This is a genomic window from Dyella kyungheensis, from assembly GCF_016905005.1.
Lineage (GTDB): Bacteria > Pseudomonadota > Gammaproteobacteria > Xanthomonadales > Rhodanobacteraceae > Dyella > Dyella kyungheensis.
Genome location: NZ_JADIKC010000006.1, coordinates 114,592 through 171,060 on the forward strand (window position 1 = coordinate 114,592; position 56,469 = coordinate 171,060).

At 66.2% G+C, this 56,469-nt stretch carries 54 protein-coding genes (1 of these 54 only partly in view); 32 read left to right on the forward strand and 22 right to left on the reverse strand.

Translation table 11 applies throughout. From position 1 onward, the window contains the following. Positions 1-115 precede the first annotated feature (115 nt). Positions 116-568, forward strand: coding sequence for a rhodanese-like domain-containing protein (locus ISP20_RS14045; RefSeq protein WP_204636732.1), 453 nt, complete (start codon positions 116-118; stop codon positions 566-568). A 48-nt stretch (positions 569-616) separates the two neighbouring features. On the opposite strand, the gene ISP20_RS14050 is transcribed toward ISP20_RS14045, so the two are convergent. After that, positions 617-1,675 (reverse strand): 2Fe-2S iron-sulfur cluster-binding protein, encoded by a 1,059-nt coding sequence (locus tag ISP20_RS14050; RefSeq protein WP_204636733.1) that lies wholly within the window; start codon positions 1,673-1,675, stop codon positions 617-619. A 63-nt stretch (positions 1,676-1,738) separates the two neighbouring features. On the opposite strand from ISP20_RS14050, the gene ISP20_RS14055 reads away from it, so the two are divergent. The 5 genes from ISP20_RS14055 to ISP20_RS14075 all read left to right on the forward strand — a co-directional run bounded on the left by ISP20_RS14055 (position 1,739) and on the right by ISP20_RS14075 (position 6,547). Next, positions 1,739-2,176 carry a hotdog fold thioesterase gene (locus ISP20_RS14055; protein ID WP_204636734.1) on the forward strand — a complete coding sequence of 146 codons (438 nt, stop codon included), beginning with the start codon at positions 1,739-1,741 and terminating at the stop codon, positions 2,174-2,176. Then, positions 2,173-3,120 (forward strand): serine/threonine protein kinase, encoded by a 948-nt coding sequence (locus ISP20_RS14060; protein WP_204636735.1) that lies wholly within the window; start codon positions 2,173-2,175, stop codon positions 3,118-3,120. The genes ISP20_RS14055 and ISP20_RS14060 overlap by 4 nt, the downstream gene beginning before the upstream one ends. Before the next feature lie 178 nt (positions 3,121-3,298). After that, on the forward strand, positions 3,299-3,733 hold the full coding sequence (locus ISP20_RS14065; RefSeq protein ID WP_204636736.1) for a hypothetical protein: 435 nt from the start codon (positions 3,299-3,301) through the stop codon (positions 3,731-3,733). A 133-nt stretch (positions 3,734-3,866) separates the two neighbouring features. Beyond that, positions 3,867-5,039: a class I SAM-dependent rRNA methyltransferase gene (locus tag ISP20_RS14070; RefSeq protein WP_204636737.1), complete on the forward strand. Its 1,173-nt coding sequence runs from the start codon at positions 3,867-3,869 to the stop codon at positions 5,037-5,039. A 71-nt stretch (positions 5,040-5,110) separates the two neighbouring features. After that, positions 5,111-6,547, forward strand: a complete 1,437-nt coding sequence (locus ISP20_RS14075) for a DNA recombination protein RmuC (RefSeq protein WP_204636738.1) — start codon at positions 5,111-5,113, stop codon at positions 6,545-6,547. 275 nt (positions 6,548-6,822) lie between these two features. Here the strand turns inward: ISP20_RS14075 and ISP20_RS14080 are convergent, their stop codons facing one another. Next, positions 6,823-7,281 carry a hypothetical protein gene (locus tag ISP20_RS14080; protein WP_204636739.1) on the reverse strand — a complete coding sequence of 153 codons (459 nt, stop codon included), beginning with the start codon at positions 7,279-7,281 and terminating at the stop codon, positions 6,823-6,825. Between the two features lie 147 nt (positions 7,282-7,428). Here ISP20_RS14080 and ISP20_RS14085 point away from each other — a divergent pair, with 147 nt between their 5' ends. Both ISP20_RS14085 and ISP20_RS14090 read left to right on the forward strand, forming a co-directional pair. Beyond that, a complete protein-coding gene (locus ISP20_RS14085; RefSeq protein WP_204636740.1) occupies positions 7,429-8,241 on the forward strand; it encodes a hypothetical protein in 813 nt (270 codons plus the stop codon). Between the two features lie 86 nt (positions 8,242-8,327). Continuing rightward, entirely contained in the window at positions 8,328-9,188 is an 861-nt protein-coding gene (locus tag ISP20_RS14090) for a methyltransferase domain-containing protein (protein WP_204636741.1), read from the forward strand. 8 nt (positions 9,189-9,196) lie between these two features. Here ISP20_RS14090 and ISP20_RS14095 read toward each other — a convergent pair whose 3' ends face one another. After that, complete coding sequence (locus ISP20_RS14095) at positions 9,197-10,048, reverse strand: energy transducer TonB (protein ID WP_204636742.1); 852 nt, start codon at positions 10,046-10,048, stop codon at positions 9,197-9,199. Between the two features lie 195 nt (positions 10,049-10,243). Here ISP20_RS14095 and folE point away from each other — a divergent pair, with 195 nt between their 5' ends. The 15 genes from folE to ISP20_RS14170 all read left to right on the forward strand — a co-directional run bounded on the left by folE (position 10,244) and on the right by ISP20_RS14170 (position 25,373). Next, positions 10,244-10,846: a GTP cyclohydrolase I FolE gene (gene folE / locus ISP20_RS14100; protein ID WP_204636744.1), complete on the forward strand. Its 603-nt coding sequence runs from the start codon at positions 10,244-10,246 to the stop codon at positions 10,844-10,846. A 13-nt stretch (positions 10,847-10,859) separates the two neighbouring features. Further along, positions 10,860-12,158 (forward strand): hypothetical protein, encoded by a 1,299-nt coding sequence (locus ISP20_RS14105; RefSeq protein WP_204636745.1) that lies wholly within the window; start codon positions 10,860-10,862, stop codon positions 12,156-12,158. After that, positions 12,151-12,867, forward strand: a complete 717-nt coding sequence (locus ISP20_RS14110) for a hypothetical protein (protein WP_204636746.1) — start codon at positions 12,151-12,153, stop codon at positions 12,865-12,867. The genes ISP20_RS14105 and ISP20_RS14110 overlap by 8 nt, the downstream gene beginning before the upstream one ends. Continuing rightward, positions 12,860-15,652: an AAA family ATPase gene (locus tag ISP20_RS14115; protein ID WP_204636747.1), complete on the forward strand. Its 2,793-nt coding sequence runs from the start codon at positions 12,860-12,862 to the stop codon at positions 15,650-15,652. The genes ISP20_RS14110 and ISP20_RS14115 overlap by 8 nt, the downstream gene beginning before the upstream one ends. Beyond that, positions 15,649-15,996, forward strand: a complete 348-nt coding sequence (locus ISP20_RS14120) for an EF-hand domain-containing protein (protein WP_239535892.1) — start codon at positions 15,649-15,651, stop codon at positions 15,994-15,996. The genes ISP20_RS14115 and ISP20_RS14120 overlap by 4 nt, the downstream gene beginning before the upstream one ends. A gap of 180 nt (positions 15,997-16,176) precedes the next feature. Then, a complete protein-coding gene (locus ISP20_RS14125; protein WP_204636748.1) occupies positions 16,177-17,526 on the forward strand; it encodes a TCR/Tet family MFS transporter in 1,350 nt (449 codons plus the stop codon). Beyond that, the gene (locus ISP20_RS14130) at positions 17,523-18,029 is read left to right on the forward strand and encodes a DUF1993 domain-containing protein (RefSeq protein WP_204636750.1); all 507 of its coding nucleotides are present in this window, start codon (positions 17,523-17,525) and stop codon (positions 18,027-18,029) included. Before ISP20_RS14125 ends, ISP20_RS14130 begins: the two co-directional genes overlap by 4 nt. Positions 18,030-18,162: 133 nt before the next feature. Further along, positions 18,163-18,816 carry a DsbA family oxidoreductase gene (locus tag ISP20_RS14135; protein ID WP_204636751.1) on the forward strand — a complete coding sequence of 218 codons (654 nt, stop codon included), beginning with the start codon at positions 18,163-18,165 and terminating at the stop codon, positions 18,814-18,816. Positions 18,817-18,968: 152 nt separating this feature from the next. Then, the gene (locus ISP20_RS14140; protein WP_204636752.1) at positions 18,969-20,603 is read left to right on the forward strand and encodes an NAD(P)/FAD-dependent oxidoreductase; all 1,635 of its coding nucleotides are present in this window, start codon (positions 18,969-18,971) and stop codon (positions 20,601-20,603) included. 112 nt (positions 20,604-20,715) lie between these two features. Next, positions 20,716-22,818 (forward strand): ATP-dependent DNA helicase DinG, encoded by a 2,103-nt coding sequence (gene dinG, locus ISP20_RS14145; RefSeq protein WP_204636875.1) that lies wholly within the window; start codon positions 20,716-20,718, stop codon positions 22,816-22,818. Next, positions 22,815-23,366 carry a HutD/Ves family protein gene (locus tag ISP20_RS14150; RefSeq protein WP_204636754.1) on the forward strand — a complete coding sequence of 184 codons (552 nt, stop codon included), beginning with the start codon at positions 22,815-22,817 and terminating at the stop codon, positions 23,364-23,366. The genes dinG and ISP20_RS14150 overlap by 4 nt, the downstream gene beginning before the upstream one ends. Positions 23,367-23,424: 58 nt before the next feature. Continuing rightward, positions 23,425-24,003 (forward strand): NnrU family protein, encoded by a 579-nt coding sequence (locus ISP20_RS14155; protein WP_204636755.1) that lies wholly within the window; start codon positions 23,425-23,427, stop codon positions 24,001-24,003. A 69-nt stretch (positions 24,004-24,072) separates the two neighbouring features. Continuing rightward, a complete protein-coding gene (locus ISP20_RS14160; protein ID WP_204636756.1) occupies positions 24,073-24,270 on the forward strand; it encodes a hypothetical protein in 198 nt (65 codons plus the stop codon). After that, positions 24,271-24,864, forward strand: a complete 594-nt coding sequence (locus tag ISP20_RS14165) for a DUF938 domain-containing protein (protein WP_204636757.1) — start codon at positions 24,271-24,273, stop codon at positions 24,862-24,864. It abuts the gene before it with no gap. 86 nt (positions 24,865-24,950) lie between these two features. After that, the gene (locus ISP20_RS14170; RefSeq protein WP_204636758.1) at positions 24,951-25,373 is read left to right on the forward strand and encodes a YchJ family protein; all 423 of its coding nucleotides are present in this window, start codon (positions 24,951-24,953) and stop codon (positions 25,371-25,373) included. 102 nt (positions 25,374-25,475) lie between these two features. Here ISP20_RS14170 and ISP20_RS14175 read toward each other — a convergent pair whose 3' ends face one another. From ISP20_RS14175 to ISP20_RS14195, 5 genes are all read right to left on the reverse strand, one after another. After that, a complete protein-coding gene (locus tag ISP20_RS14175) occupies positions 25,476-26,240 on the reverse strand; it encodes an NRDE family protein (RefSeq protein ID WP_204636759.1) in 765 nt (254 codons plus the stop codon). Between the two features lie 53 nt (positions 26,241-26,293). Continuing rightward, positions 26,294-27,163 carry a methylglyoxal synthase gene (locus ISP20_RS14180; RefSeq protein ID WP_204636760.1) on the reverse strand — a complete coding sequence of 290 codons (870 nt, stop codon included), beginning with the start codon at positions 27,161-27,163 and terminating at the stop codon, positions 26,294-26,296. A 164-nt stretch (positions 27,164-27,327) separates the two neighbouring features. Beyond that, positions 27,328-28,773: an FAD-dependent oxidoreductase gene (locus ISP20_RS14185; RefSeq protein WP_204636761.1), complete on the reverse strand. Its 1,446-nt coding sequence runs from the start codon at positions 28,771-28,773 to the stop codon at positions 27,328-27,330. Next, entirely contained in the window at positions 28,770-33,215 is a 4,446-nt protein-coding gene (gene gltB / locus ISP20_RS14190; RefSeq protein ID WP_204636762.1) for a glutamate synthase large subunit, read from the reverse strand. Before gltB ends, ISP20_RS14185 begins: the two co-directional genes overlap by 4 nt. 85 nt (positions 33,216-33,300) lie before the next feature. Next, positions 33,301-33,588 carry a hypothetical protein gene (locus ISP20_RS14195; protein ID WP_204636763.1) on the reverse strand — a complete coding sequence of 96 codons (288 nt, stop codon included), beginning with the start codon at positions 33,586-33,588 and terminating at the stop codon, positions 33,301-33,303. On the opposite strand from ISP20_RS14195, the gene ISP20_RS14200 reads away from it, so the two are divergent. Both ISP20_RS14200 and ISP20_RS14205 read left to right on the forward strand, forming a co-directional pair. Next, positions 33,581-34,780, forward strand: a complete 1,200-nt coding sequence (locus ISP20_RS14200; protein WP_204636764.1) for a murein hydrolase activator EnvC family protein — start codon at positions 33,581-33,583, stop codon at positions 34,778-34,780. The two genes, ISP20_RS14195 and ISP20_RS14200, sit on opposite strands and share 8 nt — an antisense overlap. 136 nt (positions 34,781-34,916) lie before the next feature. After that, positions 34,917-36,287, forward strand: a complete 1,371-nt coding sequence (locus ISP20_RS14205) for a S41 family peptidase (RefSeq protein ID WP_204636765.1) — start codon at positions 34,917-34,919, stop codon at positions 36,285-36,287. Between the two features lie 184 nt (positions 36,288-36,471). Here ISP20_RS14205 and ISP20_RS14210 read toward each other — a convergent pair whose 3' ends face one another. The 6 genes from ISP20_RS14210 to ISP20_RS14235 form a co-directional block, all read right to left on the reverse strand. After that, on the reverse strand, positions 36,472-36,891 hold the full coding sequence (locus ISP20_RS14210) for a DUF2628 domain-containing protein (RefSeq protein ID WP_204636766.1): 420 nt from the start codon (positions 36,889-36,891) through the stop codon (positions 36,472-36,474). Between the two features lie 120 nt (positions 36,892-37,011). After that, positions 37,012-37,491, reverse strand: coding sequence for a cupin domain-containing protein (locus ISP20_RS14215; RefSeq protein ID WP_204636767.1), 480 nt, complete (start codon positions 37,489-37,491; stop codon positions 37,012-37,014). After that, positions 37,488-38,249 carry a twin-arginine translocase subunit TatC gene (gene tatC, locus ISP20_RS14220; RefSeq protein WP_204636768.1) on the reverse strand — a complete coding sequence of 254 codons (762 nt, stop codon included), beginning with the start codon at positions 38,247-38,249 and terminating at the stop codon, positions 37,488-37,490. Before tatC ends, ISP20_RS14215 begins: the two co-directional genes overlap by 4 nt. Next, a complete protein-coding gene (tatB, locus tag ISP20_RS14225; RefSeq protein WP_204636769.1) occupies positions 38,236-38,607 on the reverse strand; it encodes a Sec-independent protein translocase protein TatB in 372 nt (123 codons plus the stop codon). The genes tatC and tatB overlap by 14 nt, the downstream gene beginning before the upstream one ends. Before the next feature lie 15 nt (positions 38,608-38,622). Beyond that, positions 38,623-38,859 carry a twin-arginine translocase TatA/TatE family subunit gene (gene tatA, locus ISP20_RS14230; protein ID WP_204636770.1) on the reverse strand — a complete coding sequence of 79 codons (237 nt, stop codon included), beginning with the start codon at positions 38,857-38,859 and terminating at the stop codon, positions 38,623-38,625. Positions 38,860-38,925: 66 nt separating this feature from the next. Next, entirely contained in the window at positions 38,926-39,615 is a 690-nt protein-coding gene (locus tag ISP20_RS14235) for a lipid-binding SYLF domain-containing protein (RefSeq protein WP_204636771.1), read from the reverse strand. A 112-nt stretch (positions 39,616-39,727) separates the two neighbouring features. Here ISP20_RS14235 and hemH point away from each other — a divergent pair, with 112 nt between their 5' ends. From hemH to ISP20_RS14255, 4 genes are all read left to right on the forward strand, one after another. Further along, entirely contained in the window at positions 39,728-40,792 is a 1,065-nt protein-coding gene (gene hemH, locus ISP20_RS14240) for a ferrochelatase (protein WP_204636772.1), read from the forward strand. Continuing rightward, positions 40,789-41,646 carry an alpha/beta fold hydrolase gene (locus ISP20_RS14245; protein ID WP_204636773.1) on the forward strand — a complete coding sequence of 286 codons (858 nt, stop codon included), beginning with the start codon at positions 40,789-40,791 and terminating at the stop codon, positions 41,644-41,646. Before hemH ends, ISP20_RS14245 begins: the two co-directional genes overlap by 4 nt. A gap of 65 nt (positions 41,647-41,711) precedes the next feature. Then, entirely contained in the window at positions 41,712-42,509 is a 798-nt protein-coding gene (locus ISP20_RS14250) for a helix-turn-helix transcriptional regulator (RefSeq protein WP_204636774.1), read from the forward strand. Positions 42,510-42,581: 72 nt separating this feature from the next. After that, positions 42,582-44,456: an aspartyl protease family protein gene (locus tag ISP20_RS14255; protein WP_204636775.1), complete on the forward strand. Its 1,875-nt coding sequence runs from the start codon at positions 42,582-42,584 to the stop codon at positions 44,454-44,456. A 93-nt stretch (positions 44,457-44,549) separates the two neighbouring features. Here the strand turns inward: ISP20_RS14255 and ISP20_RS14260 are convergent, their stop codons facing one another. The 8 genes from ISP20_RS14260 to ISP20_RS14295 all read right to left on the reverse strand — a co-directional run bounded on the left by ISP20_RS14260 (position 44,550) and on the right by ISP20_RS14295 (position 51,979). Then, positions 44,550-45,050 (reverse strand): REP-associated tyrosine transposase, encoded by a 501-nt coding sequence (locus ISP20_RS14260; protein WP_338031011.1) that lies wholly within the window; start codon positions 45,048-45,050, stop codon positions 44,550-44,552. A gap of 112 nt (positions 45,051-45,162) precedes the next feature. Further along, complete coding sequence (locus tag ISP20_RS14265; RefSeq protein ID WP_204636777.1) at positions 45,163-45,735, reverse strand: DUF6491 family protein; 573 nt, start codon at positions 45,733-45,735, stop codon at positions 45,163-45,165. 30 nt (positions 45,736-45,765) lie between these two features. After that, positions 45,766-47,469, reverse strand: coding sequence for a dipeptidyl-peptidase 3 family protein (locus ISP20_RS14270; protein ID WP_204636778.1), 1,704 nt, complete (start codon positions 47,467-47,469; stop codon positions 45,766-45,768). Positions 47,470-47,598: 129 nt separating this feature from the next. Beyond that, positions 47,599-48,801 (reverse strand): ABC transporter permease, encoded by a 1,203-nt coding sequence (locus ISP20_RS14275; RefSeq protein WP_425490834.1) that lies wholly within the window; start codon positions 48,799-48,801, stop codon positions 47,599-47,601. 2 nt (positions 48,802-48,803) lie between these two features. Next, positions 48,804-49,538, reverse strand: a complete 735-nt coding sequence (locus ISP20_RS14280; RefSeq protein WP_204636780.1) for an ABC transporter ATP-binding protein — start codon at positions 49,536-49,538, stop codon at positions 48,804-48,806. Further along, positions 49,535-51,112 carry an alpha/beta hydrolase gene (locus ISP20_RS14285; RefSeq protein WP_204636781.1) on the reverse strand — a complete coding sequence of 526 codons (1,578 nt, stop codon included), beginning with the start codon at positions 51,110-51,112 and terminating at the stop codon, positions 49,535-49,537. The genes ISP20_RS14280 and ISP20_RS14285 overlap by 4 nt, the downstream gene beginning before the upstream one ends. Before the next feature lie 13 nt (positions 51,113-51,125). Beyond that, positions 51,126-51,359 (reverse strand): helix-turn-helix transcriptional regulator, encoded by a 234-nt coding sequence (locus ISP20_RS14290; protein WP_204636782.1) that lies wholly within the window; start codon positions 51,357-51,359, stop codon positions 51,126-51,128. After that, the gene (locus ISP20_RS14295) at positions 51,356-51,979 is read right to left on the reverse strand and encodes a hypothetical protein (RefSeq protein WP_204636783.1); all 624 of its coding nucleotides are present in this window, start codon (positions 51,977-51,979) and stop codon (positions 51,356-51,358) included. The genes ISP20_RS14290 and ISP20_RS14295 overlap by 4 nt, the downstream gene beginning before the upstream one ends. Before the next feature lie 453 nt (positions 51,980-52,432). On the opposite strand from ISP20_RS14295, the gene ISP20_RS14300 reads away from it, so the two are divergent. From ISP20_RS14300 to ISP20_RS14310, 3 genes are all read left to right on the forward strand, one after another. After that, entirely contained in the window at positions 52,433-52,990 is a 558-nt protein-coding gene (locus tag ISP20_RS14300; protein ID WP_204636785.1) for a fimbrial protein, read from the forward strand. Between the two features lie 72 nt (positions 52,991-53,062). Next, on the forward strand, positions 53,063-53,806 hold the full coding sequence (locus tag ISP20_RS14305; protein ID WP_204636787.1) for a fimbrial biogenesis chaperone: 744 nt from the start codon (positions 53,063-53,065) through the stop codon (positions 53,804-53,806). Then, positions 53,803-56,469, forward strand: the 5' portion of a protein-coding gene (locus tag ISP20_RS14310) for a fimbria/pilus outer membrane usher protein (RefSeq protein WP_204636788.1). The gene runs 141 nt beyond the window's last position; the window shows 2,667 of its 2,808 coding nt (coding positions 1-2,667); its start codon is at positions 53,803-53,805; the stop codon falls past the right edge of the window. The genes ISP20_RS14305 and ISP20_RS14310 overlap by 4 nt, the downstream gene beginning before the upstream one ends.

Sequence of the window (56,469 nt, forward strand, 5' to 3'; positions counted from 1 at the left end):
AACATGCCCCCCGCGCCGGCCTGGACGGCAGAAAAGCCAACCACCCCGCCACCCCGTATAATCCCCCGTTCTGTTCACCCCGCGCGGCCCCGCCGCGCCAGCGGAAGCCCCAAGAATGAGCGATGTCCTGCACAAGCTGCCCGAGTTCATCGGCAACCACCTCGCGCTCGCCGCGCTGTTCATCGTCCTGCTGCTGGGACTGATCGGCACGCAGTTGCTCGTGTTGCTGCGCAAGTACAAGGAGCTGACGCCGGCAGGCCTCACCCTGCTGATCAATCGCGAAGGTCCGCTGCTGATCGATCTCTCCGCCCTGGCCGACTACGAGAAGGCCCACGTGCCGGGTTCGCGCCATGTCGCCATGAGCCAGTTCGATCCCGAGCACAAGGACATCGCCAAGGCCAAGGACGTGCCGGTGGTGGTGATCGACAAGGACGGCCGCGGCGCCAGCGACAAAGCGGCGCAACGCCTGGTCAAGGCCGGTTTCAGCAAGGTCTATACCCTGGGCGGCGGCGTGATCGGCTGGCAGCAGGCACAGCTGCCGGTGGCCAAGGGCAAGAATCCGGGTTGACGGTTTCACCTCGGCGAGGGCGCCATGCCCTCGCCTGCGCAGCGCGGCCTACAGGCCCACGATGCCCGCGCGACTGCCGAGAATCTGCGCCAGCACATCCGGCGCGTAATCGAACGAGTCGTAGTACAGACGATCTTCCGGCAGCTTCGCATCGATGAAGAGCTTACGCCCTGCGTCGATCATCGCCGGCGGACCGCTCATGTAGACGTCGTAGCGGGCCAGATCCGGATGATCCTGCAGCACGGCCTCATGCACGAAACCCATGCGGATGCCGCTGGCGAGCGCCTGTTGCGCGTCCGAGATCACCGCCTGAAAGCTCAGGTCGTGCGCCATGCCCGCCCAGCGTTCGGCCTGTTCGCGCAGGTAGATGTCCGCCGCCTGCCGGGCGCCCCAGTACACGCGCATCGGGCGACGCGTACCGAGCGCCATGAAATGCTCGACGATGGCCTTCACCGGCGCAAACCCGGTGCCGCCCGCCATGAAAATCATCGGGCGCTCCGAATCCTCGCGCGGCACGAAGGTGCCCAGCGGCCCTTCGATGCGCATCGCATCGCCCACCTTGAGCGAATCGTTCACCCATGAGGTGAAGCCGCCGCCCGCCACGTGGCGCACGTGCAGCTCGATGGTGCCGTCGGCCTCCGGATGGTTGGCGATGGAGAACGGGCGGCGGCGCCCATCCTCCAGCAACACATCCAGGTACTGGCCCGGCAGCCAGTTGAGCCGCGCCTGTTCGGAGGCGGGCCGCAGATGCAGGCCGATCACATCGGGCGCCAGCATCCACTTGCGCGACACCACCACGTCGACCTGCCGCTTGGCGATGTCCTCCACCGAGGTGACTTCGCGCGCCTCGATCAGCAGATCGCTGCGCGGCACCGCCTGGCACAGCAGGATGGCGTGCTGGGCCGGCGACGTGCCGCTCAAGGCCACCGGCGGATTGCGCGGATAGTCGCAATGCCCCGCCAGCAGCGTGGCCTTGCAGCTGCCGCACACGCCCGCGCGGCACGAATACGGCAAGGCGATACCGGCCCGCTGCGCGGCTTCCAGCACGGTTTCGCCCGAAGCAACGGGGAAATGACGGCCGGTGGATTGGATGGTGACGGTAGGCACGTACACATTGTCGCGGCGAGGACGTGAGCCGACAATGAGGTCCTTACCGTGGAGAATCAACCTATGGCCATCTGGAAACAGGACATCTCGCTCGAGCGCATCAACGGCTGGAGCGCCAATACCATGATGGAAACGCTGGGCATCCGCTTCACCGAGATCGGCGACGACTGGCTGCGCGGCACCATGCCGGTGGACCATCGCACGCACCAGCCGTACGGGCTGCTCCACGGCGGCGCATCGGTGGTGCTGGCCGAAACGCTGGGCAGCTCGGCCGCCATGCTCTCGCTCGATCCCTCGGAAGTGGCGGTGGGGCTGGACATCAACGCCAACCATATCCGCGGCGTGCGCAGCGGCATCGTCACCGGCACCGCTCGCATGGTGCATATCGGCCGCACCACCCAGGTGTGGGAGATCCGCATCGAAACGGAAAGCGGCGAACTGGTCTGCATCTCGCGCATCACCATGGCGGTGATTCCGGCACGCGTCGTGGCACCGCGTTGAGTATCGACGCACCGTACGCCACGCTCGATCCGGACCGCGTCCTCGATGCCGTGACCGCTTGCGGCCTGTGGCCCGATGGCCGCCTGCTCGCACTCAACAGCTACGAAAACCGCGTCTGGCAGGTAGGGCTCGAAGAAACCTCGCCGGTGATCGCGAAATTCTATCGCCCGCACCGCTGGAGCGACGCGGCGATTCTCGAGGAGCACGCGTTCGCGCAGGAACTGGCCGAGGCGGAGATCCCGGTGGTTGCGCCGCTGCCCTTCGGCGGACGCACGCTGTTGCATCACGATGGCTTCCGCTACGCGCTCACCCCGCGTCGCGGTGGCCGCGCGCCGTCGCTGGAATCGACCGAGCAGTTGGAATGGCTGGGGCGATTGATCGCGCGCATCCACAGCATCGGCGCACGCCAGCCGTTCGAACACCGTGGCCGCCTGGATCGCGCCACCTTGATTGCCAAGCCGATGCAGGCCGTGCTGTCCTCGACATTGCTGCCTTCGTCACTGCACGCGGCTTATCGCGCCGCTGCCGAACGCGTGGATCGCGCGGTGGCCGACCGCTTCGAAGCCGTAGGCCCCATTCGCCAACTGCGGCTGCATGGCGACTGCCATCCCGGCAACGTGCTGTGGACCGATGCCGGGCCGCATTTCGTCGACCTCGACGACGCCCGCATGGGTCCCGCCGTGCAGGACCTGTGGATGCTGGCCAACGACGAGAAGGCGATGAGCGCACTACTCGACGGCTACCAGCAGATGCGCGATTTCGACTTCGGCGAACTGGCCCTGATGCCCGCACTGCGCGCCATGCGCCAGCTGCACTACGCCGGCTGGATCGCCGAGCGCTGGCACGATCCGGCTTTTCCTGCTGCGTTTCCGTTTGCCGGCGAGGCGCGCTGGTGGGAGCAGCACATCGCCGACCTGCACGAATTGAGCGAGGAATTGACGTAGGAGCCGCCGTGCGTGACTGGCAGTCATGCAGGTACCGCTCCGCACGCGTCGCGCACAAGTAGGGTCCCACCGGGGGCGAGCGATGACCTGTACGTCGCCCAACAAACTGCCAAACCGCACCGCCAACAGCAGCCTCGTGATCCGCTAAGCTCGCGGCTTTCGACCCGGGGCTTGGCGCGTGCGCAATTTTCTCTTCCGACTGATCGGCATCCTTGAAGTGGCGGGTGGCTTTTTCGGCATGGTCAACATGCTGCGCCGGCTGCTGCCGTTCGGTACGCATGATTCGATCGTGGCCGTGATCGGGCTGCTGTTCTATGCCTTCGTGCTGATCGCCGGCGTGATGCTGCTGGAGAACAGCGAGCGCGGCGTGACCTTCTCCGGTTGGGCGCAGCTGCTGCAACTGCCGCTGGTCGCCACGCCGATCTTCAGCTACGGCTTCCATTGCGGCGCGTTCGTGAACGTATACGCTAGCCTGCATCTGCCGGTGCAGCTGGGCCTCGACTGGCATGTGGGCAGCGAGGGTTTCCTGCTGGCCGTCGCCGGCCCGGGCGTATCGCGGCTGGGCCTCAACCTGCTGGCCCTGCTGTCCTGGCTGGCGCTGCGCCTGCGATAGAACAACACCCCTGTGGGAGCGCACCCTGTGCGCGACGCCGACGGAGCGGGCCGTATGAGGCGCTTGTCGCGCACAGGGCGCGCTCCCACAGGGGAATCGGCGGGCCGAACGCCGCAGCAGTTATCATGGGCGGATGAATAGCCCCGACACCCTCCCCGTCATCCGCCTCAAGACCGACCGCATGCCCGGCCACCCCTGGGTGTGGTCCGCCCAGGTCAACAAGCCGGAGACCCGCGTGCCGCCCGGCAGCGTGGTCGACGTGGAGGACGCCAAGGGCCGCTTCGTCGGCCGCGGCTTCTGGAACGGCCATGCACGCATCGCCCTGCGCCTGCTGACCACCGATCCCACTGAAACCATCGATGCCGAATGGATCGCCGCCCGCATCGACCGCGCCATTTCCCTGCGCCAGGAACTGCTGCAGCTCGATCGCGTCAGCGACGCCTGGCGCGTGGTGCACAGCGAAGGCGACGGTCTTTCCGGCCTGGTGGTGGACCGCTACGCCGACATCATCGTGATCGAATACTTCGCCGCCGGCATGTGGCGTTTCCGCGAGGCCATCCACGCCGCCTTGCAGCGCCACTTCCCGGACACGCGCCTGTACTGGTTTGCCGAAACCCACGTGCAGAAGCAGGAATCGTTCGACTGCCGTTCGCCCGAGGCGCCCACGCCGGTGGAAGTGCACGAGCACGGCCTGCGTTTCCATGCCGCGCCGGGCTATGGCCACAAGACCGGCTTCTTCGCCGACCAGCGCGAGAACCGCCATCACTTCGCGCGTCTGGCCAAGGGCCGCAAGGTGCTGGACCTGTGCTGCAACGCCGGCGGTTTCGCCGTGCACGCGCTGGCCGCCGGCGCGCAGTCGGCCACCGGCGTGGACATGGACGCGGGCATCCTGGAGATCGCCCGCGCCAACGCCGCCGCCAACGACGTGCCCGCGGTGTTCGAGCAAGCCGACATCTTCGACTGGCTGCGCGGCGCCGTGGCGCGGGGCGAGCAATACGATGCGGTGATCCTCGATCCGGCCAAGCTCACCCGCGACCGCAACAAGGTGATGGACGCGCTGAAGAAATACTTCGCGATGAATCGCCTGGCGCTGGATGTGATCCCGCCCGGCGGCTTGCTGCTCACCTGCTCGTGCACGGGCCTGGTCAGCGAAGCGGATTTCCTGGAGATGCTGCGACGCGTGGCGCTCAACGCCGGCCGCGAAATCCAGGTGCTGCACACCGCAGGTGCCGGCGCGGACCACCCTTTCAGCAGCAGCGTGCCGGAAGGGCGTTATCTGAAAGCGGTGTTCTGTCGCGTCGTGTAGCCGCGCTTCGCGGTCCGGGATCCTGAGACGCCAGCGCGTACACTGGCGAACGTGTGCCGTTGGGAACTGCCATGTCCGTTATCGAAATACTGTTGATCGTGCTGGTGATCGCCGTACTGGCGCTGCAGGTCATGAGCCTGCTGCGCGGACGCGAAGACGCCGGCCTCACCGCGCGCCTCGATGCCCTCAAGGACGACAATCGCCATCTGCGCGAGGCCCTGGCGCAGGAACAGCGCGCCGGCCGTGGCGAGGTGACCCAGTCGCTGGAGCAGTTCCGCTCGCTGGTGCAGGAGCAGCTGGGCGGCATGAGCGCGCAGCAGCAGGAACGCATCGGCCACTTCGGCCAGCGCCTGGACGTGCTTACCGAACGCACCGGCACCGGCCTGGAAGCGCTGCAGCTGCGCCTTACCGAAGACGCGCGCCGCAGCCGCGAGGAACTCACCCTCGCGCTCAACCGTTTCGGCGAACAGCAACAGCAGCGCCTCGCCGCGCTCACTGCCGACAACGAAAAGCGCCTCAACGAAGTGCGCGCCACGCTGGAAACCAAGCTCCAGGCGATCCAGGACGACAACGCCGCCAAGCTGGAACAGATGCGCGCCACCGTCGACGAAAAGCTGCAGAACACGCTGGAAACGCGTCTGGGACAATCGTTCGCGCTGGTCTCCGAGCGTCTCGAACAGGTGCAGCGCGGCCTGGGCGAAATGCAGAACCTCGCCATCGGCGTGGGCGACCTCAAGCGCGTGCTGACCAACGTGAAGACGCGCGGCATTCTCGGTGAAGTGCAGCTGGGCGCGTTGCTCGATCAACTGCTCACCATCGATCAATACGATTCCAACGTGATCACCATCCCCGGCAGCAACGACCGCGTGGAGTTCGCCGTGCGCATGCCCGGTGCCGGCGAACACGCGCAGCTTTACCTGCCGATCGATGCCAAGTTCCCGGTCGAGGATTACCAGCGCCTGCTCGATGCGCAGGAAGCGGCCGATGCCGATGCCGCCGCGCTCGCCGGCCGCGCACTGGAAATGCGCGTGCGCGAGGAAGCCAAGCGCATCCGCAGCAAGTACGTGGCACCGCCGCACACCACCGATTTCGCCGTGCTGTTCCTGCCCACCGAAGGCCTGTACGCGGAAGTGATCCGCCGCCCGGGCCTGTTCGAATCGCTGCAGCGCGACCATCACGTCACCGTGGCCGGCCCCACCACCCTCACTGCCCTGCTCAACAGCCTGCAGATGGGCTTCCGCACGCTGGCCATTGCCCAGCGCAGCAGCGAAGTGTGGACCTTGCTGGGCGCGGTGAAGACCGAGTTCGGCAAGTTCGGCGCAGTGTTGGACAAGACGCGCAAGAAGCTCAACGAAGCCAGCAACGTGATCGATCAGGCCAGCGTGCGCACCCGCGCCATCGAGCGCAAGCTGCGCGGCGTGGAGACGCTCAACGGTGACGAAGCCCAGCAGGTGCTGATCGACGCACCGGCCATCGACGACATCAGCGAAGACGATACCGAGGTTTGATCGCTCGCTGCGACACCATGAGTCCTTCCAGGACTTCGCACGGCAGATCAGCCCTCACCGTCATTCCGGCGCAGGCCGGAATCCAGTGGCGACTACGTTGGGTTGTCGCGATAGCCAGCCGCGCCCCGAAAGGGCCTCGCAAAACTGTGAAGTCGCTGCGACACCATGGGTCCGTACAGGACTCGCACAGCAAACTAGCCCTCACCGTCATTCCGGCGCACGCCGGAATGACGGTGAGGGGAGACAGCGGTTGAGTCGAGGCTTTGAGCAGCCCTTTAGGCCGACGCGTTAACCAGCGAACCGCTGCTGCCGCCACCTTGGTTCAACAACAGCGTGGATAGCGCCGTGACGGCCATTTCGAGCTGGCCGTTGGTGGTCGCCACGGCGGATTGCAGGGTGGCGACGACGGTCAGGCCGGCGGGATCGCCAGCGCCTTTCATCGCCTGCATCGCGGCATGCAACGCTTGCTCTTCCTGGGTGAGCTGCTTCTGCAGCTGGGCGATTTCCTTCTGCAATGCCTTGACCGCGGCGCTGGAGCTGGAGCTGGAGCTGCCGCTGTCGCTGTCGGAGCTGGGTGCCTTGATCGTGACACTGCTGGGGCCGCTGGCACTGGTCACGGCGGTCGCGCTGCCGGATTGTCCGGATGACGTAGGCGCCAGGGCAGGCGCAGCGGCAGGCGCGCTCGCGATGGTCAGCGGGATGGTGGAGGTGTCCAGGTGAATGCCGATGCTCATGGGGCTTTCCAGGGGACGGTCACCGGTGAATCGGCCGCCATCGCAGAAACTTGAGCGGGCCCGCGGCCACGGTCCCTTCAACCCCATTCGGCGCCCGGCATCGTTTCAACCTAGGCATCGGCCATCGATGCCTACGGGAGCGGTCGCATGAACAGCTTGCGCACATGGGTTATCGGACTGGCCACGCTGGCGGCCAGCATGCAGGCCGGCGCCGTCGGCCGGTTGGTGGATCTGAGCGTCTACGACCGCACCTCGCAGCAGGAGCTGCCGGTCTATCGCCACGACGGCCGCTACTACGTGGCCGGGCAGCCTGGCCATCGCTATCAGATCCAGTTGCGCAGCCAGAGCGGCGGCCGCGTGCTGGGCGTGCTTTCGGTGGATGGCGTGAACGTACTGTCCGGCGATACCGCCGACTGGTCGCAGACCGGCTATGTGCTGCAACCCTATGCGGACAGCGACATCCTCGGCTGGCGCAAGAGCCTCTCGGAAGTGGCGGATTTCGTGTTCGCCGATGCCTCCCGCAGCTACGCCGCGCGCACCGGGCGACCCGAAAACGTGGGCGTGATCGGCATCGCGGTGTTTCTGCCGCGGCGCATGATCCGGCCGATGCCGATGCCCGGTCCGATTCCTGCGCTGTCCGAACCGATTGCGGGCACACCGCGCGAAGCACCATCACAACTCGTGCCTGCGCCCGCCGCCCCGATGGCTGAGTCCGCCGCGCGTGCCTCGGCGAAAATGCAGGACAACGGCCCGATCGGCACCGGCCACGGCGAGCGGGAAACCTCGGTGGTGAGCTTCACCGATTTCGTGCGCGCATCGTCCACGCCGAACGAAACGATCACGCTGTACTACGACACGCGCGAACGGCTGCTTGCGCAAGGGGTGATTCCCGGCGACGATCGCCCACTGGCCGGTCGACCCGATCCGTTTCCCGGACATTTCGTGCCCGATCCGCGTTGACATCGCAGCAACCTGCGTTCAACTCTTGGCAAGCCGCGGCATGACACCATTCCTTGGTTCGTGCGCCTTAGTGGATTCGTCACGTCATGTTGGATGCCCTGCACGCCATCGTCTGCGAGGTCGAGCGAGACCGGTCGCTGGATCGGCCCGAGCAGTTGCGCGAGCGCATCCGGGCGATGGACCGGCTCGAAGATCTCTGGCTGCACGTGCCTGAGGGCGAAACCCCGGCGGCCGGCGCGGTGATGAACATCCTGCGCCGCCGTGCGAAGGCTCGCCATGCGGCCCTCGCCGAGATACAGCGACGCCTGTGCGACGGCATCCGCCACGCGATCGTGCAGGGCGCGGGTGCGCATGCGCTGCGCGGCTGGCTGCACCACGACGATCTGCGTGAACCGTGGGGCTACGACCATCTCGATGCCCTGATCGGCGACGTGCTGTCGCTGGACGAACCCGCCTCGGTCGCGGCGCTCGAAGCGGAGATGGTGTTCTACCAGCCCACGCCGGTGCGCCATGTGCTGGACCTGATCCATCGCGCACGCCTTGGCCGTGACGACGTGCTGATCGATCTCGGTTCCGGCATGGGCCATGTGCCCTTGCTGGTGTCGATCTGCACCGAAGCGCAGGCCTGCGGCATCGAGCGCGAGGAGGCCTACGTCAACAGCGCGCGCCGCGCGGCGGAAGCCTTGGGCATCGAGCGCGCCACGTTTCTTGCACAGGATGCGCGCGAGGCGGATGTCTCGCGCGGCACCGTGTTCTATCTCTATACGCCGTTCACCGGCGAGATGCTGCGGCAGATGCTCGACAGGCTCCATGCCGAAGCCCGTCGACGCAGCATCCGCGTTGCCACGCTCGGCCCCTGCACGCCCGCCGTGGCCGGCGAGTCGTGGTTGCGGGCGGCCGGCGAACCGGATGCCGGCCGCGTGACGTTGTTTCGCTCGGTGGCCTGAAACGGGATTCAACCGCCGCCGAGCGGCGTCGCCAGCACCAAGCCCGAACGCCCGGTACTCAAACCGCCATCTGACATGGCATTGGGCGCTTCCGAGGCCAGCTCGGCGCTGATCCACGGAACCGTCTGACGCGGGCCCGGAATATAGGGCTGCCAGGTGCCGTAAGCGTGTTGCTTGTTCGGCTGGTCAGTCACGGCAAGGTTGAAATTGACCGGCACGCGCACGACCCAGTACGGGTCGTCCACCGCGCTGCCCTGCGTGGGCGTGTGAAAGGTCCACTGGCGTGCCGCGTCCAGCGAGGCGGTGGCCAGCACCTTGCGGAACTTGTCCATCGCCTGCTGCGTGGCGTATTGATCGAGATCGACCTCCTCAGCCGCCGCGTCCTGCACGCTGCCGTCGCGACCGATGCGAAGCACAAGATAGGCCGTGCCACTGACACGTGCATCGATGGCCATCTGCGGATACCTGGGCGCCACCGAACGATTGTTGTAGGTCACGGTGGCGGCATTGGCTTCGCCTTCGCCAAACGTGGCGCCATCGACCGCGACCTTGTAGTTGCCATCGCCTACCGGCTTGGCCACGACGCGCACGTTCATGCTGGTCTTGACCAGCTGCGTGGTGGGCGAGGAAAGCTTGAACTGCCAACGCGCGATGCTCTTGCCCAGCACGTCGACGACCACCGGCGGCAGCTTTTCCGGCTGATCCAGTGTGTACCCATGCAGCGTACCGTCCGGATTTACCTCCAGCGAGCCGGTGACCACCATGGAACCCTCGGCAGTCTTGCGCACGGACTGGGCGCCCGCCATCGACGCGAACAGCGCCAGCGACACCCACAGCAAGGTCCGATACTGGCGTTTCATAACCTCTCCTTGTCGACGCGAGGCGCCAGTCTAACTGGGCGGCCTGCGTGGATTAAGTGCCTGCCTGAGTGCCTCTCGGCCGGTACCGCCCCACGCAAGTCCTTGATGCGGCGGGAGCCGTCGCCTCCGGAAGGTCCAAAGCTTGACGCTGGCGTTACACTGGCACGTCAGCAAGCCGTACTCGAAGGAACCCGCATGAGCGAGCGTCAAGAACCGAGCGAAGTCACCCGCGAACAGGCCGAGGAAGCGGTCCGCGTCCTGTTGCGCTGGTCGGGCGAAGATCCCAGCCGCGAAGGCCTGCTGGATACGCCCAAGCGCGTGGTGAAGGCGTACAAGGACTGGTTCTCCGGCTATGCCACGGATCCGGGCGACTACCTGCGCCGCACCTTCGAGGAAGTGGCTGGCTACGACGAAATGGTCGTGCTGCGCGACATCGAATTCGAAAGCCATTGCGAGCACCACATGGCACCGATCATCGGCCGCGCCCACGTGGGCTACCTGCCGACCAACCGCGTGGTCGGCATCAGCAAGCTGGCCCGCGTGGTGGATGCCTATGCGCGCCGCTTCCAGGTGCAGGAAAAGCTCACCGCGCAGATCGCCCAGTGCATCCAGGAAAACCTGCATCCGGCCGGCGTGGCGGTGGTGATCGATGCCAGCCACGAATGCATGACCACGCGCGGCGTGCACAAGCGCGGCGTATCGATGGTCACCAGCCAGATGCTCGGAGCCTTCCGCGACGACGCCCGCACCCGCTCGGAATTCCTGCAGTTCATCGGCATCCATGGCGCGGGCCGCTGAGCACGCGTCCCTGATGCAGCTGCTGGACAGTCCGGACGCCGACGAGCGTCTGCAGGACGTATTGCGCGAAGGCATTAGCGCCGAAGATATCCCGGCGGTGTTTCCGTTGCTGCGCGGACGCTCGCTGCTGCGCGCGTTCAACGCGCTGTTCCACGGCAGCGAGGCGCAGGTGCTGCTGCGCCTGCTGGTGCTGCGCACGCTGGGCGCGCGCGCCCACGCGCCGGAGTGGACGCCGCCGGAGATCCGCGAGCAGCTCGCCTTCGTCGAGCCGGTGAAGCTGGAAACGGTGGTGCAGCGCCTGAAGGAACACGAGCTGCTCACCTGGGACAACGAAACGCTGCGCTATCGCGTGAGCCCACTGGGCCGCAAGGCGCTGGCCGCCGTCTCCACGCTGCTGGAATTCGAGCGCGACGACGAAGACGGCCTCGGCTACATCACCGCCCAGCTCGCGGCGGGGCAAGCGGTGGGTCGCGTTTCCGCCGACGAACTGGCGCATCTGCTCTCGCGCCTGTCGGAGCTGAAGGAAGACTTCGACCGTGCCGTGCTATCCGGGTCCGAACATCGCATTCGCCGCGCCGCGCAACGGCTCGACTCGGTGTGGACGTGGGTGGAGAAAGGCACCGAAGTCGTCAGCGCGATTGCCGACAGCGAGGATCTCGACTCTTCCACGCACCGGCTCGCCCAGGCCGTGGGCCGCGCGCAGAGCGCACTGCTGCGCCAGGCGGGCATCTTCCAGCGCGAGCTCAACAAGATCGACCAGCATCGCGTGCACCTGGGCCGCACTGGGCTTTCCTCTTCCGATCTGGTGGCGTGGCTGCGTTCGCTTACGCCCGATGCGCTGGCGCAGCACGCGGACGAAGCGGCCATGCTGCCGATCCAGCCGCCGTTCCTGCAGGACCAGATTGCACTGGACGTGGCCGAGTACGAACTGCTCGAACGCGAACGCGCCGCCGCCGAAAGCAACGCGCTGCCCAACGCGGAAAGCACGCCGACCACCCACGACCTGCCGATCGACGAGGAAGATCTCTCGCCGTTGCTCGATTGGCATGGCGAACTGGCAGCGCTGACGAACCCGATGGAATTGAGCGATGCCCTGCGCGGCGACGACTACGCGCTGAGCGCCTATCGTCTCTCGCTCCTCGGTCTGGTGGGCGATCCCGAATCGTCCGCGCTGCAAGGTCCGACAGCGGACCTCGCACGCCTGCCGCTGAAACTGGAAATCGAAGCACGCCTGGTCGATCCGGGCCTGGCGACGATCGCGCTGGTGAGCGCGGGTCGCCTGCATCCACGCAAGGACAAGAAACATGCATGATGAAACCGCTGCGCTGGTCGCGCGACTGCTTTCCCAACGCTGGCTGCCGCGCGAGGACACGCAGGCACGCAAGGTGTTGCTGGACGAAGCGTTCCGCGAAGAGCTGGATCGCCGCCTGGCCGCCGTGGGCCTGGAGCTGCGCGAGCATCCCTATTCCGCGTACATCGGCGTGGCCGTAGCGCGCGCCAACGAGAAGCACGTGTTCGGCGGCAGCGACAGCTGGATCTCCAACACCTTGCAACTGGACCGCGATGCCGTGGCGTTGCTGGTAGTGCTGTGGGCGCTGATCGTGCTGCCCAAGCGCCAGCGCCAGCTGGAACGCCAGCAGGCCGAAGCGGATGCCTCGCAGACGCAGATGTTCGCCGAAGGCAAGCCGATCTCGCGCGACGCCTCGCTCTCGCCCATCGTGGCCGAGCGCACGCTGCTGGCGGACTTCGGCGACAAGCTGGGCGGCAAGACGCGGGTGAACTTCAACCTGGGGCTGCTCTCGCGCCACGGCTTCATCGTGCGTCGCAAGGGCGAGCTGGCCGAAGGTCCGTTGCTGGATCTGGTGTTCGACTACGAACGCACTGCACGGCGCATCCTCGACGGCGCCTTGAGCGATCTGCTGGCCGGGCTCACGCCACGCGAAGACCTAGGCAGCGACGATGAGCCTCTCTACGACGACACCGACGAAACTGAAGACAGCGAAGTGACCCACGATGTTTGATTTCCGCAGCCTCGAAGTCATCCACTGGGACTACTGGCAGCGCTTCAGCCTGCCGCTGGATACCAATATCGTCACCGTGGTCGGCCCCAATGGTTCGGGCAAGACCACCCTGCTCGATGCGCTGCGCACGCTGCTGACCATCGACTGCGCCGGCAACCGCGACTACAAGAGCTACCTGCGCCACAACGGCAAGCCGTTCGCGTGGTTGCGCGCACGCGTGGGCAACGTGCCGGGGCCGCGCGGCGAGCGTCCGTTCTTCCCGATCATGGACAGCGAAGTGACGCTGGCCGTGCGCATCCAGAAGAAAGGCGGCGAGTGGCAACGCCAGTACGCCGTGATGGGCGGCGACGTCAGCGTGGACGAGATCGAAGCGCGCAACGACTTCCTCGGCCTGCGCGAATACCGCGTGCGGCTGGAAGGTGCCGGCCTGTCGCAGGCGATCCGCCGCGTGCTGACGCTGGAACAGGGTGCCACCGACAAACTCTGCCAGCTGCCGCCCAAGGCATTGCTGGACCTGGTGTTCGATGTGTTCGGCGACAAGGCCGTGCTGGAAGATTATCAGCGCGCCCGCAACGAACAGGCGGAAGCCGACCGCGAACTGCACGGCCTGGAACACCAGCTCTCGCTGATCGGCGTGAGCCTGCAGGAAGCCGAAGGCCGCGTGCGCTCGTGGCAGGAATGGGATGCGCTCAAGAGCGAACACGCCGATCTCGTCGCCGAAACGCTGCCGCGCACCGAACTGGCCGAACTGCACGCGGCCATCCGCGGCGCACGTCCGCAGTTGCTGGGCCTGAAGCGCAAATGCCGCGATCTCTCGGCACGCGATGTCGAGCTTCAGGCGCGACTGCAATCGCTCGACGCGCATGAGGAATCGCTGCGCGGCGAGCAGCACGTGGCCGACCAGGCACGCCAGCAGGCCAAGCAGCAACTCGACGACGCACGCCGCGCCGAAACCGAGAACGCCACCTTGCTCAAGCAGGAACAACACTTGCGCAAGCTGGTTGCCGAACAGGATGGCGCCGATCACGAAAGCCAGGGCAAGCTGCTGGTCGAGGCACGCAGCCAGCTCGGCCGTCTGCAGAATGACGAAGCGCGCTTGCGCGAGCAGCTGTCGACGCTCACCGCCCAGCTCGGCGCCTGGCGCCGCGGCCAGCGCTACACGCCGGAGTTCGAGCAGTCGTTCCGCCGTGCGCTGGACGATGCCGGCATCGGCCACAGCATGTTGAGCGAGATCGTGGAGATCAGCGAGCCACGCTGGCAGGCGGCGGTGGAAGCCGTGCTCGCCGGCTATCGCCACGTGGTGCTGCTCGACCATCCGCGCGATCGCGAGGCCGCCTGGCGCCTGGGCGAGCAACACCGCTACAAGCATTTCGTGGTGGCCGAACGCGCGCCGACCACAGCGCCCACCCGCGGTTCGCTGCTCGAAGTGGTCGACTTCACCGCGGCCGCACCCGAATGGCTGCTGCGCCAGCTCGATCGCATCCGCCGCGTGGAAGACGTGAGCGATGGTGCCAAGCTCGGCAAGGAACAGGACTGGATCACCCCGCAGGGCTATTTCCGCGAGCGTCGTGGCGGCCGCCACCTGGGCGTGGACGACGTGTACTTCGGCAGCGCGGCGCGCGAACGCCAGCTGCGCGAGGGCGAGGAACGCCTGCAGCAGATCGAGAAGCAGCTGCGCGCCATCGGCGACAAGTGCAAGACGTTCCAGGAACAAGCCAGCGACGCCGAAGGTCTGCTGCGCGGCGCCAACGCCAGCAACCAGCTGGCCGATCGCGCCGACGAATTCGCTGCGGCGCACGAGGCGCAGTCCGCGCTGCAGGACGATGTGCAGCGCTGCGCCGACAGTTATGCTGCGGCCGAGGCGCACTACGAGGGCGTGCGCGAAAAGCGCCAGCAGAACTCGCGCCAGCGCGACAACGAAGCGCGCGAACACAAACAAGCCCAGCAGCAGCTGGCCGATAGCGCGCGCCAGTTCGCGCAGTATCGCAACGAACAAGTGGATCGCCTCAAGGCCTTCCGCCACAAGCGCAGCCATGTGCGACCTGTGCATCGTTCGCGACGTGCCATGCTGGATCTGCGCGAGCGTTACGAATCGCCGGCCGCCGTACGCCGCGAGATCGACCGCATCGAGCGCCGCCTCAACGAAGGCCATTGGGAAACCGACGACGGCGTGCTGCCGCTGCGCGACAAGTACGCCAACGACCACGAAGGCCTGCGCGACGATCTGCAGCGTCGTCGCGTGCACCTGGAGCGCGCCGGCCGCATCACCACCGAAGCGCGCGCCGCTTATCTCAACGTGCTGCGCAACACGGTCAAACGCTATGCGCGCAATCTGAAGGTGCTGGCGGATCTGGCTGGCATCGGCGTGGAAACGGAACTGCCCGAACTGGTGAACGAAGACCTGGCGTTGGCGCAGGCCGGCCTCAACGTGCGCTTCGAATTCGACAAGAAGGGCTGGATCGGCATGGACGACGGCGAAGCCTCCGGCGGCCAGCAGGTGATGAAGTCGCTGTTGTTGCTGGTGGCGTTGATGCGCGACGAGGATCGCCCCGGCGGCTTCGTCTTCATCGACGAACCGTTCGCGCACCTGGACATCTTCAACATCGACAAGGTGGGCGCCTTCCTCAAGTCCACCCGCGCCCAGTACATCCTCACCACGCCGGCCACGCACAACATCAACGTGTTCCAGCCCAGCGACCTCACCCTGGTCACCAGCAAGCGCCGCCCCGGCGCCACCTGGGCACAGCCGCTGGCGGTGCTGCGCCGCCGGACCGAGGCCGCATGATCCTGCGCCAGCCGCTCCGCCTGGCGCTGCTGGCCTGCGCTGGCTTGGCGCCGCTGCTCGCCTGGGCGCAGGCCACGCCGGCCGAGTATCTGCGGGAGTTCGACACCGACGGCGATGGCCGGGTGAGCGAAGCGGAGTACGTGGCGCACCTGAGCGAAGGCTTCCATCGCCTCGACAGCAACGGCGACGGCGTGCTGGAAGCCGACGAGCTGCCCGGCGGCCATGGCAAACCGGTCACCCTCAAGCAGTTCCAGGACAACCTGCGCCGGCAGTTCCACAAGCTCGATCGGAACCACGATGGGTACCTCGATGCACGCGAGCTGACGCAGCCGCCGCAGGGCTAGTTCAACCGTAACCCCCTGTGGGAGCGCACTTGTGCGCGACAGCGGCATCTCCGATCGCACCGCCGGCTGGCTGTCGCGCACAAGTGCGCTCCCACAAAGTGGTGGGTGGCCTCTTCTGCACTGCACACACAGCGTCATACGTAATCGGCTATCGTGCGCCTCTCACTGCCAGCCAGCCCCATGGACCCGACCTCCGACACCGAGCTCCATCCGCGCCGCCGCGCCGCGCTCGCGTTCATTTTCGTCACCGTGGTGCTGGACATGCTGGCGTTCGGCATCGTCATCCCGGTGCTGCCCCATTTGATCGAACAGCTCGCCGGCGGCGGCATCGCCAACGCGGCGTGGTGGGTGGGCGTGTTCAGCACGGTGTTCGCGATCGTGCAGTTCGCCTTTTCGCCGGTGCAGGGGGCGCTGTCCGATCGCTTCGGCCGCCGCCCGGTGATCCTGATTTCCAATGCCGGGCTGGCCATCGATTTCTTCGTGCTGGCGCTGGCGCCCACGCTGTGGCTGCTGTTCGTGGCTCGCGTGGTGCTGGGCATGACGGCCGCCAGCTTCACCACCGCCAATGCATACATCGCCGATATCACGCCCAAGGAAAAGCGCGCCGCGGCTTACGGCATCCTCGGCAGCGCGTTCGGCCTGGGCTTCATCATCGGGCCGGGGCTGGGCGGCTTTCTGGGGGACATCCATCTGCGCCTGCCGTTCTGGGTGGCCGGTGGCTTGGCGGCGTGCAATTTCCTATACGGCTTCTTCGTGCTGCCGGAATCGCTGCCCAAGGAACGCCGCACGCCGCGTTTCGAAATGCATAGCGCGCACCCGCTGGGCTCGCTGAAACTGCTGGCACGCTATCCGCTGGTGATGCGTCTGGCGGTGGTGATGTTCCTGGTGTATCTGGCGCACTACGTGTTGCAGACCACCTTCGTGCTGTACGCGGACTATCGCTATCACTGGGGCCCGCAGGCGGTCGGTTATGTGTTGATGCTGGTCGGCGCCTGCGATGGTTTCGTGCAGGCGGTGCTCACGCGGCGTCTGGCGCCGCGCTTCGGCGAACGGCGGCTGATGCTGGGCGGCATGCTCTGCGGCATCGGCTCGTTCCTGGTGATGGGCCTGGCCAACACGGGTTTTGCGTTTCTGCTGGGTATTCCGTTGATGGCGCTGTGGGGACTGTCGCAGCCGCCCATCCAGTCGTTGATGACGCATGAAGTGGACCCGGCGGAACAGGGCCGGCTGCAAGGCGCAATCAGCAGCCTGGCCAGTTTTGCGGGCATTTTCGGCCCCTTCCTGTTCGCCCAGGTGTTCTCGTTGTCGATCTCGCCGACCTCGCCCTACCACCTGCCCGGCCTCGCCTTCGTGTTGTCTGCCGTGCTACTGGCCATCGGCACGGTGATCGCGCTGCGCGCGACGCGGCACACCCACGACCTCGCCACGCGCGAGGAGCCGTTGCCTAATACGATTCCGGGCGAACCGTCCTCGGTCGTCCCTTTGCAAGCCACCATCACTTCCCCCGAAACACCGGAGCATTCCCCATGACTTTGTCGATGTACCAGGCTTCCGTTCCCGTTTTCCTGCGCGCACTGAGCAACCTGCAACACGTGCTGCGCAAAGGCGAGGCGCATGCGCACGCCCGCAAGTTCGAGCCTTCGCTGCTGCTGCAGGCGCGCCTCACCGCCGACATGCTGCCGCTGACCAGCCAGGTGCAGATCGCCACCGACATGGCCAAGAACGCCTGCGCGCGCCTGGCCGGCGTGGACCCGCTGAAGTTCGAAGACAACGAAACCACCTTCGCCGAACTGCATGCGCGCATCGAGCGCGCCATCGACTACATCAAGAGCTTCAAGGCCGAGCAGATCGACGGCAGCGAAACCCGCGCCATCACGCTGAAGATGCGCACCAGCGAGCAGCACTTCGAAGGTCAGGGCTACCTGCTGCATTTCGTGATCCCGAACGTGTTCTTCCACTGCACCACGGCGTACGCGATCCTGCGCGAAGCCGGCGCGGAGCTGGGCAAGATGGATTTCATGGGCAAGCCGTAAACCGCCGCAAGAAATACCGGGGCGGCGGGGACCCTCGTGTCCTCGCCGCCCCGTTCATTTTGGGGGCCGCGCTGCCACTTGATGTCCGACGCGACCGAACCCATTAAGCGGGGATCGCATCGAGGACCCCGCCATGGCCAGCCCCACCCCCATCAAGATCGACTTCGTCTCCGACGTGGTGTGCCCGTGGTGCGCCGTCGGCCTCAAATCGCTGGAACAGGCGCTCGCGAAGCTGGGCGACGACGTGGCGGTGGAACTGCATTTCCAGCCGTTCGAGCTGAACCCGCAGATGGCGCCCGAAGGCGAAGACATCCTCGAGCACATCGCGCACAAGTACGGCAGCTCGCCCGCGCAGATCGAGCAGAACCGGGAAGTCATCCGCGAACGCGGCGCGGCGCTCGGCTTCACCTTCAACATGGACAAGCGCAACCGCATCGTGAACACCTTCGATGCGCATCGCCTGCTGCACTGGGCCGCGCTCGAAGGCAGCCAGGCCGAACTCAAGCAGGCGCTGCTGGCAGCGTATTTCACCGACGGCCGCGACGTGAGCTCGCGCGACGTGCTGGTGGACGTGGCCGCGTCGGTGGGCCTGGACGCCACCGAAGCTCGCCGCGTGCTGGACGAAGACCGCTACGCGCAGGACGTGCGCGCGCAGGAACAGTTCTACCAGTCGCAGGGCATCCGGGCCGTGCCGTCGGTGATCATCAACGACCGCTACCTGGTGCAGGGCGGCCAGCCGCCGGAAGTGTTCGAACAGACCTTGCGGCAGGTGGCGGCCGAGGGCTGAACGCCTCGCCAGCGTGAGTCGCGCGCAAGCGCGCTCCCACAAGGTTGCGGGGCCTTGTGGGAGCGCACTTGTGCGCGACAAGCTTCCAAGCGGGCCGCCATCTGCAAGTCATGCGAAAATGGTCAACCACGACCGCCTGAACACCCCGCCGCATGATCCGACTCACCGACATCAAGCTCCCGCTGGACCACGCCGAGGGCGCCATCGAGGCCGCCGTCCGCGCCAAGCTTGGCCTGGGCAAGGACGGCTTGCGCAACGTCTCGGTGTTCCGGCGCGGCTACGACGCACGCAAGCGCGGCCATATCCAGCTGATCTACACGCTGGACGTGGACGTGGCCGATGAGGCCGGGCTGCTCAAGCGCCACGCCGGCGACAAGCACGTGCAACCCACGCCCGACACGAGCTATCGCTTCGTGGCGCAGGCACCGACCGACCTCAAGCAGCGCCCGATCGTGATCGGCCTCGGCCCGTGCGGCCTGTTCGCCGGTTTGCTGCTGGCGCAGATGGGCTACCGGCCGATCATCCTCGACCGCGGCAAGGCCGTGCGCGAGCGCACCGCGGATACCTGGGGTCTGTGGCGCAAGCGCCAGCTGGAGCCGGAATCCAATGTGCAGTTCGGTGAAGGCGGCGCGGGCACGTTCTCCGATGGCAAGCTGCACAGCCAGATCTCCGATCCGCATCACCATGGCCGCAAGGTGCTGACCGAGTTCGTGAAGGCCGGTGCGCCCGAAGAGATTCTCTACGTCAGCAAGCCGCATATCGGCACGTTCCGCCTCGTCACGATGGTGGAGGCCATGCGCGAGACCATCGAGGCACTCGGTGGCGAAATCCGTTTCACCCAGCGCGTGGACGATGTGCTGGTGGACACCGCGCCGGACGGCACGCGCCAGCTTCGCGGCGTGGTGCTGGCGAGCGGCGAGCAGTTGCTGAGCGAGCATGTGGTGCTCGCGGTGGGCCACAGCGCGCGCGACACCTTCTTCATGCTGCACGATCGCGGCGTCTACATGGAAGCCAAGCCGTTCTCGATCGGCTTCCGCGTGGAGCACCCGCAGTCGATCATCGACCAGGCGCGCTTCGGCCCGCAGGCGGGCCATCCCATTCTCGGCGCTGCCGACTACAAACTCGTGCATCACTGCAAGAATGGCCGCTCGGTCTACAGTTTCTGCATGTGCCCGGGCGGCACCGTGGTTGCCGCCGCGTCGGAACCCGAACGCGTCGTCACCAACGGCATGAGCCAGTATTCGCGCAACGAACGCAATGCGAACGCGGCCGTCGTGGTGGGCATCGAGCCCAGTGATTTTGCTGCTTTCGACGACAGCGGCAGCCCGTTGGCGGGTATTGCCCTGCAACGGGCACTCGAATCGCGTGCCTATGAACTCGGCGGCCGCGATTACAGCGCGCCGGGCCAGCTGGTCGGCGACTTCATCAAGGGCTGCCCCTCCGCGGAATTCGGCACCGTGCAGCCCTCGTACAAGCCCGGCGTGCATCTCACCGATCTCGCAGCAGCCCTGCCCGACTACGCCATCGAAGCCATCCGCGAAGCGCTGCCGGCATTCGACCGCCAGATCAAGGGCTATGCGATGCACGACGCCGTGCTCACCGGCGTGGAAACGCGCACCTCGTCGCCGGTACGCATCCGCCGCGGCGAGGACTACCAGAGCTTGAACACACGCGGCCTCTACCCGGCCGGTGAAGGCGCCGGTTACGCGGGCGGGATTCTTTCCGCTGCGGTGGATGGGATTCGCGTGGCGGAAGCGGTGGCGTTGGCGATCAACGCCTCGCGGTAAACCGGCAAGGCTGCGAACCGCTCTTTTAGATCGAGTCCCTGCACGCCGGCAGGGCTGGCGCAGGCATGCGAGAATGCAGCTCCGACGCGCCGATTCGCGCCCGACCCGCCCGATGCTGACCGATACCACCAAAGACGCGATCCGCGCTTCCTATACGCGCCTCAAGGATGGCCTGCCCGGCTTCCGGGCGCGTGCGTCGCAAGGAAAGATGATTGCCGAGGTGGCCAAGGCGCTGGCGCAGGAGGGCGGTGCGGCGGTGATCGAGGCGCCTACGGGTACCGGCAAGTCGATGGCGTATCTCATCGCGGGTGTCGAGGTGGCGCGGGCGCAGAAGAAGAAGCTGCTGATCGCCACCGCTACCGTGGCGCTGCAGGAACAGTTGGTCCAGCGCGATATTCCGCTCTATCTCAAGCTCAATGGCACCGAGGCCAAGGTGGCGCTGGCGAAGGGCCGTGGCCGTTACCTGTGCCCGCGCAACCTGGCGATGGCCAGCAACAGCCTCAGCGAAACCTCGCAGATGGGCCTGGGCTTCGATGCCGATCTAGCGCTGTGGACCAAGCCGCCGCAGGAGCGCGACAAGAAAGCCCTGTCCAAGCTGGTGGATCTGTTCGACCGGCACGAATGGGACGGCGATATCGATTCGGCGCCCGAACCGATCAGCGATGTGCTGCGCCCGATGATCACCACCAGCGCCGGCGGCTGCACCAGCCGCAAGTGCGCGCATTTCATGCAGTGCCCGTTCTTCGCCGCACGCCGTGCCGTGGGCGACGCGGACATCATCGTGGCGAACCAGGATCTGGTGCTGGCCGATCTCACCATGCCGCGCGAAGAAGACGGCTTCGGTGGCGTGATCCTGCCCAAGCCGGACGAAACGCTCTACATCTTCGACGAAGGCCACCACGTGCCGTCGAAGGCGATCGATCGCGGCGCCGCCGAGGTCTATATGAGCACGGCGACACGCCAACTCAGCCGCCTCGGCCGACAGATCCACGCCGCCTATTCGCTCACCGACAAGGAAGTGATCGGCAAGCTCTCGCTGGATGCCGGCGACCAGAAACTGCAGGAACTCAGCAACAGCCTGGAAGAGCTGGAGCGGGAGATCCGCCTCAGCTGGCTGCCCTCGCCCGACGACCAGGAACCGATGTATCGCGGCTCGCTCGGCCAGCTGCCCGAGGCCTGGGTGGAGCACGCGCGTGCGTTGTACGTGTTCACTGGCGAGGTGGAGCGCTGGATCGGCGCCGTGCGGCGCGCCGTGCTGGAGATGACCGAGACGGGTCCCACGCACGAGGCCTTGTCACGCGAACTGGGCATGGCGCTCGAGCGCATCGATCGCCAGGTGCGCACCTGGCGCGCGTGGTCCGCGACCGATGGCGACAACACGCCACCGCTGGCGCGCTGGGTCACCCTGAGCAACGACCAGCAACTGATCTGCCACGCCTCGTCGGTTTCCGCGGGCGGCCTGCTGCGCAGCATTCTCTGGGGCAACGCCAGCGCGGTGGTGATGACTTCGGCCACTCTGAGTGCGGGCGGCAATTTCCGCGGCTTCGCCGACGCGGTGGGTCTGCCCGATGATTCCATCACGCTGAGCCTGCCGTCGCCTTTCGATCTCGCCACGCAGGCGCGCCTTGAAGTGCCCGCCATGCGCTCGCTTCCCGATGCACGCGAAGAACACACGCAGGAAATTTGCGACTGGCTGGCCGACAACCTCGACTGGAATGCCGGCAACCTGGTGCTGTTCACCTCGCGCATGAAGCTCGATCGGGTATTGCAGAAGCTGCCCATCGAACACGTACGCAAGGTGCGCGCGCAAGGCTCGCTGGGCAAGGCGCAACTGGTTGCCGAACATATCGTCGATGTCGAAGCGGGCAAAGGCAGCACGCTGTTCGGTCTCGCCTCGTTCGGCGAGGGCCTGGATCTGCCGGGCAAGCTGTGCGAAACGGTGGTGATCACGCAGCTGCCGTTTGCCGTGCCGACCGATCCGGTCGGTGCGACCTACGCGGAATGGCTGGAATCGCGCGGCCGCAATCCCTTCATCGAAGTGACCGTGCCCGAAGCGACCCGATTGCTCACGCAGTATTGCGGCCGCCTCATCCGCACCGAAACCGACCGTGGCCGCATCGTGCTGCTCGACCGTCGCGTGGTACTCAAGCGGTACGGCGAACGCATGCTGCGGGCGCTGCCTCCCTTCACCCGGGTGATCGAGAAAGTCGCATGAGCCGCATCATTCGCGCCACCGACATGCCGCCCCAGCCTTGGAAGAACGGCATGGGCGTCACGCGCGAAATCGCGCGTTTTCCGGCCGACGCCAGCGACGATTTCGTCTGGCGCATCAGCGTGGCCGAAGTGAACAGCGCCTCGCCGTTCTCCACGTTTCCCGGCATCGATCGCCAGATCGTGTTGCTCGACGGCGCCGGTTTCATCATGACGCTCGACGGCAAGCAGCGGCACGCGCTCACCATGCCGCTGGTGCCGTTCGCCTTCGCCGGCGAAGCCTGGGTGGATGTGGAAATGGCCGGTGGCGGCACGCGCGATTTCAACCTGATGGTGCGGCGTACCCAGGCCACTGGTCAGGTCGAGCTGTTGACCGGGCCGGGCAGTCACCTGGTGCCTGCGGACTGCGTGCTGCTCTATCTCGCCCAGGGCACCGCCGATACGCTTGCCGGGCCGCTCAGCGCAGGCGATGCGTGGCAACCGGATGGCAACCCGGTCGAGCTGCACGAAGGCGCCAAGGCCCTGCTTGCCTGCGTGACTCCGCACGGCTGAGAGCCTGTTGGCGCGAGGCATGCCATGATCGGCACACCCTGCCCACCAAGGTGACCTCATGGCGCTCCTCCTGCTTGGCCTGGTGCTGTTCCTCGGCGTTCATTCCATCCGCATCTTCGACAACGACTGGCGCACGCAGCAGCGCGCACGTCTTGGTGAGATGCGCTGGAAAGGGCTTTATTCGCTCCTGTCCATCGCCGGCTTTGTGCTGATCGTCTACGGCTTCGGACTCGCCCGCCAGCAGCCGGTGGTGTTGTACGTGCCGCCGATGGGATTGCGCCATCTCAACGCCCTCTTCACGTTGCTGGCGTTCGTGCTGGTGGCCGCGGCGTATGTGCCCGCCAATCATCTCAAGGCCAAGCTCGGCCATCCCATGCTCGGGGGGGTGAAGGTGTGGGCGTTCGGCCATCTGCTGGCCACCGGCATGCTGCATGACGTCGTGCTGTTCGGCGCCTTCCTGCTGTGGGCCACGGTGGATTTCGTCAGCGCGCGTCGCCGTGATCGCGCCGACGGCGTGGTCTATCCAGCCGGCACCGTGAAGGGCGATGTCATCGCCGTGGCGGCCGGCGCGGTGGGCTGGGTGGTATTCGCCTGGTGGCTGCACGCATGGCTGATCGGCGTGAACCCGATGGGGTGAAATCAGTCATCTACGCCCGTAACCTGGGCTGCGCTAGAGTGGCGCCATTTCCGGCATGAGGATCTCGCGATGGTCGGCTTCCTGCTCTGGTTGTTGCTGCTGGTGTTCTGCTGGCCGCTCGCGCTGATTGCGCTGGTGCTGTACCCGATCGTGTGGCTGCTGATGCTGCCGTTCCGGCTGGTGGGTATCACCGTGGGCGCGGTGTTCGCGTTCCTCGGCGCCATGCTGATGTTGCCTGCGCGCGTATTGCGCGGCCGCCCGGCTTGAGTGGATAAGCCCAGCGCCCCGTCCTGCGAGCGCAACCGCGATCCGATCCTGGAGGTGTTGCGCAATCACTTTGCCGATCGCCGGCAGGTGCTGGAGATCGGCAGCGGCACGGGGCAGCACGCGGTGCATTTCGCGGCGGCCATGCCGCATCTGCAGTGGCAGTGCACCGATCGCCCGGAATACCTGCCGGGCATCCGCCAATGGCTGGATGAGTCCGCGCTTCCCAATACGCCGGCGCCGTTCGTGCTGGACGTGAGCGGCCCGTGGCCGGCCGGCGGCCACGATGCCGTGTTCAGTGCCAACACCTTGCACATCATGAGCTGGGGCGAGGTGGAACGACTGTTCCAGCAGCTCGGACGGGTGACCACGACCGACGCGAAGCTCGCCATCTATGGCCCGTTCAACTACGACGGCCGCTACACCAGCGAGAGCAATGCCGCGTTCGACGACTGGCTGCAGGCGCGCGGCGAGCACATGCGCATCCGCGATGCCGAGGCAGTGGATGCGCTGGCCGAAGCGGCCGGTTTTGAGCTGATCGACGACGTGACCATGCCCGCCAACAATCGCCTGCGGATCTGGCAGCGGACTCGCTGAAGCGGGCCATCCCAACATTGGCATTTTCGGCGCGATGGCGTCAGGATGCGCATCAGAGGGCGCCCCTGCCGCGCCCGCGACCTGCCATGCGCCCTTACGTTCAAGCCATCGACACGCTCACTCCCTGCCCGTGCGGCAACAACGACGGCTACGCCCGCTGCTGCGGCCTGCTGCACGAGGGCGCGGCAGCCGCCACGGCCGAGCAACTGATGCGCTCCCGTTACAGTGCGTACGTGCTCAAGCGCGAAGATTACCTGCTGGCCAGTTGGCACCACAGCACACGGCCGGCACACCTGAAGCTGGGCGCGCAGCAGCCCGCGCCGACCTGGCTCGGCCTCACGGTGAAGCGGCATGAGAGCGACGGCGACCACGCCGTGGTCGAGTTCGTGGCCCGCCTTCGCCTCGGTGGCGGCAAGGCGCAGCGCATGCATGAGGTCAGCCGCTTCGTGCGCGAGGACGGCCGCTGGTTCTATGTGGACGGCGAGTTTCCCGAGAAGTCCGGGGAATAACCGCTCCCTTGTGGGAGCGCACTGTGCGCGACTGCGCCGATTGGGAATTCCGCTCCGTCAGCTTGTCGCGCGCAAGCGCGCTCCCACAGGGGTGTGCGCCGGTCACACGGGCAGGAACGGCATCGCCGTTTCGCCGTCTTCATGGCCGTTGGGCCCAAAGCGCCGCTCCACCACCACCCCGCGACCGTCATGGCCGATGGCGACCACCGTGCTCGCACGCGTGCCATAGCGCTCGCCGCGAATGAAGGCGGACGACAGCCAGCGCTCGCGCTCCAGCCCGACGCCCGTATCCGGTAGCTGATCGTCGGGATAGCCGTGGGGATCGGTGAGTGCGGCGAACAGTGGTGCGAATTCGTCGTCATGCCCCGCCTCGATCCAGTCGCGCAGATGTCCCATCAGCGCCCGCGTTTTCGGCCACGGCGTGTTGAAGTCCGCGTTGGAGAGACCGTGCACGCCCGCTTCCACCAGTTGCGCGCGCGCATCGGGGCGGTTGCCGATGTAGAACGCGTGCGTCGCATCGAACGTCAGCAGGTTGAACGGGCGATAGTCGGCCGCGGTGCGCAGCAGCGTTTCGGCATGCGTCACCGCATCCTCGTCGCCCGCCAGGTAATCGAGCGACAACAGCCCGCGCGACCGTCCCAGCTGGGGATCGCGCGGATCGCGCACGTTGGTCACGACGCTGCAGCGGCCATCATCGGTGACGCCCAGCCAGGTGCCGCCCGCTTCCAGATCCTTGCCCGCGATGATCGCGGGCTGGTCCCAGCGTTCGAGCGGAAGGCTGGGCCGCGCGTGGAACTCGTCGCGGTTGCCGATCAAGACCAGCCGCCAGCGCGGGTGCGCATGCCAGGCAAAAGCAATCACACACATGGATGGGTGTTCTCCACTACGGCAGGCGCACAGTATGCACCCGCCTTCGTCGCTCAGGCCTTGGCGCGCAACACCACGGCGGCGGCCCAGCGCGCGGCGACCTTGGGCGTGGTCATGCACACGGCGTGATCGGTACGCGTGGTCACCGCGCGTTCGAGCAGCTGGATGTCGGCCTCATGCTGACGCGCCACGTGCGGGTCCTCGAAGAAGATCGCGCGCTGGCAGCGGCGTTCGAGCACCAGGTCGGCGATCTGCGCGTCGCCTCCCATCGGGCCGCTCTGGTAGCGCTCCACCCACGGCGTATCCAAAGGCCAGCCGCGGCTCCACGCCAGTTCGTTGAGGCGCTGGCCGGTGGTGCCGGTACCCACGCGATGGGCAAAGCGCGACAGCACATCGAAGTGCTCCGCCGCGTAGGCCAGCATCTGCGGCTTCATGGCATCGTGCGCGATCAACGCCAGCGTCTGCGCTTCGAGATCGTGGAAGACATTGGCACCCGAATCCGGCGCAAGGCCCGCGTGGATACGCTCCATTTCGATCCAGTCGCGCGCGGTGGCCACGGTGGAGATGAAGGGCTTGCCGTGGATCACGCACTGGCGCTTGAGCGCGATCGCCTCGGGAAAGATCGAGGACGGATCGACCGGATCGATGAGATAGATGGCGCCGTCGAGCACGCGGTCATCCCCCAGCCCCACCACTTCGGCGACCAGCTTCATCAGGCCGCCCTCGCGGCCGTAGGGATAGCGGCGCAGCGGCAGATAGCGATCAAGATAACCCGCACGATGAATGGCGTCATAGGTGCGTCCCACCGCATGCAGCCCAAGCTCGAGTTCGCGGATGCCCACCTCGCACTCGTGCAGCCAACGGAACAAGGCCGCGTTGGCATGGGCGTGGTGAAGCTGGTTGGCGGCAAGGCCGAGACGCATGGGTGGTGCTCCGTAACGACGTCGGCGCGCAGTGTCGCATTGCCTCGTTACGCCGCGCTACATCGGTCTAGCACTGTGGGAGCGCACCCTGTGCGCGACTGCCCGGACCTCGGGGCAAACGGCGTCGCGCACAGGGTGCGCTCCCACAAGGGTTCGCTACGCGGTCAAGCGTGCGCCAAAACGGGCGCATCGACCGCCTGCAACATGCGCACGATCGAGGCTGCCGCTTCGCGTCCATCGTAAACGGCGCGCACCACCAGATCGGCACCACGCACGTTGTCGCCTCCCGCAAAAATCTGCGCGTGGCTGGTCTGCAGCGGAAGCGCACCTTTCGCACCTGTGATCACTCGCCCCGTCTTGTCCAGGGCTACGCCGTGCGATCGCAGCCAATCCGGAGGACTGGGCAGGAAGCCGAATGCCTGGATCACCACGTCGGCATCGATCACATATTCCGTACCGGGCACGTTCTGCGGACGCAGGCGTCCGGTGCCGTCGTCGACCAGCGCCGTCTCCATCACCCGTACGCCGCGCACGTTGCCGCGCGCGCCGCCGAGGATTTCCAGCGGTTGCCGCTGAAAGAGGAAGTTCACCCCCTCTTCGCGGCTGTAACCCACTTCGCGCGCCGAGCCCGGCATGTTCGCCTCGTCGCGGCGATACACGCAGGTGACACTGGCGGCGCCGAGCCGGATGGCGGTGCGGTTGCAGTCCATGCCGGTGTCGCCGCCGCCCAGCACCACCACGTGTTTGCCGCGGAAATCGAACGACGGCGAGATGGCGGCATCGCGCAGCAGGCGCTCGGTGTTGGCGATGAGGAACGGCAACGCGTCGTGCACGCCGTGCAGCTCGCGTCCCGGCAGCTGCGCATCGACATAGGTGTAGGCACCCGTGCCCACGAACACTGCATCGTATTCGTCCAGCAACTGGCCGAATTCGATGTCGCGACCGACCTCGCGATTGAGCAGGAAGCGCACACCCATGCCTTCCAGCAACTGGCGGCGCGTGCGCACCACGCCTTTGTCGAGCTTGAACGGTGGAATGCCGAAGGTGAGCAGGCCGCCGATCTCGCTTTGACGGTCATAGACATCGGCGGCAATGCCCGCGCGGCGCAGCCGATCCGCACAGGCCAGGCCGGCAGGGCCCGCACCAATGATGGCCACGCGCTTGCCCGTCTCGTGCACGGCGGAAAGGTCGGGCTTCCAGCCCAGGCGCAAGGCCTCGTCGGTCACCCAGCGCTCGATGCTGCCGATGGTCACCGCACCGAATGCGGTCTGCTCCAAGGTGCACGCGCCTTCGCACAGTCGATCCTGCGGACAGACGCGCCCACAGATCTCGGGCAAGGGATTGGTTTCGTGCATCAGGGTGGCCGCTTCCATCAGGCGGCCGTCCTGAACCAGCTTCAGCCAGTTCGGAATGTAGTTGTGCACGGGGCACTCGTGCTCGCAATACGGATTGCCGCAATCGATGCAGCGCTCCGCCTGCGTGCCTGCCTGCTGCGCGCCGAAATCGCCGGAGATCTCGCCATAGCCAAGCACGCGGATCGACACGGGCACGTTGCGCGGCGTCTGCCGCTGCACGTTGAGGAACTGGAAGGTCTTGGAGTCTGCGCTCATGCGGCGCTCCTGAGTTCTTCCGCCAGCGCGGAGAGACTCGCGGCCTTCGGCTTCACCAGCCAGAACTTGTATTGCAGGCCGCGGAAATCCGCGAGGATGCGGCGCCCCCAGTCGCTGCCCGTCAGTTCCACATGGCGCACCACCAGCGAGCGCAGATGCTGCATGTAATGCTCCATGCCCTCGGGCGAGATGCGCAGGATGTCCACCAGTTCGTGGTTGTAGCAGTCCACGAAGCTGCGTTCGATATCGAGCACGTAGGCGAAGCCACCGGTCATGCCGGCACCGAAGTTCAGGCCCACCTTGCCGAGCACGGCGACGACGCCGCCGGTCATGTATTCGCAGCAGTGGTCGCCGGCACCCTCGACCACGGCCAGCGCACCGGAGTTGCGCACGGCAAAACGCTCGCCCGCGCGGCCCGCGGCAAACAGTTCACCATCGGTGGCGCCATACAGACAGGTGTTGCCGATGATCGACGCCTCGTGACTGGCGAACGGCGAATCGCCCGGCGGACGCACCACGATGCGGCCACCCGCCATGCCCTTGCCGACCCCGTCGTTGGCCTCGCCGACCAGGTCGATGTGTACACCGCCCGCGTTCCACGCACCAAGGCTCTGGCCAGCGGCACCGCTGAGCCTGAGCAGGATGGGATGTTCATCCATGCCGTGGTCGCCGTGACGACGCGCCACTTCACCGGAGAGGCGCGCACCGATGGCGCGGTCGGTATTGGCGATCTCGAAGGCGAATTCGCCACCGGTCTTGCCAGCGACGGCAGCGCGTGTCGCTTCGTCGATGCGCGTCGCCAGTGCAGCGTCATCGCGCATCGGATTGCGCGGCAGCGTGCAAGCGAAGTCGACATCGTTGGCCAGCGCGCCGGATCCCAGCAGCGGCGCAAGATCCAGCTTGTGCTGCACTGGCGTGGTGCCCTGCACCTGTTCCAGCAGATCGGCCCGGCCGATGATCTCGTCCAGGCTGCGCGCGCCGAGCATGGCCAGGTGGGAACGCACATCCTCGGCGAGGAAACCGAAATAGTTCATCACCATTTCGGGCAGGCCGATGAAGTGCTCCTTGCGCAGCACGGCATGCTGCGTGGCCACGCCGGTGGCGCAATTGTTGAGGTGGCAGATGCGCAGGTACTTGCAGCCGAGCGCCACCATCGGGCCGGTGCCGAAGCCAAAGCTCTCGGCGCCCAGCATCGCTGCCTTGATCACATCCAGGCCGGTCTTCAAACCGCCGTCGGTCTGCAGGCGCACGCGGCCGCGCAGGTCGTTGCGACGCAGCGTCTGCTGCGTTTCGGCCAGGCCCAGCTCCCACGGCGTGCCCGCGTACTTGATCGAAGTAAGCGGACTGGCGCCGGTGCCGCCGTCGTGGCCGCTGACGGTGATCAGATCCGCGCCCGCCTTCACCACGCCGGCCGCCACCGTGCCCACGCCCGCGTGACTGACCAGCTTCACGGAAACCAGCGCGTCGGGATTCACTTCCTTGAGGTCGTGGATCAACTCGGCCAGGTCTTCGATGGAATAGATGTCATGGTGAGGCGGCGGGGAGATCAGGCCGATGCCGGGCTTGGCGTAGCGCAGTCGCGCGATCGTGCTGTCCACTTTGTGGCCTGGCAGCTGGCCGCCTTCGCCGGGCTTGGCGCCCTGCGCGATCTTGATCTGCAGCACTTCGGCGTTGACCAGGTAGTGCGGCGTGACGCCGAAGCGGCCGGAGGCGACCTGCTTGATCTTCGACATCTTCTCGGTGCCATAGCGGGCGGGATCTTCACCGCCTTCGCCGGAATTGCTGCGCGCGCCGAGCCGGTTCATCGCGATCGCCAGCGCCTCGTGCGCTTCGGGCGACAACGCGCCCAGCGACATACCGGCCGAATCGAAGCGACGCAGGATGTCCTGCGCCGACTCCACCTGCTCGATGGGAATGGCATCGCCCAGCGAACGCGGCGCCAGCAGATCGCGCAGCGCCGACGGCGGACGGTGGTCGACGGCATTCGCGTAGGCGCGGTAGTCGCCGGGGTTACCCGTGCGCACGGCTTTCTGCAGCGTGCCGATCACGTCCGGGTTGTACATGTGGTATTCGCCGCCGTAGACGAACTTGTACAGACCGCCCGCGCGCAGCGGCAACGCATCGCTCCACGCTTCCGCCGCCAGCAGCTGCTGGTCATGCTCGAGTTCGGCGAACGCCGCGCCGCCGATGCGCGACGGCGTGCCCGGGAAGCACAGCTCCACCACGCTGGGCGCCAATCCCACGATCTCGAACAGCTGCGCACCGCGATAACCCGCCACGGTGGAGATGCCCATCTTGGACAGGATCTTCAGCAGGCCTTTGCGGATGCCGCGCCGGTAGCTGCGTCCGATCTCGAAACGATCGCTGGCGATATGGCCTTCGCGCCCCAGCTCGAACAGGCTCTGATAGGCCAGCCAGGGATAGATCGCGGTGGCGCCGAAGCCGAGCAGGCAGGCGAACTGATGGGGATCGCGCGGCGTGGCGGTCTCCACCAGGATGTTGCACTGGCAGCGCAAGGCCTTGTCGATCAGGTGCGCATGCACCGCGCCCACCGCCAGCAGCGAGTGGATCGGCAGCAGGTCCTTGTGCGGATAGCGGTCGCTGAGGAAGACCAGCTGGCAGCCTTCGCGCACCGCTTTTTCCACGTCGCTGCAGAGACGGCGCAGCGCCGCTTCGAGGCCTTCGTCAGGCGCATACATCAGGTCGAAGCGCGGCGTGCCGACGAACTGCGGCAAGCCGAGCAGCTGGCGCAACTTGCGCTGGGAGAGCACCGGCGAGTTGATCAGGATCTGCTTCGCGTTTTCCGGCGTGAGATCGAACACGTTGCTTTCGGGACCGATCTGGGTCACCAGCGACATCACCAGCTTCTCGCGTAACGGATCGATCGGCGGGTTGGTCACCTGCGCGAAGCCCTGGCGGAAGCGGTCGAACAACGGGCGCACCTGGCGCGACATGGCCGCGATGGGCGTGTCGTCGCCCATCGATCCGGTCGCTTCCTGTTCCAGTTCCACGATCGCCTTGAGCACGGTCTCGCGTTCTTCGCGCGAGAGCCCGTACAGCTTCTGGTAGCGGTGCAGTTCGTCCGCCGGCAGCGGCTCGGCGGCCAGCGACGGATCGATCAGATCCGATTCCAGGTAACTCACGCCGGCGCGCAGCCAGTCGCGGAACGGCGCGCGCTTGCGGTTGATGTCGTCGATGTCGGCATCGCGCAACAGACGGTGCTGCTGCAGATCCACGGCGATCATTTCGCCCGGTGCCAGCCGGCCCTTGGCGATGACCTGCGACGACGGCACATCCCACAATCCCGCTTCGGAAGCGACGATCAGATGGTTGTCGGCCGAGAGCGCCCAGCGTGCGGGACGCAGGCCGTTGCGGTCGAGCGTGCAGGCGGCATAGCGGCCATCGCACATCACCAGGCCGGCCGGACCGTCCCAGGGTTCGCTGTGCAGCGCGTAATACTCGTAGAACGCCGCTAGGTCTTCGTCGATGCCCTCGCGCGCGGCGAAAGCCGGCGGCACCAGCACGCGCATCGCCGCCAGCAGATCGAGACCGCCGGCGATCAGGACTTCCAGCGCGTTGTCGAGGCTTTCGGAATCCGAACCCGTCTGGCGTACCAGCGGACCGATGTCGGAAAGATCGAGCAACGGTGAATGCAGGATCGATTCGCGCGACTGCATCCAGCGGCGATTGGCGCGAATGGTGTTGATCTCGCCGTTGTGCGCCAGCAGGCGGAACGGCTGGGCCAGCCGCCACTGCGGCGTGGTATTGGTCGAAAAACGTTGATGGAACACCACCGCATCGGCGCTCAATGCCGGATGCGTGAGATCGGCGAACACCTCGCGCAGGCGGCCGGGCGCCGCCATCGCCTTGTAGCCGACCACTTGCGCGGACAGCGTGACCACATAGAAATGCTCGTCGGCTACCAGCGCCGTTTCGGCGCGACGACGCGCGCGAAACAGTGCGCGCTCGAACGCGCCATCGTCCATCGATGCCGCGGGTTCCACGAATACCTGGCGCACGCGCGGCCTGGCCGCCGCGGCGAGCGGACCACAGGCCTCGGCATTCACGGCGACATCGCGCCAGCCGGCGACGCGCAGTTCTTCTTCGCGCAGATGGTCTTCGAAGGTCGATGCCGCGGCGTCATCGCCGTGCGGATCGAGAAACACCACGCCAGCGGCAAAACGCTCGCCCACGGTGATGCTTGCTTCTTCAGCGAGTGCTTTCAGCCAGACCCGCGGACGATGGAACAGCACGCCGCAGCCGTCGCCGCTGACGCCGTCGGCATTCACGCCGCCACGATGGGAAAGTTTGGCCAACGCTGCGAATGCGGTGTCCACTACCCATGCGCTCGCGCGCCCGTCGATCTGTGCGACCAGACCGAAACCGCAGCTGTCGTGCTCGAACGCAGCGTCGTAAAGCGTCGCTGGACCTGCCTGCGCCATCTTGCCTCCCCGGCCGATGGTTGCGGACGCGTCGTCCCAACGGTGCCAACAAGCACCGCTGCCACGCGTCCATAGTGTGGTTCGACTAAAACACATATTGGTGCGTCGCGTCAAAGACATCTTTACGTCCAAATGAAAGTTTCAGATGGAAGCGTTTTGCACGCAGAAGATTCTTGTGGGAGCGCACTTGTGCGCGACTCGGTGCACCGATGCGCTTGTCACGAACAAGTGCGCTCCCACAGAAGGGCGTTGTCACGGGCATACCAGTGATCGCACGACCGCTGCGATGAAGAGCACATGACCGGATTGAACGGGCGACGCAGACCCGCTCGCGCGCCATCACCGCGCTCTGTGATAATTGGCCGATGCCCATACCACTCCGTCGTGCCCGCCCCGTTGCCTGCGCCCTGACCGGCGCGCTCGCCCTCGCCATCGCGGCCCAGCCGGCCTGGGCGCTGCAGGACAGCAAGACCAAGGCCGAGCAGGCCGAGGCGCAGAAAAAGCTCTCGGACGTGCGCAGCAAGATGGAGGCGCTGGCCAAGGAGCAGGCCGAGACGGCCGCCAAGCGCGACAGCGCCACCGCCGAGCTGACCAAGCAGGCCAATGCGGTGGCCAGCGCGGCCAAGGCCGTGCGCGAGACCGACAGCCAGCTTTCGGCCAAGCAGAAGGAGCTGGCCGACCTGCAGGCCCAGCGCGCCGAACTGCAGAAGAACCTGGAAGGCCAGCGCGCCGCCATCGCCGACCTGCTGCGCGCCACCTATGCGCTGGGCCAGGGCTCGGACCTGCGCCTGCTGATGGGCGACGACGACGTGGCCCGCATCGCCCAGGCGCTGGCCTATTCGAAGTATTTCCAGGAAGACCGGGTGGCCCGCGTACAGCAGCTGATGGGCGACCTGGCCAAGCTGCAGGACTTGGAAACCCAGATCACCGCCCAGCAGCAGGCCTTGCAGGCGGCCCGCGCCGAGCGCGCGAACCAGGCCAAGGCGCTGGAACAGCAGCGCGCCAGCCAGGCCCGGCTGGTGGCCGACACCGACGCCCAGTACAAGGACCAGGCCGGCAAGCTGGCTGCCCTCAAGCAGAACGAAGCCTCGCTGAACTCGCTGGTGGCCACGCTGCAGAAAGCCATCGACGAAGCCGCCCGCGAAGCCGAGCGCGCCGCCAAGGCCAGCGAAGGCAAGGTCGCCCCGCCGGCAGGCAAGGGCCTGGCCAACATCCGCGGCAACCTGCCCTGGCCGGCCGCCGGCGTGGTCAACAGCTACGGCAGCGGCGTGCTGATCAAGGCGCCGGGCGGCAGCGAAGTGCGCGCGGTGGCGCCGGGACGGGTGGTCTATGCGGCCTTCCTGCGCGGCTACGGCATGCTGGTCATCGTGAGCCACGGCGGTGGCTGGATGAGCATGTACGGCAACAACGAGACGGTCCTGCACGGCGTGGGCGACCAGATCACGGCTGGCGAGGCCGTGGGCACGGCCAGCGCGCCCACCGGCGTCAATACCGGCGTGTACTTCGAGCTGCGCCAGAACAACCAGCCGGTGGACCCGCGTACCTGGCTGGGCAAGAAAGGTTGATCCGATTGACGCCACCTACGCAGCGTCGCAGGCTAACCTACGTATTGTGTTGAATTTTGGCGACATCCGGCGGTCAAAGCGGCAACGCAGCCCGCCGCCGGGCACGCCCCCACCGCTACACCGGAGTTCCCCATCCATGCGGTTTTCCACTTTGAGCCTGGCCGTCCTGCTGCTGGCGGCACCGCTGGCGCAGGCGCAGACCGCGCCCGCGCAGAGCGCCGCCAAGAAGCCGGCCGACAGCGCACCTGCCGCGGCCTCCTCCGTGCCCGACCGCGTGGACCTGGACGATGTGCGCAACTTCAGCCGCGTCTACGAGATCGTCCGCCAGGCCTATGTGGAGCCGGTGGACAACAAGACCATCATGAAGGCCGCCATCAGCGGCATGCTCAGCGGCCTGGATCCGCATAGCGAATACCTCGACAAGGACGGCCTGGCCGAACTCAACGAGGACACCACCGGCCAGTACGGCGGCCTGGGCATCGAAGTGCTGCAGGTGGACGGCACGCTGCGCATCATCGCGCCGATCGACGACACGCCTGCCTCGCGCGCCGGCATCAAGCCGGGCGACACCATCGTGAAGATCGACGGCAAGGTGGTGGACCCGGAGAACATCGACGACATGTTCAAGGCCCTGCGCGGCGATGCCGGCAGCAAGGTCACGCTGACCATCCTGCACGAGAAGAGCGACAAGCCGATCGACATGCCGCTGGTGCGCGAGAAGATTTCGGTCACCAGCGTGAAGACGCGCGAGATCGAACCGGGCTACGCCTATATCCGCCTCAGCCAGTTTCAGGACGACACCGCGCCGGACCTGGAAAAGAAGCTGGGCGAACTGATCCGCAAGAACGGCCCGCAGAAGGGCGCCATCCTGGACCTGCGTTCCAACCCGGGCGGCCTGCTCACCGCCGCGGTGGGCGTGAGCGACGATTTCCTCAACTCCGGCACCATCGTCACCACGCGCGGGCGCCTGCAGGATTCCAACCTCAGCTTCGAGGCGCACTCCGGCGATCTGCTCAACGGCGCGCCGATGGTGGTGCTGGTGGACAACGGCACGGCCTCGGCGGCGGAAATCGTCGCTGGCGCGCTGAAGGACAACCGCCGTGCGCTGATCGTCGGCCGCCGCACGTTCGGCAAGGGCGTGGTGCAAACGGTGCTGCCGCTGGACAACGACCACGCGGTGAAGATCACCACGGCGCGCTACTACACGCCCAACGGCACCTCGATCCAGGCCGAGGGCATCAAGCCGGACATCGCGCTGGCGGACCTCGCCGTCAACAAGGCCGACAGCGCGGCGGTGCTGGTGAGTTCGGAAGCGGATCTGCCGAACCACCTTGCCAATGAGGACACCAAGCTGGGCAAGGACATCGACAACGACGGCAGCGCGGAAAACGCCAAGCTGGCGACGCAGGACTATGCGTTGTCGCAGGCGTTGAATGTGTTGAAGGGGCTGGCGTTGAATCGCTCGCCGGCGGTGGCGCCGGTGCCGGCGGCGCCTAGCAAGCACTGAGAGGTACCATCCGCTGCTTAAGCAGTGACTCGGATGTCCGGGAAAAAAGCCGCCTTTTGGGCGGCTTTTTCTTTGGCGTCAAGAACTCACTTCGCCCTCTACCCTGCGGGCAGAGGGCGAAGTTGGTGCATCGTATTTCGTGTCGCGACGTGCGCGGCGTTGCGTCCTCTGCTCGTACGAGACTTCACATCCGCAGCCCCTCGAAGAAGTTCCAGCTGTCCTGGCCCTTCACTTCTTTCAGGTAGTAGGCGTAGTTGGCGGTGCCGGCGTAGATCAGCGTCACCGCCAGTCCCAGCATGCGGCTGATGAAGTCGGCGCTTCGATTCTCCGGACCCAACACGGCGTAGAGGATGAAGGCGATGACGAAGCTTGCAACCGTGAGCGCGAGCCCCACCAGCGCCTTGCGCCACAAGCCGAGAATGAAGAAGTAGATCGGGCCAAACAAGAACGCCAGGATGCTGCTGCCGATCTTGATGCGCTGCATGAAGGGGAGCGCCTTGAAGGCTTCCTTGTAGGTCGACGTGCCGGGAGCGCCATGGGCATCCAGGAACGCAAAACGCTCTTGCCACTTCACCGGGTACTTGCTGTAAACCTGGGCATCCATGTTGAAACTGCCGTCCTGATGGGAAAAGTCCCCAATCATCGGGCGGCCCATCGACGCAGACCATCAGTACGTTCTGAAAACTCGCTCTTCTGGCAGCCCTCGCCCAAAGGGGCCAAGCGCTCAGGGCGCCGGAATCTCCGGCGCGAGGCCCGCGAGGTGCCTGGCCAGGGGCGCGTCTTCTTCGAGCATCTCGAAGCCGTCATAGGTGAATGCCGGCGCCACCATGCAGGTCACCAGCGCGTAACGGCCCAGCGGCCGCGCCGCCTGCCAGGCGCGGGCCGGCACGATCACCATGGCATCCACGTCGGCGGCCAACGGCCCCAGGCAGTGGCGCCTCAGGCTCTTGTGGTCGGCGTCGTAGATCAGCAGTTCCAGCGGCTCGCCTTCCACGAAATGCCAGGCTTCTTCTGCGTCCACGCGATGCCAGCTGCTGCACTGGCCGGCTTCGAGCAGGTAGTGGATCGCGCTCATCGCCTGGCGGACGCCGCCGTTATCCGTGCCCTTGGACGGATGAAAGCGACGGTAGTGGCCACCCTCGACATGCGGCTGCAGTTGCAGCGAGGTCTTCAGTTCCTCGATGCGGGCAGCCGGGTCGCTCATGCCGTCGCGTCCTTCGGATGCAACAGCCATCGCACGGCCAGGATGCCCAGCTCGTACAGCAGGCACATCGGCACGGCCAGCATGATCATCGAGGTGATGTCAGGCGGCGTGATGAAGGCGGCGATGGCGAACGCACCGACGACGGCATAGCGCCGGCTGCTGCGCAACTGGTCCAGGCTCACCACGCCGATGGCCGCGAGGATCACCACTGCCACCGGCACCTCGAAACACAGGCCGAAGGCGAAGAACATCAGCATCACGAAATCGAGGTAATGCGTGATGTCGGTCATCATCTCCACGCCCTGCGGCGTCACCGCCGTGAGGAATCGGAAGGCGGCCGGCAGCACCAGGAAATAAGCGAACGCACAGCCGAGGTAGAACAGGAACAACGCCGCCACCAGCAACGGACGCGCGAGGCGCTTCTCGTTGCGGTACAGGCCGGGACTCACGAACGCCCACAGCTGGTAGACGATCATCGGCATGCTGATGAACAGCGCCGCATAGAACGCGAGCTTCAGCGGCGTCACGAACGGGCTGGCCACTTCGGTGGCGATCAGGTGCGCGCCCTGCGGCAGCCGCGACACCAGCGGTGCCGCCAGTTCGGTGTAGAGGCGGTTGGCGAACGGAATGAGCGCGCCCAGCACCACCAGCACGGTGACGATGGCGCGCAGCAGACGCGTACGCAGCTCCATCAGATGCGAGAACAGGCCCTGTTCCAGCTCTTCGGCCCCCGGGCCTTCCAGCTCAGGCGTTGCCATGCGGAACGTCCTTGGTTTCAACGGTGGCGGCAACGGCCTCGGTCGCCGGCTCCGGCGCCGCCGGCGCGGGTGCCGGCGGGTTCGACGGCGCGCCGCCCTGCGGACGCATCTTGCGCAGCGTTTCGTCCAGCTCGGCCTGGGCGGCTTCGGCCCTGGAGGCGGCCTCGCGTGCCTGGCGGCGGATCTCTTCCACCTGCAGCTCGCGCTCCACTTCGGCGCGCACGCTGTCCCAGCCGGTGCGCACGCGGCGCATGAACACGCCGGCCGTACGCGCGGCGTGCGGCAGCTTTTCCGGGCCGAGCACGATCAGCGCGACAAGCGCGAGCAATACCAGCTTGCCGAAGCTGATCTCGATCATGACGCTGCCGTGACCTTACTTCGGTTCGGTGGTGTCGTGCTGGTTCTGGGTCTGCGTGGGGCCGGCGGGCGGCGGATCGGCGCGCAGGCTCGCGTTCGGATCGGTCGGCTTGGGGGCTTCTTCGCCGCCGTCCAGACCTTTCTTGAAGTCGCGGACGGCGCCACCCAGGTCGCCTCCGATATTGCGCAGCTTCTTGGTGCCGAAGATCAGCACGACAACGACCAGCAGGATAAGTAGATGGGTGATGCTCATTGAATCAGGCCTCGGAAATGGTAGCGGCGGAACGAAACCGTCACGCCGTCGCGCCGCCGCTCCACATCATCGCTGAGTGTACTCCTCAAGGCGATCCCTGAAATCGACCACCTGCGACGGCACGTTGCCCACGCCGCCCTCGAAGATCCGGCGCGGGGTGATGCCCTTGCCGTAGATGGCCTCGTTGGCGTCGTAGTCGATGCGCAGGGCGGAACCGTCCAGGGCCACGCCCGCAAACAGGCCGCGGGAGCGGGAATAGGAGTAGATCTCGGCCTTGAAGTCGCTGTCGGTGGAGGCCTGGGCGGTGCGGCCCACCGGGCCGGCGGCTGCGGCCGCGTCCGCGCCGAGCGTGAATTTGCCGTTGACGATGCTATCTACGCCGCGCTGGGTGCGGAACACCAGGATCACGTCGGTGGACGAGGCGCCGGCCTGGAAGCCGATGCTGCCGCCAGTCATGCTGATGAAGCTGGGGTTGGACCAGGTACCGTCCGGACCCTTCACCGAGATCAGGCCCTCGCCGCGGCGGCCGCCGAAGACGAAGCCGACCTTGAGCAGGTCCGGGATCACCGCGATCGCCTTGGCCTGCTTGAGCAGGTCGGTCGGGATCGACTTGTCCGGCGCCTCCATGATCTCGTTCAACACGCGCACGGCGTTCTGGGCGCGCACCAGCGGCGGGTCTTCGGCGTGCGCGGCCATTGCCGGCAGCAGCAGGACCAGGGAGGCGAGCAACAGACGGTGCAGCGATGTTTTGAACATGGACGACTCCTTCAGCTGGAATTCTTCGGCAGGGCGGCCTGCGGCGATCCTCGCCACGGCAGCCTCGACGGCTTGTGGCAGACTTGCGGCGGTTTTATCCGCCAGAGCCACGATGCCACGCAGCGATGACTATACCGGCGTTGCCGGTACTTCCCGAGAGCTTCCCGTTCAGGCTGCAGTGCTGTTGGTGAACCTCGGCACACCGGAGGCGCCCACGGCCAAGGCGGTGCGCCCGTACCTGGCCCAGTTCCTGGGCGACCGACGCGTGATCGATTACCCGCGCTGGCTGTGGTGGTTGATCCTGCACGGGGTGATCCTGCGCGTGCGCCCTGCCCGCTCGGCGCATGCCTACCAGCGCATCTGGACGCCCAAAGGCTCGCCGCTGCGCGTGGGTAGCGAGGCGCTGGCGGTGCGATTGCAGGAAAAGCTGTCGCAGGCATGCAGGGAGCCGGTGCGGGTGGTGTTGGCGATGCGCTATGGCCAGCCCTCGGTGCCGTCGCAGATCGAGCGGCTGCAACGCGAAGGCGTGCGTCGCCTACTAGTACTGCCGCTGTATCCCCAATATTCCGCCACATCCACCGGCTCGGTGCTCGACGCCGTGGCCGAGGCCATGCAGTCGCTGCGCTGGCCGCCGGAGCTGCGCCTGATCAACGACTATCACGACGATCCCGCGCACATCGACGCGCTCGCCCGCAGCATCGAGCAGCACTGGGCCACGCGCGGCCGCGGCGAGCGGCTGCTGTTGTCCTTCCACGGCATTCCCGAACGCTACGTGCGCGAAGGCGATCCGTATTTCGACCAATGCCAGGCCACCGCGGGCGCGCTGCGCCAGCGGCTGGCGCTGGACGAATCGCAGATGCTGGTGAGCTTCCAGTCGCGCGTGGGCCGCGAATCGTGGCTGCATCCGTATACCGATGCCACCGTGCGCGAACTGGCCGCCAGCGGCGTGAAGACGCTCGATGTGGCCTGCCCCGGCTTTGCGGTGGATTGCCTGGAAACTCTCGAAGAGATCGCCATGCAGAACAACGACTTCTTCCGCGAGGCCGGCGGCAGCGAGCTGCGCTACATTCCCGCGCTCAACGACACGCCCGATCAGGTCGACAGCCTGGCCGCGCTGGTGATGCGCCACGGCGGCGGCTGGAAGAACTTCGCGCCGCGCGGCGACAGCACGCCGTGAGCGCGCCGGTCGAGCGCGACGTGCGACTGCCGCATCTGCGCCTCAGCGCGCAGGTGTGGGGCGACGAACAGGCGCCACCGCTGCTCGCCCTGCATGGCTGGCTCGACAACGCGGGTAGCTACGCCCGCCTCGCGCCGCTGCTGGCCGAACGCTGGCAGGTGATCGCGCTCGAGCTGCCTGGCCACGGCCATTCCGATCATCTGCCTCCAGGCATGCACTATCACTTCGTCGATTACGTGCGCACGGTGTTGGGCGCGATCGATGCACTGGGCCTCACGCGTTTTCACCTGATCGGCCACTCGCTGGGTGCGGGCATCGCGCCCATGGTGGCGGCCGCCAAGCCCGAACGCATCGATCGCCTGCTGTTGATCGAGGGCCTCGGCCCCATCGCCGACGACGGTCAACGCACCCTGCAGCAATTCCGCGATGCGATGGCGAGCGAGGCCACCGGCCGCTCGCTGCGCGCGTTTGCGTCGATCGACATGGCGATCAGCGCGCGCACCATGGCCAGCGGGCTGCCCGCCGAGCAGGCTCGTTCCATCGTGGAGCGCGGCCTGCGCAAGAGCGAGCATGGCTGGTATTGGCGCAGCGATGCGCGGGTCAATCGCCCCTCGTCGATCCGCCTGGCGGAAGCACAGGTGCGCGCGATCCTGCGCGGCATCGCCTCGCCCACCGCCCTGCTGCTCGCCCGGCCCGATACGCCCTACCTGCCCGGTCCTCTCATGCAGGCACGCGCTGCCTGCGTGGACGACATCGCGGTGACGCCCCTGGACGGCGGCCATCATCTGCACCTGGAACATCCCGATGCCGTCGCTGCCTGGGCGTCTGCCCATATCGAGGCCACGCATGCCTGAATCGTGGCGCCCGGGCCTGACCGACGGCACATGCCCGGCGGTGGCGGCGGCCTAGACTGTCAGCCATGCAGCATTTTCAACGCACCAACTACGGCCAGCCCGAGCAATTGCGGCAACTGGGCGGCCTGCAGATTTCCGCGACGCCGTATGCAGGCGACGGCGCGCTGCCGCTGCACGAACACGACGACGCCTATCTCTGCCTGGTGGCGGCGGGTAGCTATACGCAGCAATCGGGCGGCGCCGAGATTCAATGCCAGCCGGGTTTGTTGCTGACGCATCCGCAAGGCCATCGGCACGCCAACCGGTTCGGGCCGGACGGCGCGCGCTGCATCAGCATCTTTTTTACCGACATGGTCGGCGAAGGGGTCTCGCGCCTGCTCGGCGAACATCGCCAGTTGCGCCTGGCCGACGCCGACCGCCTGCTCGCCCGCATCGCCCGCGAACTGCGCGCCACCGACGATGCCGCGGCGCTGGCCCTGCAATCGGCGGTGCTGGAACTGGTCGCGCAGGCCTGTCGCGCCGACGACGAGCGACGGCCGGCGTGGTTGCAGCAGGTGCTCGACCGACTGCACGACGATCCGCTGGCCACGCCCTCGCTGCAGGAACTGGCCGCGCTGGCGGGCGTGCATCCTTCGCATCTCGCGCGCAGTTTCCAGCGCGCCAAGGGCGCCTCGGTGGGCGAATACCAGCGCGGTTTGCGCATCGCGCTGGCGCGTAAGGCGCTGGCCGAACCCCACCGCTCCATCGCCGATGTGGCCGCGATGGCCGGCTTCAACGACCAGAGCCATTTCGCCCGCGTGTTCCGGCGCATCACGGGAGAGACGCCCCGTGACTATCGGCATCGACTGCAACGCGCGTGCTGATATGCCACGCGCGTGCTAGACCGGACGCGCGGCCGGATCGACCATGGACGCACCCGACCAAGGAGTGTCCCCATGTTGCATCCTGTCCGCCCCCTGCTTGGCCTGTTGCTCGCCGGCGCGCTGAGCCAGGCCCTGGCCGCCTCCGCCGATGACAGCGCCACGCTGCTGGACAGCATGCGCCAGGCCTATGGCGCCGCTCGCTGGAACGAGGTCGCCGCGCTGCAGGCCACTGGCAAGGAGACCAGCGACGGACTTACCGGGCCCTGGCAGGCCACCGTGGACCTGCGCACCGGCCAGTACGCCACGCGCGCGCGCAACGAAGTTTTCGGCAGCGCCGGGGGCATCGACGCTCGGGGGCAGTGGCGCGAGGACGCGACCGGCCTGATCCATCCGCTGGATTCGGACGAAGCACGCACGGTGGCCGTCACCGAGAGCTGGCTGCGCCGCTTCGGCTTTCTCGATGCGCAGTCGGCGGTGGCCTATCGCCGGCTGCCCGATGCGCAGGACAACGGCCATACCTACCAGCGCGTGGAAGCCACGCCCGCGGGCGGACGACTGGTCACGCTGTGGATCGACCCGGGTACGCATCGGCTGGATCGCGCGATCTATGCCACCTCGTTCCTGGTCGCCACCGAACGCTATGGCGACTACCGTGCCGTGGACGGACTGCAGCTGCCGTTTCGCATCAACAGTTCGCGCGCCAACCTTGCCGGCAATGCCGACGGCGAGAGCGACGATGTGGTCGAGCGTTACCAGCTGCTGAGCAGCGTGCCCAAGGCCGAGCTGCAACGCCCCGACGGCAAGGTGCGCGACGTGAGCATGGCCAACGGCGCGCGTGACGCTGTGACACCGATGCACATCGAGGGCGGCATCGTGCTGGTCGATGTGAGCATCGATGGACGTCCGCCGATGCCCTTCATCCTCGATACGGGCGGCCACGCGATCCTCACCACCGATGCGGCGAAGCAGATGGGTTACCAGACCCAGGGGCAAGGCGTGAGCGGCGGCTCGGGCTCCGGCACCATGAGCACCTCCTACACCAAGGTGCACGACACCGCCCTGGGCAACGCGCACGTGCGTGACCTCACCTATTCCGTGCTGCCCTATCCCTTCAGCTTCTACGAACGAGGCAAGCAGACGCCGATTGCCGGCATCCTCGGCCTGGAGATGTTCGAGCGTTTCGCCATCACCTTCGACAACGACCACCAGCAATTGCATCTGAAGCCCTATGACATGGGCGAGGTGCCGCCGGCGATGAAGGGCGACGCGGTAGCGTTGCGCTTCACCGACGACATGCCGCTGGTGCAGGCGCAATTGGACGGCCGTACCGGCATGTTCGGCATCGACACCGGCAACGCCGGCTACCTGCTCATGTTCCCCCAATGGGCCGCACGCAACGGCATTGCAGCGCGCTATGAAGCAGGCCTGCCGATTCCCACCGGCGGCGTCGGCGGCCTGTTCACCGCCCATGTCGCCCACGCGAAGGAACTCATCCTGGGCACGCAGCGCCTGGACAACCTGACCGCCATGCTCACCCGCACCGACGCCGGCGCCACCGGCAATCCGAGCGAGGCGGGCAATATCGGCCAGGACGTGCTCGCCCGCTTCAACGTGCACTTCGACTACCGCCGCCAGCAAATGGTGTTGATGCCGCGCAACCCCGCACCGGTGTGGCACTACGGCATGGCCGGCTTCCGCGCCGAAAAGAGCAAGGAGCAACCGGACCGCTTCAAGGTCATCAACGTGATGCCCGGCAGTCCCGCCCAACAAGCCGGACTGAAACAGGGCGACGCCATCATGGCGGCCAATGGAAAACCCTCAACCGACCTGAGCTTCGGCGGACTGCGCGAACTGAGCATGCATCTGCCGGAGGGCACGCCGCTGACGTTGACCTTGGCGGATGGACGCGAACTGAAGATGAAGATGCGGGATCTGGCGCCCAAATGAAGCGTCTTCTGTAGGAGCGCACCCTGTGCGCGACAAACCTATCCTGCGCCGAGACCTGGACGCACCCGTCGCGCACAGGGCGCACTTCTACAGTCAAAGCCAGACGCAGTTCCAGTACGGGTAGTCAAGCACTGCTTCTACCAATCCCGCGCGCAGTGGATTGGCGACGATGTAACGAGCCACACTCCGGACATCGTCCTCCCGGCGCAACGCGCGGTCGTGAAAACCCGTTCCCCAGACAACTTGGGGATGGATGCAACGAATCTGTTTGGCTGTCGCCGCCTTGAACCGGTTCATCACGGTAGAGAGTGAATCTCGATGGCCCAGAGTGACGAGACCATGCCAATGATCTGGCATCAGGACCCAACATAACAGCGACGCGTCACCCCAATGCTTTGCCTCATGGATGCATCGGCACACGCTGCGTGCGAGATGGTGATCCTTGAATAAAGGGCGCCGATATGCGGTGACTGTGGTCAATAGATAGGCGCAACCAGGGACGGATGCACGTCCCGCACGCAGCGCACGATGACCGGCAGTTCCATTCATGACGGGAACGTCGCATCGCGGCAGGCGTCCCGTCATCAGCGACATAGTGGGCTGAGCGTAGGGCGGCAACTCTCTGGCGCCAAGGTGAATTGGTCAACCTCGGCTCTGTTGTGTCGCGCACAGGGTGCGCTCCTACAATGGTTGTTTGCAGGGGGGGCTACTTCGTCCGGCCGCTGTCGGTCATCGCCTGGGTGCGGAATACGGTTTCGTAGCGCAGGTCGGTGGTGTGCAGATTCGCATCTGCTGGGGAGGCCAACCGATCACGCGGCACAGTGTGCAGGCGCGAACCCAGCTCGCGCTTGTCGACCGACTGGATCGCTACGGACTGGCATGCACGCGCGACACCCGATTCGAGCGAGACGATGTGATCGTCCGCCAGCACCGGCTGGTCGCATGCCGCGTCGATGGTGACCAGCCACACGTCTTTGTGGGAACCGTCGACGGTATAGAAGGCCACGCGGTGATCGCCGAGCGGATCCACGCTGGTGATCCGGGCCGATTCGGGAACGCCGGTGACCTTCTGGCCCGCCGACTTCACATAGGCCTCACGCTGGGCGGCCTGCGCGTCCTTGTTGCTATCCGCCAAGGCTGCACCGGCAGTGCAGATCGACGCGGTTGCGGCCAAACCCAACACCAGACTCTTGCACATCGTCATGGCAATGATCCCTGCGCGAGTGGTTAGTCGCTCTTTTTTACGACCAGCACCGCGCAGGATCAATCGGCGGCGCATGAAGTTTTCTTCATGCGCCGCATCGACGCGTTACGGCTTGGACAAGCCGAGCGTTTCCAGGCCCTGCTCGAAGGTGACATCCACCGGGATCTTCGCCTGGTCCAGGCGCTTCAGGTCACCTGCCAGGGTCGCGTCGACATTGCCCATGGTTTCGGTGAGTTTCCTGGCCGCGTCGTAGTCGCCATCGCCCTGGATGGCGAGCAGCTTGGCCGAAAGCGCGTTCATCGCGGCGGTCATCTTGTCGAAGTCGACGCGATAGCGACCGCTGGCGGCGTCGCGGGTGAAGGCGCCCTGCTGCTGGAAGAAGTTGAAGCGCACCATGTTCGCCTTGGCGTGCGCGTCGCTGGCGCCGAAGCGCACCGAGCGCAGGATGCCGGCAAGGAAGGTGACGTAGTTGTCCATCAGCTTGGCCTTGTCCAGCTCGCCCTTGTCGGCCAGCTTGCTCACCATGTACAGGCCGAGGATATCCGCCTTGCCTTCCTCGAAGCTCGACGCCTGATCCTTCAGCGCGGTGCGCACCATGCCCTTGCCGTTGAGCGTGTTCTTGATGCCCAGGCCGTGCGCCACTTCGTGGAACATGGTGTTCTCGAAGAACGCATCGAAGGTAAGGTGCGACTGCTGGTCGTCGACGATCAGCTCCTTGGCAATCGGCAGCATGATCTTGTCGAACTTCGCCTGCATCACGTTTTCCAGCTGCAGGCGGCGGGTGCCTTTCTTCAGCTGCACTTCCTCGTCGTTGGGAAGATTGATGGCGATGGTCTTGGCGCCGACATTCGCATCGCCCGCGTAGTACACGGCGAAATACGCGTTGAGATCGGCGTCGGCACCGGGCTTCTCGGCCTTGTACCTGTCGTCCACCGGCAGCTCGCGCTGCAGTTCGGGCAGGTATTTGGCGAAGCGCGCGAGCTTGGCGCTCCACGCCTGATCCTTCACCAGCACGTAGCTCTCGTAGCTGGCCTTGTAGCCGAACAACTGGTCTTCATAGGTTTCGATCGGACCGATCACGATGTCGACAGGATTGTTCTTCATCGACATCCAGGCGAAATCGCTGGGGCGATAGTCGTCGCTCAACAGGGCATCGGCGCGCTTCTTCAAGTAGCTCGCGAATTCCTTGTCGGCCGACAGATCGGCGGCCTGGCGCAACAGCCCGGCCGCGCGTTCCAGGTCGGCCTTGTAGGCCACGTGGTAGGGCACCGTCACCAACTTGTTCTGCGCATCGCGGCGCAGCAGCGTGTACAGGCCGGTCTTGTCCTTGAGATCGGCCTGGTCGAATTCGGCCTTGGTCATGTCGGCCGGATAGAACTGCGCGCCCAGGGGACGCGGCCCGACCCCGGCAACGAACGACTGGTCGTTGTCCAGGCGATCCCACGGACCGTAGTTGATCTCGGCAAAATGGCGCGTCACCTCGTCGGGAATGCGCGCCATCAGCGCGGCCTTGTCGCCCCACGACTGTTTCCAGTAGATGTCGTTGGTGACATCGGCCGCCTCGATCAGCAGCGCGATCATCTGCTTCTGCTTGTCGTCGAACTGGGAGAGATCGGCGGTGAGCTTCACCGAGGCGTAGTTGGCCATGCGCTGCGCGGCGATGTCGGCATCGGTGGACGGCGGCGGCACCGCCGTCGCACTGCTGGCGGGCGACGGTGCGGACGCGGCGGCAGCGGGTGCATTGTCGTCGTGCGAGCTGCAGCCGGCCAGGACGGCGATGAGACTGAGGGCAAGCAGGTGGCGGCGCATGGGGTGTCCCGGTGGGAGGAAAAGCCGATGGTAGCGCGAGACTTGCTCGGCGATGCCTCTCCTGGCCGTCATTCCGGCGCAGGCCGGAATGACGTAATTATCAGAACTGAGGCAACCCTGCCAGCGATCTCACCCCGAAATCGCCAACCGCTCGGACCGATACAGGCGCGCCGTCACCAGCACGCCGAGCACGGACGCAGCCAGGCTGCCGATCAGGCACAAGCCGAGCTGCTCAGGCGTTACGCCATCGCCGCGCAGCAGCTGCATGATGCCCAGGTGCTGGCCCAGCAACGGCACGGCGTACATCCATCCTTGTGCCTTGATCGGCATGGTCGAGAGCAGGATGCTCGGCAGGATCGGTACGAACATCAGCAGCGACACGTACATCTGCGCTTCGCGATAGCTCTTGGCGAACGCGGCCACCATCGACTGCAGGGCTGCCAACAGCACGATCAGCGGCAGCATCAACAGCAGCACCTGGCCACTGAAGCCCAGGCCGAGGTTGAGTTCCATGCCGAGCTTTTCGGTGGGTACGAAACGCCCCACCACGCCGAAGGCGACCAGGCTGATCAGCAGGCTCGCCGCCGAGAACGTGCAGATCGCGCCGAGCTTGCCGGCGAGGATTTTCCAGCGCGGCACCGGGTTGGCGAACAACGGTTCCAGCGACTGGCGCTCGCGCTCGCCGGCAGTGAGGTCGATCGCCAGATACATGCCGCCCATGAACACCGTGAGCACGAAGAAATACGGCAGGATCGAGAAGACCAACGCCGCACGCGCCTGCGCCGTGGCCTGGTCGCGCTTGGCGGCCACCACCGGCCATGCAGTGCTGGGCGACAGGCCGCGCGACACCAGGCGCATCGCACCTTGCTGGCGCGCATAGGTCTCGACCACGCTCGACAGGCGATCCACCGAAGCATTGGCATCGCGCTGCGAGGAGTCGTAGATCAACTCCACCTGCACCGCTTCGCCCTTGCGCCAGGCGGTGGCGTAGTCGGGCGAGATGCGCAGCACCACGTCGGCATCCTGCTTGCGCACGGCCAGCTCGGGATTGGCGATGGCCGGCTTCGGCACGATGCCTTCGGCTTTCAGCGCGTTGATCAGGTTCGGCGCGTATTCGGCGCCGCTCACCGGCACCGGCAGCGGCTTCTCGGCCTTGTCCAGCTGGCGGTTGAGGGTGATGTTGAGCAGCATCACCATGATGATCGGCCCCAGCAGCGGGCCGGTGAGGAAGGCGCTGGTGATGGTGCGCCGGTCGCGCAGGTTCTCGCGCACCTCTTTCATGAAGACCGTGACGAAGGCACGGGTGCGCATGATGGGCGTGGTGGTTTTCATGTTCATGCGGCGAGACCCTCTTCGCTGCCGATGATCTTCACGAAGGCGTCCTCGAGGTTGGCCTCACCGGTTTGTTCGCGCAGCGCAGCCGGCGTCTCGTCGGCCACCACGCGTCCGTTGGCGATCACCACGATGCGATCGCACAGCGCTCCCACCTCCTGCATGATGTGGCTGGAGAACAGCACGCAGCGTCCCTCGCTTTTCAGGTGCTGCATGAACTGGCGCAGCCCGCGCGTGGCCATCACGTCGAGGCCGTTGGTGGGCTCGTCGAGAATGACGTTGCGCGGATCGTGGATGAGCGCGCGGGCAATCGCGGTCTTCACGCGTTGTCCCTGCGAAAAGCCCTCGGTGCGGCGATCGGCGATGTCGGCCATGTCCAGCGCCTTCACCAGGGCCTCGCGGCGACTGTCGAGCAGTTCCTCGGGCAAGCCGTGCAGGCGCGCGAAGTAGTCGATGTTCTCGCGCGCGGTGAGGCGCTTGTAGAGGCCGCGCGCATCGGGCAGCACGCCCAGCTCGCGGCGCACGGCCAGCGCGTCCTGGGCGGCATCGATGCCGTCCACCAGCACCTGGCCGCGGTCGGGCGTCATCAGGGTGTAGAGCATGCGCAGCGTGGTCGTCTTGCCGGCGCCGTTGGGACCGAGCAGGCCGGTGATCTCGCCATCGCGTGCCTTGAAGCTGACGCCGTCCACCGCCTTCACGGTGCCGAACGCTTTGTGCAAATCCCTTACCTCGATCATGGCGTCGCTCCGTTGAAATCGATGAACGTCGGCGTCGGCTGCAGTCGCTCCAGACAGGCAGCGTCCAGCGCCTTGGGATTGAGATCTTCGATGAAGTGCTTGACCAGCTGCGGCGCACAGCCGGCATTGATCACGTTGTGGCCCTGGCCGGTAAGTACGAGATGGCGTGAATTGGGCAGGTTCTTCGCCACCTGCTCGCCGTAGCGCGGCGGCGTGACCGGATCGAACTGGCCGGAAAACAGCAGCACCGGCGTGTCGGTTTTGAGCGGCTGATGAAAGTCCGCCGGACGCGTGCCCTTGGGCCACACGGCGCACGAATTGCGCAGCGTGTCGACCATGCGCGTACCGAGAATGGTGTGCGCATCTTCTTCGCGCGGGACCAGAAGGTCGGCATCCTCGCTGCAGATCACCGCCAACTGCATGCCGCCGTTCATGGTGTCGGACAGGTCGCCGGAAAGCAGCTTGGCCTGGCCCAGCAGCGGGCCGACATCGCCGTGCGCCGCCGCGTCGATGGACAGCGGCAGCAGCGCGGCGGTGAGCGGCGAATAGGCGAACATCCGCACCACGCTGGCCAGCGAGTATTCGCTCAGCGTGCGCTGCACGCTCTGGTAGTTCTGCGGATCGCGGAAGCTCACCTTGTGCGGGTTGGCGCGCAACGCATCGCGCAACTGATAGAGCGTCTGATACGGATCGCCGTAGCGCTTGCGGCACGCCTCTACCGCCGCGCATTGCGCGAACTGCGCCTTCAGCGCGTCTTCCAGGTCGGGCGCGAAGTCCTGGCCCAGCACCAGCTCGTTCGGCACCACGCCATCCAGCACCAGGCTGCGCACGGCCGCGGGATAACGCATCGCATACTGCTGCGCCATGCGCGTGCCGTAGGACACGCCCACCAGGTCGAAAGTGGGCGAACCCAGCGCCTTGCGCACGTCTTCCAGATCCTGCGCGGCGATCGTGGTGGTGTAGTAGCGCGGATCGGCCTTGCCCTCGAGCTGCTTGAGGCAACGCTCGGTCTCGCGCTTCTGGCTCTCGGCGCTGAGGTCGATGTCTTCGGAACCGCCTTCGGTGCCCTCGCCTTCGTCCTTGCAGGTGAGCGGGTTGGAACCGCCGGTGCCGCGCTGGTCGAGCAGCACCACGTGGCGATGCTGGACCAGCGGTGACAGCGCGCCCGACACGCCCGGCCACGATTCGGTCGCCGCCTGACCCGGCCCGCCCGCCAGCATCACCAGCATGTCCTTGCTGGCGACCTGCGCGCTGCTGCGGATCACCGCGAGCTTGAGGTGGATCTTGCGGCTGTTCGGATCGTCGCGATTCTCGGGCACCTCGAACGGCGCGCACCAGGCGGCGGTGGATAGCCCGCTGTTGGGCTGACCCAATTCGCAGGGCGTCAGCGTGAGCGAGCCCAGTGTCCAGGTCTGTGGCTTGACTGGCGCGGACGGTGCCTGGGCCAGCGCGCTGGCCGTTGGAGCGCCATCGGGCGCCGCATTGGTCTGCGGATGAAAGTGCTTCCAGCCCAGCACGGACAGCGCGATGACCACGATGCCGATGCGAAAGGCGGTTCGGCCTTTGATTGCCATGGGTGTTTTCCCCTCACTCCATTGGATGTCGCGAAACCATCGGCGTTGCCGCCTGCGGTTCCGGTTCGAAGATCGATTCGATGGAAAGACCGAACAACCGCGCGATCTTGAACGCCAGCGGCAAGCTCGGATCGTACTTGCCGGTCTCGATGGCGTTCACCGTCTGGCGCGAGACGTCCAGGCGCTCGGCCAGGTCGGCCTGCGACCAGCCGCGTTCGCCGCGCAGTTCACGGATGCGGTTGATCATTCGCTGCGGGCACGCCAGACGAGAACGCAGCGGGCAACCCCGTAGGTGATGCAGACGGCGGGGTACACCATCATCAGCGCCAATGAGCCGTTCAGCACGATCATCCGGGCCGCGCCGAGAAACCCCAGCGCGAGGCTTGCCACACACACCACGGACACGCCGATGGCGAGCGCGACGAGGTGCTGCAGCCGCTGCATTTCATCGCTGGCCAGCACGTAGCAAATGGAACCCCAGATCACCCAGATGATCGGCACCACCGGCGACAGCACGGTCGCGGTCTTCAACCAGCCCGGCGGCATGCCTTGCTGCAGCGGCCACACGTAGAGCATGACCACTATGTATAGCAGCATGGCCGGCATGAACTGGCGCACGTAGCGGCGGTCGGCGGGGCGGCTCCGCTCGCGCATCAGGATCCGGCCGCTATGCGCCAGCAGGGGCAGTCCGGCCGCGAACATCGCTAGGCCGAGCAGTCGAATGCCCTGGCTGCCCTTGAACATCAGCCAGAAACCGGCAAACAGCCATAGATAGAGCAAGGCGACCGCCAGCCAGCGCGCCCAGGCGGGCCAGCCGGCGATAGGCACCCTGCGGCTAGCGGCTTCCCACCATCCCGATGCGCTCACGCTGCACCGTCCTTCGCTGCCACGCGCTCCATGCCCGACCCCATGTCAAGTTGACTTGACATGAGGCTAGGCCTGTCGCCGGAACATGTCAAGCACGCTTTACATCCTAAAGGCCATATCGGCCGGATCCGGCAAAAACTTGAGCGCCCAATCGACAAAAATGTGACCCAATTTGCACATTGAGCTGCCCACAGCGTCCGTTGTGACACAGCTCGACTTACAAAAATCGTCACTTGCATTTAACAACTACCTCTCACTTTCTTCAGCTGGCGGGGTTTCCAGCGTCTCGTCGTGCTTGGCACGGGGGTTGCTTTACCGGCCGTAAGCGAACTGGCAGACGACCTCCCGGGGTCGGGCCGGAAGCCTAAGAAAGCGCAATCGGGGGGCACCTGCCCAAGGTCCGGAAGCGCGTCCAACACGATGTATCCCACCAAACGTTCAAAGGACATGGGTATGAAGAAGCTTCTCCTCTCCGCCGTGCTCGCCGCCTCCTTCGTGGCAATCTCGGCCAACGCCGCCACCACCAGCAACGGCACCATCACCATCAACGGCAAGGTCGTTTCCTCGACCTGTAACGTGGCCGTCAACGGTTCGCAGAACGCGACGATCACCCTGCCGACCTACGACACCAACACCCTGCTCTCGGGCGTGTCGGCTGGCTGGACCCCGGTCACCATGTCGCTGACGGGTTGCACGGCCGTCACCGGCCAGACCCAGGTGTTCCCGTACTTCACGGGCACCAGCATCGACACCACCAGCGGCTACCTGAAGAACGCCACGGGCGCCGGCAACAGCAACGTGGAAGTGGCCTTCTCGACCACGCAGTCGATCGCCGGCGCGCTGTCGCTGCAGAACGCTTCCGGCGCCCAGGGCGCTGGCACCGCCCTGCTGCCGACCACGGGCACCAACAACCCGTCGTTCACCTACTACGCCGGCTACATCGCCTTCGGCGCCAACGCCACCGCCGGTGCCGTGAACACGAACGTCCAGTACGCGCTGAACTACCAGTAATCGCTGCAAACCCGGTGCTGCGGCGGGCTCCCGCCGCAGCACTTTCCCTGTTTCGCCTCTGAGGTCTCCCCCATGAAGTTTCCAAACCGCGCCCTTTCCGCGGCGCTGCTGGCCTTCGTTTGCACGGTTTCCATGACGGCTGCACACGCCAACGTCATCGTTGCCGGCACCCGGGTGATCTTTCCTGCCGCCGATGGCGAAGTCACGGTTCGCCTGACCAACCAGAATTCCACGCCTGCCCTGGTCGAAAGCTGGGTCGACAACGGCGATCCCATGTCCACGCCGGACAAGGTGAAGACGCCGTTCCTGATCACCCCGCCGCTGTTCCGCATGGAGCCGAACCGCGACCAGAGCCTGCGCATCCTTTTCACGCACAGCGACCAGCCGCTGCCGACCGATCGCGAGTCGGTGTTCTGGCTCAACGTGCTCGAAGTGCCGCCCAAGCCCTCCAGCCTGGTGACGCAGAACGCGAACACGCTGCAGATGGCGATCCGCTCGCGCCTGAAGCTGTTCTACCGCCCGACCGGCCTGGCCGGCGATCCGGTCAAGGCACCGGGCGAACTGACCTTCAAGGCCAGCGGTGCCGCCATCGTGGTGCACAACCCCACGCCGTACTACGTGACCATCACCGACATCCGCGTGACCGTGGGTGGCGTGGCGCATAAGGTCGACGCCGGCATGGTCGCGCCGATGTCCGACCTCAGCCTGCCCGTGTCCGACATCAAGCAGGCGCCGACCGCTGGCAGCGCGATCGACTATCACTGCCTCAATGACTACGGCTCCGACGTGACCTTCAAGGGCTCGGTCGCCGCATGAAGCACCCGCACGCCAACGCCCAGCGACGCACGTCCTGGCCGGTGGCGTGCCATCGTGCGTTCCTGAGCGCGGCCATTGCGGCCACGCTGGCGGGCGCTACGTTTTCCGCCTATGCGTTGCCCGCCTCCGGTGCCGATCCGTCGGCCAGCCCGGGCGGCGCCGATCCGGGCAGCAGCGGCGGCTATGCCGACTTCGACCGCAGCATGCTGTCGGGCGCCGGCCAGAACACCACCGACCTGTCGCGCTTCGAGCACGGCAACCCGGTGCTGCCGGGCGAGTACAACAGCGACGTCTATCTCAATGGCGTGTGGGTGGGCCGCCGTGCCGTGCGCTTCGTGGCGCCGTCGGCGAACGCCAATGCACTGCCCTGCCTCGATCGCAAGATGCTCGACCAGTTCGGCCTGCATCCGAAGATGGCCGACGACGTGGCCAAACGTATGGACGATCCGTCGGCCTGCGTCTCCATCGGCGAGTTGATCCCCGATGCGAAGATGACCTTCGACATGACCCAGCTGCGCCTGGACGTGAGCGTGCCGCAGGCCTATTTGGGCCTGATGCCGCGCGGCTACGTGTCGCCGGAATACTGGGATGCCGGCGTACCGGCCGGCCTGCTGAACTACAACTTCAACAGCTTCCACAGCAGCAGCCAGGGCACCAGCCAGACCAGCTCGTACCTGGGTGTGAACACCGGCGTGAACATCGGCCTGTGGCATCTGCGCGAGCAGGGCACCATGACCTGGACGTCCGCTTCGTCCAACAGCCCGTCGCGCAGCCACTGGCAGAACATCCAGACCTACCTGCAGCGCGACCTGCCGTCGCTGCGCTCGGTGCTGACCGTCGGCGACAGCTACACCGACGGCACCGTGTTCGACAGCTTCGGCATCCGCGGCGTGCAACTGGCCACCGACGACCGCATGCTGCCGCAGTCGATGCAGGGCTATGCGCCGATGATCCGCGGCATCGCCAACACCAACGCGCTGGTGAGCGTGCGCCAGAACGGCGTGCAGATTTACCAGACCACGGTGGCGCCGGGTCCGTTCGTGATCAACGACCTGTATCCGACCGGCTTCGGCGGCAACCTCGATGTGACGGTGACCGAAGCGGACGGCCACAGCACCGTGTTCGTGGTGCCTTACGCCTCGGTGGCGCAGTTGCTGCGCCCCGGCATCACCCGTTACGACGTCTCGATCGGCCAGCTGCGCGTGGCCTCCATCAAGGATCAGCCGGGCGTGGCGCAGGCCACGGTGCAGCACGGCTTCAACAACCTGCTCACCGGCTACGCCGGCATCGTCGGTTCCCAGGGTTATGGCGCAGCGCTGATAGGCGCCGCCATCGACACGCACTACGGCGCGCTGGCACTGGACGTCACCCAGGCGCAGGCGCACATCCCCGGCTATTCGACCCAGTCGGGCCAGAGCGTGCGCATCACCTATAGCAAGGTGATCCCGTCCACGCAGACCAACTTCTCAGTGGCCGCCTATCGCTATTCCACCGGCGGCTACCTGAGCCTCACCGATGCCGAACAGGCGCGCGACTATGCCCGCCACGGCCTCGACGCGTTCGGCACCACGCTGACGCCGACGGTCAACACCATCGACGGCGTGCCGGTCTCGAGCGTGCTCACGCCCGCGCAGCAGGCAGCACTGAGTGGCTCGACGTTCAACGCCGGTTCGTTGCTCACGATCACCGGCGTGCAGCGCCAGCGCAGCAGTTTCACGCTGTCGATGAGCCAGCCGCTGGGCGATAACGGCGGCTCGATCTATGCCAATGCCTCGGTGCGCGACTACTGGAACCGCAGCAACACCGACACGCAGTTCCAGCTCGGTTACAGCAACCATATCCGTCGCCTGAGCTACAACGTCTCGGCGCAACGCTCGGTGGATGCCACCGGCCGTTACGACAACCAGGTCTTCGTCAACTTCACCTTGCCGCTGGGCAGCACGACGCATGCGCCGACGATGACGCTGAACCTCTCGCACGACGAGCAGACCGGTTCGCAGGAACAGGCGATGGTGAACGGCACGCTGGGTGCGGACAACCAGTTCAACTACGGCGCCACCGCCTCGCACAGCTCCGGCGGCGACACCGGCAGCAACAGCAGCACCGCGGGTTCGCTCAGCGCCGGCTACCGTAGCCCGTTCGCGGTGTTTAACGCCACCTACGGCAAGGGCAGCGGTTATTCGCAGGCCTCGCTGGGCGTGAGCGGTTCGGTGGTGGCGCATCCGGGTGGCATCACCTTCGGCCAGCCGATCAGCGACACCGTAGGCATCGTCTACGTGCCGGGTGCCGCCGGTGCGCGCGTCAACAGCAGCGGCGGCGTGAAGATCGATCGCTTCGGCTACGCCATCGTGCCGTACCTGACGCCGTACGCGCTCAATTCCGTGCAGGTCGACCCCAAGGGTCTGCCGATGGACGTGCAGCTCGACGCCACCAGCGCCCAGGTGGCTCCGTATGCCGGCGCGGTGGTGATGATGAAGTTCAAGACGCAGAACGGGCGCACCGTGCTCATTCGTTCGCAGCTGGACAATGGCGACGCGCTGCCGTTCGGTGCCGAAGTGTTCAACGAGAAGAATGTCGTGCTCGGCGTGGTCGGTCAGGCCAGCCAGATCCTGGTGCGCGGCGTCGATCCGACCGGCAAGCTCAGCGTGCGCTGGCACGATGAC

What these genes read in the sequence shown, in the direction of transcription:
- ISP20_RS14290 (WP_204636782.1), bottom strand. Translation starts at nt 51,359, where the DNA reads ATGATCAACCGCATCCGTGAACTGCGCGGCGAACGCGGCTGGTCGCAG.
- tatA (WP_204636770.1), bottom strand. Translation starts at nt 38,859, where the DNA reads ATGAGCATCACCCATCTACTTATCCTGCTGGTCGTTGTCGTGCTGATC.
- ISP20_RS14085 (WP_204636740.1), top strand. Translation starts at nt 7,429, where the DNA reads ATGAACAGCTTGCGCACATGGGTTATCGGACTGGCCACGCTGGCGGCC.
- ISP20_RS14250 (WP_204636774.1), top strand. Translation starts at nt 41,712, where the DNA reads ATGCAGCATTTTCAACGCACCAACTACGGCCAGCCCGAGCAATTGCGG.
- ISP20_RS14095 (WP_204636742.1), bottom strand. Translation starts at nt 10,048, where the DNA reads ATGAAACGCCAGTATCGGACCTTGCTGTGGGTGTCGCTGGCGCTGTTC.
- ISP20_RS14260 (WP_338031011.1), bottom strand. Translation starts at nt 45,050, where the DNA reads ATGTCGCTGATGACGGGACGCCTGCCGCGATGCGACGTTCCCGTCATG.
- ISP20_RS14170 (WP_204636758.1), top strand. Translation starts at nt 24,951, where the DNA reads ATGCGCCCTTACGTTCAAGCCATCGACACGCTCACTCCCTGCCCGTGC.
- ISP20_RS14270 (WP_204636778.1), bottom strand. Translation starts at nt 47,469, where the DNA reads ATGCGCCGCCACCTGCTTGCCCTCAGTCTCATCGCCGTCCTGGCCGGC.
- ISP20_RS14110 (WP_204636746.1), top strand. Translation starts at nt 12,151, where the DNA reads ATGCATGATGAAACCGCTGCGCTGGTCGCGCGACTGCTTTCCCAACGC.
- ISP20_RS14125 (WP_204636748.1), top strand. Translation starts at nt 16,177, where the DNA reads ATGGACCCGACCTCCGACACCGAGCTCCATCCGCGCCGCCGCGCCGCG.
- ISP20_RS14210 (WP_204636766.1), bottom strand. Translation starts at nt 36,891, where the DNA reads ATGGATGCCCAGGTTTACAGCAAGTACCCGGTGAAGTGGCAAGAGCGT.
- ISP20_RS14090 (WP_204636741.1), top strand. Translation starts at nt 8,328, where the DNA reads ATGTTGGATGCCCTGCACGCCATCGTCTGCGAGGTCGAGCGAGACCGG.
- ISP20_RS14300 (WP_204636785.1), top strand. Translation starts at nt 52,433, where the DNA reads ATGAAGAAGCTTCTCCTCTCCGCCGTGCTCGCCGCCTCCTTCGTGGCA.
- ISP20_RS14280 (WP_204636780.1), bottom strand. Translation starts at nt 49,538, where the DNA reads ATGATCGAGGTAAGGGATTTGCACAAAGCGTTCGGCACCGTGAAGGCG.
- ISP20_RS14135 (WP_204636751.1), top strand. Translation starts at nt 18,163, where the DNA reads ATGGCCAGCCCCACCCCCATCAAGATCGACTTCGTCTCCGACGTGGTG.
- ISP20_RS14120 (WP_239535892.1), top strand. Translation starts at nt 15,649, where the DNA reads ATGATCCTGCGCCAGCCGCTCCGCCTGGCGCTGCTGGCCTGCGCTGGC.
- ISP20_RS14070 (WP_204636737.1), top strand. Translation starts at nt 3,867, where the DNA reads ATGAATAGCCCCGACACCCTCCCCGTCATCCGCCTCAAGACCGACCGC.
- folE (WP_204636744.1), top strand. Translation starts at nt 10,244, where the DNA reads ATGAGCGAGCGTCAAGAACCGAGCGAAGTCACCCGCGAACAGGCCGAG.
- ISP20_RS14205 (WP_204636765.1), top strand. Translation starts at nt 34,917, where the DNA reads ATGCGGTTTTCCACTTTGAGCCTGGCCGTCCTGCTGCTGGCGGCACCG.
- gltB (WP_204636762.1), bottom strand. Translation starts at nt 33,215, where the DNA reads ATGGCGCAGGCAGGTCCAGCGACGCTTTACGACGCTGCGTTCGAGCAC.
- hemH (WP_204636772.1), top strand. Translation starts at nt 39,728, where the DNA reads ATGCCACGCAGCGATGACTATACCGGCGTTGCCGGTACTTCCCGAGAG.
- ISP20_RS14160 (WP_204636756.1), top strand. Translation starts at nt 24,073, where the DNA reads ATGGTCGGCTTCCTGCTCTGGTTGTTGCTGCTGGTGTTCTGCTGGCCG.
- tatC (WP_204636768.1), bottom strand. Translation starts at nt 38,249, where the DNA reads ATGGCAACGCCTGAGCTGGAAGGCCCGGGGGCCGAAGAGCTGGAACAG.
- ISP20_RS14140 (WP_204636752.1), top strand. Translation starts at nt 18,969, where the DNA reads ATGATCCGACTCACCGACATCAAGCTCCCGCTGGACCACGCCGAGGGC.
- dinG (WP_204636875.1), top strand. Translation starts at nt 20,716, where the DNA reads ATGCTGACCGATACCACCAAAGACGCGATCCGCGCTTCCTATACGCGC.
- ISP20_RS14055 (WP_204636734.1), top strand. Translation starts at nt 1,739, where the DNA reads ATGGCCATCTGGAAACAGGACATCTCGCTCGAGCGCATCAACGGCTGG.
- ISP20_RS14130 (WP_204636750.1), top strand. Translation starts at nt 17,523, where the DNA reads ATGACTTTGTCGATGTACCAGGCTTCCGTTCCCGTTTTCCTGCGCGCA.
- ISP20_RS14255 (WP_204636775.1), top strand. Translation starts at nt 42,582, where the DNA reads ATGTTGCATCCTGTCCGCCCCCTGCTTGGCCTGTTGCTCGCCGGCGCG.
- ISP20_RS14195 (WP_204636763.1), bottom strand. Translation starts at nt 33,588, where the DNA reads ATGGGCATCGGCCAATTATCACAGAGCGCGGTGATGGCGCGCGAGCGG.
- ISP20_RS14285 (WP_204636781.1), bottom strand. Translation starts at nt 51,112, where the DNA reads ATGGCAATCAAAGGCCGAACCGCCTTTCGCATCGGCATCGTGGTCATC.
- ISP20_RS14115 (WP_204636747.1), top strand. Translation starts at nt 12,860, where the DNA reads ATGTTTGATTTCCGCAGCCTCGAAGTCATCCACTGGGACTACTGGCAG.
- ISP20_RS14155 (WP_204636755.1), top strand. Translation starts at nt 23,425, where the DNA reads ATGGCGCTCCTCCTGCTTGGCCTGGTGCTGTTCCTCGGCGTTCATTCC.
- ISP20_RS14180 (WP_204636760.1), bottom strand. Translation starts at nt 27,163, where the DNA reads ATGCGTCTCGGCCTTGCCGCCAACCAGCTTCACCACGCCCATGCCAAC.
- ISP20_RS14075 (WP_204636738.1), top strand. Translation starts at nt 5,111, where the DNA reads ATGTCCGTTATCGAAATACTGTTGATCGTGCTGGTGATCGCCGTACTG.
- ISP20_RS14215 (WP_204636767.1), bottom strand. Translation starts at nt 37,491, where the DNA reads ATGAGCGACCCGGCTGCCCGCATCGAGGAACTGAAGACCTCGCTGCAA.
- ISP20_RS14185 (WP_204636761.1), bottom strand. Translation starts at nt 28,773, where the DNA reads ATGAGCGCAGACTCCAAGACCTTCCAGTTCCTCAACGTGCAGCGGCAG.
- ISP20_RS14200 (WP_204636764.1), top strand. Translation starts at nt 33,581, where the DNA reads ATGCCCATACCACTCCGTCGTGCCCGCCCCGTTGCCTGCGCCCTGACC.
- ISP20_RS14080 (WP_204636739.1), bottom strand. Translation starts at nt 7,281, where the DNA reads ATGAGCATCGGCATTCACCTGGACACCTCCACCATCCCGCTGACCATC.
- ISP20_RS14275 (WP_425490834.1), bottom strand. Translation starts at nt 48,801, where the DNA reads ATGAAAACCACCACGCCCATCATGCGCACCCGTGCCTTCGTCACGGTC.
- ISP20_RS14150 (WP_204636754.1), top strand. Translation starts at nt 22,815, where the DNA reads ATGAGCCGCATCATTCGCGCCACCGACATGCCGCCCCAGCCTTGGAAG.
- ISP20_RS14305 (WP_204636787.1), top strand. Translation starts at nt 53,063, where the DNA reads ATGAAGTTTCCAAACCGCGCCCTTTCCGCGGCGCTGCTGGCCTTCGTT.
- ISP20_RS14045 (WP_204636732.1), top strand. Translation starts at nt 116, where the DNA reads ATGAGCGATGTCCTGCACAAGCTGCCCGAGTTCATCGGCAACCACCTC.
- ISP20_RS14265 (WP_204636777.1), bottom strand. Translation starts at nt 45,735, where the DNA reads ATGCGCCGCCGATTGATCCTGCGCGGTGCTGGTCGTAAAAAAGAGCGA.
- ISP20_RS14235 (WP_204636771.1), bottom strand. Translation starts at nt 39,615, where the DNA reads ATGTTCAAAACATCGCTGCACCGTCTGTTGCTCGCCTCCCTGGTCCTG.
- ISP20_RS14105 (WP_204636745.1), top strand. Translation starts at nt 10,860, where the DNA reads ATGCAGCTGCTGGACAGTCCGGACGCCGACGAGCGTCTGCAGGACGTA.
- ISP20_RS14175 (WP_204636759.1), bottom strand. Translation starts at nt 26,240, where the DNA reads ATGTGTGTGATTGCTTTTGCCTGGCATGCGCACCCGCGCTGGCGGCTG.
- tatB (WP_204636769.1), bottom strand. Translation starts at nt 38,607, where the DNA reads ATGATCGAGATCAGCTTCGGCAAGCTGGTATTGCTCGCGCTTGTCGCG.